This is a genomic window from Alteromonas sp. H02, from assembly GCF_059682525.1.
The window spans coordinates 3,972,632-4,030,302 of the sequence record NZ_CM185021.1; the positions used below are offsets into that span (position 1 = coordinate 3,972,632).

General features: G+C 49.8%; 50 protein-coding genes and 3 pseudogenes (2 of these 53 running past the window's edge). 14 read left to right on the plus strand and 39 right to left on the minus strand.

Annotated features, from left to right (window positions below):
• The 3 genes from AC566Q_RS18450 to AC566Q_RS18460 all read left to right on the plus strand — a co-directional run.
• Positions 1 to 1,414: the 3' end of a TonB-dependent receptor gene (locus tag AC566Q_RS18450; protein WP_499609230.1), read on the plus strand. Its footprint begins 1,514 nt before the window's first position; the window shows 1,414 of its 2,928 coding nt (coding positions 1,515-2,928); its start codon lies beyond the left edge, outside the window; its stop codon occupies positions 1,412 to 1,414.
• A gap of 120 nt (positions 1,415 to 1,534) precedes the next feature.
• Positions 1,535 to 3,025, plus strand: a complete 1,491-nt coding sequence (locus tag AC566Q_RS18455; protein WP_499609236.1) for a tryptophan halogenase family protein — start codon at positions 1,535 to 1,537, stop codon at positions 3,023 to 3,025.
• Positions 3,022 to 4,494: a tryptophan halogenase family protein gene (locus tag AC566Q_RS18460; protein ID WP_499609239.1), complete on the plus strand. Its 1,473-nt coding sequence runs from the start codon at positions 3,022 to 3,024 to the stop codon at positions 4,492 to 4,494. The genes AC566Q_RS18455 and AC566Q_RS18460 overlap by 4 nt, the downstream gene beginning before the upstream one ends.
• 73 nt (positions 4,495 to 4,567) lie before the next feature.
• On the opposite strand, the gene AC566Q_RS18465 is transcribed toward AC566Q_RS18460, so the two are convergent.
• The 26 genes and pseudogenes from AC566Q_RS18465 to AC566Q_RS18590 form a co-directional block, all read right to left on the minus strand.
• Positions 4,568 to 5,359, minus strand: a complete 792-nt coding sequence (locus AC566Q_RS18465; protein WP_499609242.1) for a hypothetical protein — start codon at positions 5,357 to 5,359, stop codon at positions 4,568 to 4,570.
• A gap of 384 nt (positions 5,360 to 5,743) precedes the next feature.
• Positions 5,744 to 6,763 carry a LacI family DNA-binding transcriptional regulator gene (locus AC566Q_RS18470; protein ID WP_296050871.1) on the minus strand — a complete coding sequence of 340 codons (1,020 nt, stop codon included), beginning with the start codon at positions 6,761 to 6,763 and terminating at the stop codon, positions 5,744 to 5,746.
• A 189-nt stretch (positions 6,764 to 6,952) separates the two neighbouring features.
• Positions 6,953 to 7,582: a uracil phosphoribosyltransferase gene (gene upp, locus AC566Q_RS18475; RefSeq protein ID WP_279318398.1), complete on the minus strand. Its 630-nt coding sequence runs from the start codon at positions 7,580 to 7,582 to the stop codon at positions 6,953 to 6,955.
• Between the two features lie 102 nt (positions 7,583 to 7,684).
• Positions 7,685 to 8,233 (minus strand): hypothetical protein, encoded by a 549-nt coding sequence (locus AC566Q_RS18480; protein WP_499609249.1) that lies wholly within the window; start codon positions 8,231 to 8,233, stop codon positions 7,685 to 7,687.
• A gap of 239 nt (positions 8,234 to 8,472) precedes the next feature.
• Complete coding sequence (locus AC566Q_RS18485) at positions 8,473 to 8,826, minus strand: 2Fe-2S iron-sulfur cluster-binding protein (RefSeq protein ID WP_499609254.1); 354 nt, start codon at positions 8,824 to 8,826, stop codon at positions 8,473 to 8,475.
• Positions 8,827 to 8,859: 33 nt separating this feature from the next.
• Positions 8,860 to 9,279: a tautomerase family protein gene (locus AC566Q_RS18490; RefSeq protein WP_296050863.1), complete on the minus strand. Its 420-nt coding sequence runs from the start codon at positions 9,277 to 9,279 to the stop codon at positions 8,860 to 8,862.
• A gap of 41 nt (positions 9,280 to 9,320) precedes the next feature.
• Entirely contained in the window at positions 9,321 to 10,073 is a 753-nt protein-coding gene (locus tag AC566Q_RS18495) for an SDR family NAD(P)-dependent oxidoreductase (protein ID WP_296050861.1), read from the minus strand.
• 11 nt (positions 10,074 to 10,084) lie between these two features.
• Positions 10,085 to 11,116, minus strand: coding sequence for a 4-hydroxy-2-oxovalerate aldolase (gene dmpG / locus AC566Q_RS18500; protein WP_499609260.1), 1,032 nt, complete (start codon positions 11,114 to 11,116; stop codon positions 10,085 to 10,087).
• Positions 11,116 to 12,030 carry an acetaldehyde dehydrogenase (acetylating) gene (locus AC566Q_RS18505; RefSeq protein WP_499609263.1) on the minus strand — a complete coding sequence of 305 codons (915 nt, stop codon included), beginning with the start codon at positions 12,028 to 12,030 and terminating at the stop codon, positions 11,116 to 11,118. The genes dmpG and AC566Q_RS18505 overlap by 1 nt, the downstream gene beginning before the upstream one ends.
• A gap of 2 nt (positions 12,031 to 12,032) precedes the next feature.
• Positions 12,033 to 12,266 carry a tautomerase family protein gene (locus tag AC566Q_RS18510; RefSeq protein ID WP_105935996.1) on the minus strand — a complete coding sequence of 78 codons (234 nt, stop codon included), beginning with the start codon at positions 12,264 to 12,266 and terminating at the stop codon, positions 12,033 to 12,035.
• Positions 12,267 to 12,292: 26 nt separating this feature from the next.
• Positions 12,293 to 13,087, minus strand: a complete 795-nt coding sequence (dmpH, locus tag AC566Q_RS18515) for a 2-oxo-3-hexenedioate decarboxylase (RefSeq protein WP_105935995.1) — start codon at positions 13,085 to 13,087, stop codon at positions 12,293 to 12,295.
• Positions 13,084 to 13,881 (minus strand): 2-oxopent-4-enoate hydratase, encoded by a 798-nt coding sequence (dmpE, locus tag AC566Q_RS18520; RefSeq protein WP_105935994.1) that lies wholly within the window; start codon positions 13,879 to 13,881, stop codon positions 13,084 to 13,086. The genes dmpH and dmpE overlap by 4 nt, the downstream gene beginning before the upstream one ends.
• A gap of 12 nt (positions 13,882 to 13,893) precedes the next feature.
• Positions 13,894 to 15,354: a 2-hydroxymuconic semialdehyde dehydrogenase gene (locus tag AC566Q_RS18525; protein ID WP_123324450.1), complete on the minus strand. Its 1,461-nt coding sequence runs from the start codon at positions 15,352 to 15,354 to the stop codon at positions 13,894 to 13,896.
• A 301-nt stretch (positions 15,355 to 15,655) separates the two neighbouring features.
• Complete coding sequence (locus AC566Q_RS18530; protein WP_105935992.1) at positions 15,656 to 16,717, minus strand: NADH:ubiquinone reductase (Na(+)-transporting) subunit F; 1,062 nt, start codon at positions 16,715 to 16,717, stop codon at positions 15,656 to 15,658.
• 2 nt (positions 16,718 to 16,719) lie between these two features.
• Positions 16,720 to 17,082, minus strand: a complete 363-nt coding sequence (locus AC566Q_RS18535) for a phenol hydroxylase subunit P4 (RefSeq protein ID WP_499609269.1) — start codon at positions 17,080 to 17,082, stop codon at positions 16,720 to 16,722.
• A gap of 74 nt (positions 17,083 to 17,156) precedes the next feature.
• Complete coding sequence (locus AC566Q_RS18540) at positions 17,157 to 18,671, minus strand: YHS domain-containing protein (RefSeq protein WP_499609272.1); 1,515 nt, start codon at positions 18,669 to 18,671, stop codon at positions 17,157 to 17,159.
• A gap of 9 nt (positions 18,672 to 18,680) precedes the next feature.
• Positions 18,681 to 18,950 (minus strand): MmoB/DmpM family protein, encoded by a 270-nt coding sequence (locus AC566Q_RS18545; RefSeq protein ID WP_105935989.1) that lies wholly within the window; start codon positions 18,948 to 18,950, stop codon positions 18,681 to 18,683.
• Positions 18,951 to 18,958: 8 nt separating this feature from the next.
• Positions 18,959 to 19,957: a ferritin family protein gene (locus AC566Q_RS18550; protein ID WP_105935988.1), complete on the minus strand. Its 999-nt coding sequence runs from the start codon at positions 19,955 to 19,957 to the stop codon at positions 18,959 to 18,961.
• 25 nt (positions 19,958 to 19,982) lie between these two features.
• Complete coding sequence (locus tag AC566Q_RS18555) at positions 19,983 to 20,264, minus strand: phenol hydroxylase subunit (protein WP_105935987.1); 282 nt, start codon at positions 20,262 to 20,264, stop codon at positions 19,983 to 19,985.
• 23 nt (positions 20,265 to 20,287) lie between these two features.
• Positions 20,288 to 21,217, minus strand: coding sequence for a catechol 2,3-dioxygenase (locus tag AC566Q_RS18560; protein ID WP_105935986.1), 930 nt, complete (start codon positions 21,215 to 21,217; stop codon positions 20,288 to 20,290).
• Between the two features lie 560 nt (positions 21,218 to 21,777).
• Positions 21,778 to 23,487 carry a sigma-54-dependent Fis family transcriptional regulator gene (locus tag AC566Q_RS18565; protein ID WP_105936027.1) on the minus strand — a complete coding sequence of 570 codons (1,710 nt, stop codon included), beginning with the start codon at positions 23,485 to 23,487 and terminating at the stop codon, positions 21,778 to 21,780.
• Between the two features lie 132 nt (positions 23,488 to 23,619).
• The gene (locus tag AC566Q_RS18570; protein WP_499617550.1) at positions 23,620 to 24,339 is read right to left on the minus strand and encodes an MMPL family transporter; all 720 of its coding nucleotides are present in this window, start codon (positions 24,337 to 24,339) and stop codon (positions 23,620 to 23,622) included.
• Between the two features lie 477 nt (positions 24,340 to 24,816).
• Positions 24,817 to 26,013 (minus strand): annotated as a pseudogene (locus AC566Q_RS18575) (efflux RND transporter permease subunit); the annotation flags it as partial.
• Positions 26,013 to 27,143 (minus strand): WD40/YVTN/BNR-like repeat-containing protein, encoded by a 1,131-nt coding sequence (locus tag AC566Q_RS18580; RefSeq protein ID WP_296049446.1) that lies wholly within the window; start codon positions 27,141 to 27,143, stop codon positions 26,013 to 26,015. The pseudogene AC566Q_RS18575 and the gene AC566Q_RS18580, both read right to left, overlap by 1 nt.
• Before the next feature lie 67 nt (positions 27,144 to 27,210).
• On the minus strand, positions 27,211 to 28,557 hold the full coding sequence (locus tag AC566Q_RS18585; protein ID WP_499609278.1) for a DUF1329 domain-containing protein: 1,347 nt from the start codon (positions 28,555 to 28,557) through the stop codon (positions 27,211 to 27,213).
• A 23-nt stretch (positions 28,558 to 28,580) separates the two neighbouring features.
• Positions 28,581 to 30,173, minus strand: a pseudogene (locus AC566Q_RS18590) (DUF1302 domain-containing protein); the annotation flags it as partial.
• Between the two features lie 313 nt (positions 30,174 to 30,486).
• Between AC566Q_RS18590 and AC566Q_RS18595 the strand changes: the two are divergent.
• On the plus strand, positions 30,487 to 31,413 hold the full coding sequence (locus AC566Q_RS18595; protein ID WP_499609282.1) for a LysR family transcriptional regulator: 927 nt from the start codon (positions 30,487 to 30,489) through the stop codon (positions 31,411 to 31,413).
• A 259-nt stretch (positions 31,414 to 31,672) separates the two neighbouring features.
• Positions 31,673 to 34,000, plus strand: a complete 2,328-nt coding sequence (locus tag AC566Q_RS18600) for an acyl-CoA dehydrogenase (RefSeq protein ID WP_499609285.1) — start codon at positions 31,673 to 31,675, stop codon at positions 33,998 to 34,000.
• A gap of 52 nt (positions 34,001 to 34,052) precedes the next feature.
• On the opposite strand, the gene AC566Q_RS18605 is transcribed toward AC566Q_RS18600, so the two are convergent.
• On the minus strand, positions 34,053 to 34,979 hold the full coding sequence (locus tag AC566Q_RS18605; RefSeq protein ID WP_499609287.1) for a putative bifunctional diguanylate cyclase/phosphodiesterase: 927 nt from the start codon (positions 34,977 to 34,979) through the stop codon (positions 34,053 to 34,055).
• Positions 34,980 to 35,080: 101 nt separating this feature from the next.
• Positions 35,081 to 35,857: a hypothetical protein gene (locus tag AC566Q_RS18610; RefSeq protein ID WP_499609290.1), complete on the minus strand. Its 777-nt coding sequence runs from the start codon at positions 35,855 to 35,857 to the stop codon at positions 35,081 to 35,083.
• Positions 35,858 to 35,988: 131 nt separating this feature from the next.
• On the opposite strand from AC566Q_RS18610, the gene nhaA reads away from it, so the two are divergent.
• Complete coding sequence (nhaA, locus tag AC566Q_RS18615; protein WP_499609293.1) at positions 35,989 to 37,230, plus strand: Na+/H+ antiporter NhaA; 1,242 nt, start codon at positions 35,989 to 35,991, stop codon at positions 37,228 to 37,230.
• Positions 37,231 to 37,245: 15 nt separating this feature from the next.
• On the opposite strand, the gene AC566Q_RS18620 is transcribed toward nhaA, so the two are convergent.
• Complete coding sequence (locus AC566Q_RS18620; RefSeq protein WP_499609296.1) at positions 37,246 to 38,136, minus strand: LysR family transcriptional regulator; 891 nt, start codon at positions 38,134 to 38,136, stop codon at positions 37,246 to 37,248.
• Between the two features lie 108 nt (positions 38,137 to 38,244).
• Between AC566Q_RS18620 and AC566Q_RS18625 the strand changes: the two genes are divergently transcribed.
• Positions 38,245 to 38,487, plus strand: a complete 243-nt coding sequence (locus tag AC566Q_RS18625; RefSeq protein ID WP_499609299.1) for a DUF2798 domain-containing protein — start codon at positions 38,245 to 38,247, stop codon at positions 38,485 to 38,487.
• 96 nt (positions 38,488 to 38,583) lie between these two features.
• On the opposite strand, the gene AC566Q_RS18630 is transcribed toward AC566Q_RS18625, so the two are convergent.
• Positions 38,584 to 41,124, minus strand: a complete 2,541-nt coding sequence (locus tag AC566Q_RS18630) for a M1 family metallopeptidase (RefSeq protein WP_499617552.1) — start codon at positions 41,122 to 41,124, stop codon at positions 38,584 to 38,586.
• Positions 41,125 to 41,569: 445 nt separating this feature from the next.
• On the opposite strand from AC566Q_RS18630, the gene AC566Q_RS18635 reads away from it, so the two are divergent.
• Together AC566Q_RS18635 and AC566Q_RS18640 are read left to right on the plus strand one after the other, a co-directional pair.
• Positions 41,570 to 42,148, plus strand: coding sequence for a CHRD domain-containing protein (locus tag AC566Q_RS18635; protein ID WP_296049435.1), 579 nt, complete (start codon positions 41,570 to 41,572; stop codon positions 42,146 to 42,148).
• A 2-nt stretch (positions 42,149 to 42,150) separates the two neighbouring features.
• On the plus strand, positions 42,151 to 43,659 hold the full coding sequence (locus AC566Q_RS18640; RefSeq protein WP_367269675.1) for a CHRD domain-containing protein: 1,509 nt from the start codon (positions 42,151 to 42,153) through the stop codon (positions 43,657 to 43,659).
• Positions 43,660 to 43,725: 66 nt separating this feature from the next.
• Here AC566Q_RS18640 and AC566Q_RS18645 read toward each other — a convergent pair whose 3' ends face one another.
• Complete coding sequence (locus AC566Q_RS18645) at positions 43,726 to 44,229, minus strand: alpha/beta hydrolase (RefSeq protein ID WP_296049433.1); 504 nt, start codon at positions 44,227 to 44,229, stop codon at positions 43,726 to 43,728.
• 170 nt (positions 44,230 to 44,399) lie between these two features.
• On the opposite strand from AC566Q_RS18645, the gene AC566Q_RS18650 reads away from it, so the two are divergent.
• The 4 genes and pseudogenes from AC566Q_RS18650 to AC566Q_RS18665 form a co-directional block, all read left to right on the plus strand.
• A complete protein-coding gene (locus AC566Q_RS18650; RefSeq protein WP_499609303.1) occupies positions 44,400 to 45,161 on the plus strand; it encodes an IS5 family transposase in 762 nt (253 codons plus the stop codon).
• A gap of 107 nt (positions 45,162 to 45,268) precedes the next feature.
• A complete protein-coding gene (locus tag AC566Q_RS18655; RefSeq protein WP_105936449.1) occupies positions 45,269 to 46,297 on the plus strand; it encodes an IS110 family RNA-guided transposase in 1,029 nt (342 codons plus the stop codon).
• A 188-nt stretch (positions 46,298 to 46,485) separates the two neighbouring features.
• A protein-coding gene (locus AC566Q_RS18660; RefSeq protein ID WP_105932858.1) for an IS630 family transposase occupies positions 46,486 to 47,503 on the plus strand; the annotation gives its coding sequence in 2 pieces (ribosomal slippage) (positions 46,486 to 46,929 and positions 46,931 to 47,503; 1,017 coding nt in all).
• Positions 47,504 to 47,820: 317 nt separating this feature from the next.
• Positions 47,821 to 48,679, plus strand: a pseudogene (locus AC566Q_RS18665) (helix-turn-helix domain-containing protein); the annotation flags it as partial.
• A gap of 468 nt (positions 48,680 to 49,147) precedes the next feature.
• Here the strand turns inward: AC566Q_RS18665 and AC566Q_RS18670 are convergent.
• From AC566Q_RS18670 to benA, 8 genes are all read right to left on the minus strand, one after another.
• Positions 49,148 to 49,999: an alpha/beta fold hydrolase gene (locus AC566Q_RS18670; RefSeq protein WP_499609307.1), complete on the minus strand. Its 852-nt coding sequence runs from the start codon at positions 49,997 to 49,999 to the stop codon at positions 49,148 to 49,150.
• 7 nt (positions 50,000 to 50,006) lie between these two features.
• Positions 50,007 to 51,467, minus strand: coding sequence for a 2-hydroxymuconic semialdehyde dehydrogenase (locus AC566Q_RS18675; RefSeq protein WP_499609310.1), 1,461 nt, complete (start codon positions 51,465 to 51,467; stop codon positions 50,007 to 50,009).
• 46 nt (positions 51,468 to 51,513) lie between these two features.
• Complete coding sequence (locus tag AC566Q_RS18680) at positions 51,514 to 52,437, minus strand: catechol 2,3-dioxygenase (protein ID WP_156087408.1); 924 nt, start codon at positions 52,435 to 52,437, stop codon at positions 51,514 to 51,516.
• A 5-nt stretch (positions 52,438 to 52,442) separates the two neighbouring features.
• Positions 52,443 to 52,772: a 2Fe-2S iron-sulfur cluster-binding protein gene (locus AC566Q_RS18685; protein ID WP_156087407.1), complete on the minus strand. Its 330-nt coding sequence runs from the start codon at positions 52,770 to 52,772 to the stop codon at positions 52,443 to 52,445.
• Positions 52,773 to 52,901: 129 nt separating this feature from the next.
• Entirely contained in the window at positions 52,902 to 53,687 is a 786-nt protein-coding gene (locus AC566Q_RS18690; RefSeq protein WP_156087406.1) for a 1,6-dihydroxycyclohexa-2,4-diene-1-carboxylate dehydrogenase, read from the minus strand.
• Positions 53,688 to 53,697: 10 nt separating this feature from the next.
• Positions 53,698 to 54,711, minus strand: a complete 1,014-nt coding sequence (benC, locus tag AC566Q_RS18695) for a benzoate 1,2-dioxygenase electron transfer component BenC (RefSeq protein ID WP_231506620.1) — start codon at positions 54,709 to 54,711, stop codon at positions 53,698 to 53,700.
• 155 nt (positions 54,712 to 54,866) lie between these two features.
• Complete coding sequence (locus tag AC566Q_RS18700) at positions 54,867 to 55,361, minus strand: aromatic-ring-hydroxylating dioxygenase subunit beta (RefSeq protein WP_289008679.1); 495 nt, start codon at positions 55,359 to 55,361, stop codon at positions 54,867 to 54,869.
• A 2-nt stretch (positions 55,362 to 55,363) separates the two neighbouring features.
• Positions 55,364 to 56,704 (minus strand): benzoate 1,2-dioxygenase large subunit, encoded by a 1,341-nt coding sequence (benA, locus tag AC566Q_RS18705; RefSeq protein ID WP_499609316.1) that lies wholly within the window; start codon positions 56,702 to 56,704, stop codon positions 55,364 to 55,366.
• Positions 56,705 to 57,153: 449 nt separating this feature from the next.
• Here benA and AC566Q_RS18710 point away from each other — a divergent pair, with 449 nt between their 5' ends.
• Positions 57,154 to 57,671: the 5' portion of an IS110 family RNA-guided transposase gene (locus AC566Q_RS18710; protein WP_105936449.1), read on the plus strand. The gene runs 511 nt beyond the window's last position; the window shows 518 of its 1,029 coding nt (coding positions 1-518); its start codon is at positions 57,154 to 57,156; the stop codon falls past the right edge of the window.

Genomic DNA, 57,671 nt, shown 5'->3' on the forward strand with positions numbered 1-57,671 from the left:
TTTCTTTGCGACCGCTTCATCCTATCCTTATTCAGAAGCCATTCCTTCAGAGTATCTGTATAACGGACTGGCCGATCTGAGCTGGGCTGGTCTTGGTCAGGTAGTCGCTTATGACGGTTTCGCTCCCTACAACGACGGCGAATATACGCTGAATGATGCAGGTTTACTTGAACCGGATCGTTTAGGTGATACCTACACTGTCGATGAAGAAGTCGTTACGATTTACGCCAAGTTTGATTTTGAAACCGAAATCAATGGCTTCCCGGTTATCGGTAACTTTGGTGCGCAGTATGTGGATACGACGCAGTCTTCTACAGGTTACTTAGGCATTGTCGGCTCAAACTTCGCCGTCTGTGATGACAATGATGACGGCCAGGTGGATGCAGACTGCATCTTAAGTGAAGGCGATGAGTACAGCCATTTCCTGCCAAGCCTGAACGTAAGCATTGAAGTTGACGACAACCAGTTCATTCGTGTCGCGGCCAACAAAACCATCAGCCGTGCCCGTATCGATCAGATGAAGGCATCAGGTTTTGTTAAGTTCGACCAGAACGTTGACTTAATTACCATTCCAAACAGCCAGGCAGATGTAGATGAATACGGTTCACCATGGAGCAAATTCCGAGGCAACCCAACGTTACGTCCACTGGAAGCTAATAACTTCGACTTGTCTTTCGAGAAGTACTTCGACGACGAAGGTTACGTAGCATTAACATTCTTCTACAAAGACCTGGTTAACTGGACAGACGACGCCCGTGAGATAATCGACTTTACCAACGATTCAACCAACAATGGCGCCAACTACTTTATCCCTGGCTTCCATGATCGTATTATCCAGACCACTGGTCTGTATGGTCCGGATAACGTGGCTTACGATGCGGGTGATTTAGCGACGCCGCCGGACTTTGGTTACTTTGAGTACTTCCAGGATGGTCTGGAAGGTGAAGTAAAAGGTACCGAGCTGACCGCCAATATTCCACTGGGTAACTTTATTGGTGCACTGGAAGGCTTTGGTTTTGCCGGCTCTGCAACCATTATCGATGCAGAACTGGAAAATGGAAACCCAATTCCAGGTCAGTCTGACCAGGTTCTGTCACTGACTGCTTACTACGAAATGGATGGTTTAGAAATTCGGGTAGCCGCGACTGACCGCTCTGAATTTGCTACTTACCAGCGTGGTGGTTCTAACAAGATTGAAACAGCAACCCGTGACAAGATCACTCAGGTTGATGCGCAAATCAGTTACGACTTCGAAGGCAGTGGTATTGAGTACCTGGAAGGCCTGCGTATTTCACTGCAGGGCACTAACCTGACAGATGAAAAAGAAGAAACCATCGACGACAACGGCATCGTGACCCTGCGTCGTGAGTTTGGTCCTTCTTACATGCTGAACTTCAACTACTCGTTCTACTAAGCTTTAGCTTTTCAAAAGCCCCGCATTTTGTGGGGCTTTTTTGTTACAGCCGGTTTGCTTTTCCCTTTAAATTCACTAGAGTCAAAAGCAAACCGATGAAAACATGCCTGAGGATGATTGATGCCTGATGCAATTAAAAAAGTAGTCATTGCCGGTGGCGGCACCGCCGGCTGGATGACCGCAGCGCTGCTCAACAAAGTACTGGGTAACAGCGTTACAATCGAACTTGTCGAGTCAGAGCAAATTGGTATTGTGGGCGTTGGCGAAGCGACGATCCCGCCGATTCAAACCTTTAATCGTTTTTTAGGGATCGACGAAAAGGCCTTTCTGAGGGAAACCCAGGGCACCATTAAACTGGCCATTAAGTTTGAAAACTGGCGTAAACCTGGCGAAAGCTATTACCACACTTTTGGTGCACCCGGCACTACCATGGGCTTTTGTAGTTTCCATCACTACTGGCTGAAAGCTAAAGAGGCCGGATTAGATAAATCATTCTGGGATTTCGACCTGAATTATCTTGCCTGCCAGCAGGGTAAGTTTAATAAAATTAATACTCAGAATCCGCTTTATGATATGCCTTACGCCTATCACTTCGACTCAGCACTGTACGGGCAGTTTCTGCGCCGCTTTGCAGAGCAAGGCGGCGTAAAGCGCACAGAGGGTATCATTGAGCATGTTCAGCAACATCCCCAAAGCGGTTTTATCACCGGCTTGCAGCTAACTGATGGACGGCAAATCGAAGGTGATTTGTTTATCGACTGCACCGGCTTAAACGGCTTATTGATTCGTAAAACCCTGGGCGTCAATTATGAAGACTGGAGTCATTGGTTACCCGCCGACTCGGCGCAGGCCGTGCCCAGTGAGCGCTTTGACAAAACCCTGCCCTACACACGCAGTATAGCTCACAGCTGTGGCTGGCAATGGCGAATTCCACTAACGCACCGCAACGGCAATGGCATTGTTTACAGCTCACAATTTACCACAGATGAACAGGCCAACGAGACCCTGCTCGGTAACCTCGACACTCAAGCGCTGGGCGAACCTCGTACTATCCGCTTTAATACCGGCCGCACCGACCAGCAATGGTGCAAAAATGTTGTGGCTATAGGCTTATCCAGCGGTTTCCTTGAGCCGCTGGAATCCACCAGTATTCACCTGATCCAGTCAGGCATTATCCGGCTGATGAAAATGTTTCCTAATCAGGGTATCTCACCCACCATGGTTGATATGTATAACGCCGAGTCAAAGGATGAGTTTGAAACCATCCGTGACTTCATTATTTTGCATTATCACGTCAATGAGCGTGATGACAGCGAGTTCTGGCGAGCCATGCGCGAAATGACTATTCCGGAGCGGCTGGCGCAAAAGATTGAGGCATTCAAGGAAACCGCCGCGATTTTCAACGAACAGAACGACATCTTCCGTGATGCCTCCTGGGTTCAGGTGATGATGGGACAAGGTCTGTCGCCCCGGGATTATCACGCCGCCGTCAACGCCATGGATAATCAAACCCTGCTCAGCGCGATGCAGCAAATTCAACAGGCCAAAATGCAGCCGGTTGCCAAGCTGCTGGGCCATGACGAATTTATTGAGCGGTATACCAGCGCATGAGTACCAAGCCGTTACATGTTGTTATTGCCGGCGGTGGCACGGCGGGCTGGATGACCGCCAACCTGCTGGCTAAGCGCTGGTTAAATCAGCCGGTAACCATCACTCTGGTAGAATCGCCGGATATTGGCATTATTGGCGTTGGTGAAGGTTCTACGCCCACCTTAAAACGCTTCTTCAGTGATATGGGTATTGCCGAGCAGGACTGGATGCCCGCGTGCAATGCCACCTATAAAGTCAGTATTCGTTTTGAAGGCTGGAGTCCGGGCGCGAATATCCCGGCTTACTCACACCCGTTTATCAGCCAGCTCGACACTTTTAGCGAACGTGCCTTTTACGTGAACTGCTTTCACCGGCGTATGGGACAGGATGTAATCACCCGCCCTGATGACTTTTTATTTAACGGCTGGCTGGCCAGACACCAGCGCAGCCCGCTAACACCGTCGAACTTTCCTTTTCGCATTGAGTACGGCTACCATTTCGACTCAGGCCTGGTTGGCGAGTTTCTAAAACGCCATGCCCAGGGGCTGGGCGTGGTGCATAAAGCGCTCAACATTACCGACGTAGAATGTCATCCCAACGGCGAGATTGCCGCGCTACACAGTAAAGAAGGCGAGCGTATTGAAGGCGACTTTTTTATCGATTGCACCGGTTTCCAATCATTACTACTGCAAAAAACCTTAGGGGTTAACTTTAAGTCGTTTAAAGACAACCTGTTTAACGACTCAGCAGTGGTCTGCCCTACCCCGGCACAAACTACACTCCCCGTTGAAACCCGTGCTACGGCGTTATCTGCCGGCTGGGCGTGGCAGATCCCGCTGACTAACCGCACGGGTAATGGCTATGTCTACAGCAGCGACTTTATCAGTGACGAACAGGCCGCCAGTGAATTGTGTCGCCACTTAGGCGTAGATGAGGAGTCTGCAGCCTTACGTAAACTCACCATGAACGTTGGGCAGGTAGAGCGACACTGGGCTAAAAACTGCCTGGCAGTTGGCTTATCACAGGGGTTTATTGAGCCACTTGAAGCCACAGCGCTGCATCTGGTACAAACCAGTGTTGAGATTTTTCTCGATCACGTTGATGAGGGCGGTTTTTCTGACACGCAGCGTAACGCCTACAACCAGCTTATCACTGAACGATTCGAGCGGGTACGGGATTATATCGTGGCGCACTACCGCCTGAATACCCGTTCTGACAGCGAATACTGGCTGGCCAATCAACATAACGAGAACCTGTCTGACTCGTTACTGCATTTGTTCAATGTCTGGTATCGCCGGGGCGACCTGGGCCAGGAAATTCAGCGCCAGCAGCTCGACTCCCACTTTGGCAATACTTCCTGGCACTGCTTACTGGCGGGTTACGGCGCATTCCCGCCGCTGGAAAAAGGGACTACTGCCACAGATTTATATAAACAAAACCAGCTGGCAGCGTTTTTCGAAGGCTGTTTACTTAACTTTATCCCACAATAAAGCCGATGCTTTAGGGGCATCGGCTCGCTCAAAATTAATATCGAATCGAAAGCGCTTGTTAACTCGCAAACGATTATTTATTTTTCCTGCGATAGTGAACCAGTCCAAGCGCCATAGCTAAAAGACTCAGCGTAGCTGGAGCATTTGCATTGGTTACGGTGGGTGGCTCGATTTGCACAGCAGCTGCAGTCCAGATGTTTTCCCATAACATTTGGTTTCGATTATCTGCCCATCCTATACTGCTCCAAAAATCAATATCTGTTGCCACAAATACATCGCTTGAACGACCTGCCCCCGCATCAAAAACCCCCATAATAGCCCGGTCCATGTCATCATAAGCCAGCACTTCAAAATCCTGAGGGATAACATTTATCGAACTGTGCGCAGAGCCGGTAAATCCTGTCACCAGGTTGGGCTGTGTTATCCAGTCGGATGTACCAACGGTATAGTGTCCACTGTCATTGCTATAGGTGCCGGCTGAATTTCCAATTCCCCAGTTGGCTAAGATTTGACTCGATGCCGTATGCCACGCACTTCCATCGTAATCCTGCTGGATAAACAAAAACCCACCGTCCACATCAACGAAATTCTGCATCGCCGATATTTCAGCTGTGGAAACCGAACTTATCAATCCGGTATAAAAAGCATCAACCGAGCTAAGAAAAGTCGCATCCGCATTATCAGTAGAGACTAAAGTATGCCCGTTATCGGTTAACCATTGTGCAGCACCAGAAATATACCCGGTATCCATACCATATAACTCGCGAGAGCTGTCAAAATGACCAATCACCAGAGCTGATGATTGCATTGACGTCAGGGCGGCAACTGCTCCTAACATCACACTTTTTATTAGTTTGTTGTTCATAATTAATCCTTCATGAATAAAGTTAAACCCATACAGCAATGTCCTGACCGCTTAAGGCATAAGTGGGAAAAATTACAAGCATTTAACAGAACATTTATTACAAACCTCTAATTTTTAATGATTAATTTCTAATCAGTAACAATTAATTAACAATTATGTAAAAATTCCTGACGGTATTAGCGTGTTCATGAATTACTATTATATGAAATGCTGATTGTCATTTCTGAACAGCTTTTTATTGTGACTTGTCGTGTACTGATCACTGTTTGGAAAAGCAATGCACGTATAGCCAACAGCACCGGACTGTTAACCCTGCTGGCACATGCGCACTGTATTTAGCAGACTGAATTAAACCAGTTAGCCCGGTTGGTGCCGGGAGTTAACTCAGATGGTTTCACCTACTTTTATTTCGTAAGGTAGCGACATGGAGGTATTGTCGCCAGACAACAATAGCTTGGCAGCTTCCATTCCTTTCTCCACACTCGACTGACATACTGTTGCCATGTAGGGGCGGGTCCGGGCGGCTTCTTCAATACCGTCGAAGCCAGTGATCCGTAGTTCACCAGGGATATCAATTCCCATGGTGAGCGCGCACTGCAACAACTCAAGAGCAATAATGTCACTCATACACAGAATTACATCGGGTCGCGGCGAACTTTGTAACACTTCTCTGGCGGCCTGAACTGCATACATACCGGCGTTTTCCGGCAAGTTCCAGATCCAGTCGGTTGCTACTTCAATACCCATTTCTTTTAATGCGCGGCAATACCCGTCCAGACGACGATGGGTAATGGATGATTCAGCGTCAAGCAACGGGCTGTCATAAATGCGACAGGTGCTGGGCGAATCAATCAGGCGCAGGCCGAGAATCGCCGCACGATCGCCAGGTCTGAGAGCCGCTTTAGCAATTTCGTAGCTGGCTTTTTCGTTATCGATGTTAATTGCCGGACGACCTTCGAGGTTAAAGTCTACCGTGACGACCGGTTTACTTTGCTGATTTAACTGAGTGGATAAAGAGCCATTACGCGGCGCGCCGTAACAAATAAATCCATCAACAAAATCCACTACATCGGTAATCGAATCGGAATCACCGGCATATAAAAGCAGGTGTTTCTGATTTTCACGCAGTACTCGCGATACGCCCTGGATAAAGGTATTAGCAACCGGGTCGGTTACCATGTAGTCGAGGCTGTCGGCCAATACCAGGGCAACAATGTTTGACTGGCCCTTACGTAGGATCTGAGCGGCGCGATTTGGGCCGGTATAGCCAATCTCTTTACAGGCCTCAAGGATCTCGGTGCGCTTATTTGCTGATAACTGATCCGGGCGATTAAACGCATTTGAAATAGTCGCTGTAGAAACACCGAGCTGCTTAGCAACATCTTTTAAAGTAAGCTTTTTCATAACATTATCAACTATTCCCAACCGAGCACATTACTGCAATCTTGTTAATGTATCTTAAGACGCACTTAATTTCATTAAGTTTAAAAAAATGTTAAAAATAATTTTAGCATAAAACAAAAGGTTAAGCGTTCTAAATCGTTTAACCTTTCAATTAAGGAAGTGTCAGTGTGGCTCTGGCAGAAGATAAACCTAGCGGGTACCGAATATTTTGTCGCCGGCATCGCCCAGACCGGGCAGAATATAGCCTTTTTCATTGAGCCGGTCGTCTATGGATGCGGTGTAAATATCAACGTCGGGGTGTGCCGCTTCTACCGCCGCAATACCTTCTGGTGCTGCGACCAGAAACAGCCCCATTATTTTTTTACAGCCTTTTTGTTTCAACAGGTCGATAGTGGCAATCAGCGTACCACCGGTGGCCAGCATGGGATCAACGATTAGCGCGGTGCGCTTATCGATGTTTTTTACCACTTTGTCAAAATAGGCTACCGGTTGCAGGGTTTCCTCGTCACGGTATAACCCGACCACGCTGATTTTGGCGTTGGGGATGAGGTTCAGCACGCCGTCGAGCATACCCAGACCGGCCCGGAGTATAGGCACTACGGTAATTTTTTTGCCTTTGATGCTTTTAACTTTTAGACTTTCGCCGGTCCAGCCTTTAATGTCTACCAGCTCAACCGGCAGATGACGTGTGGCTTCGTAGGTTAACAGATTGCCTACCTCGCCTGCCAGCTCCCGAAAATCCTTGCTACTGATGGAAGCTTCTCGCATCAGACCAATTTTATGTTGAATGAGTGGGTGGGTGATTTCATGAATAGCCATAATAGAACATGCCTGTGTGAAAACAATAGTTATGACTATGGTACGACAAAACACTCACAGTTTGTGAGTGTTTTGGGCGCTACATAAGGGTTTACCGGTAGTTTACTGAATTGATTCCACCACCTGACTGCTGTGACGGCTAAACATATCACGCACTTTGGAGACCGACTGGCCATTTTTCAGGTTTACCACTACGGCGTAGTGTTTTGCCTTAACGGCTTTACGAACTACCTCAATTATCTGCGTGCGATCAGGACGCAAACTCAACAGTCCGGCGACAAACAAACCGATAAAAATACCGGGCGAGATTACCGCAATGTAGGTAGCCAGCGGATTCTGTTGCGTGAGCGCGGGTCCGATGTTAACCAGCAAATAGGCGGTAATCAGCCCCACCACCAGCCCTGCTACGCCGAGCAACAAGTGCGAATACCACATCATTTTACCAAGCGCCTTGCTGTCACCTTCCAGCTTACGATTAAAATCGCTGTCATCAGGTTCAATCAGCGTAACCTGCTGTGATTCTACGTCGGTGCCACGCACTACTTGTTCGATAGCTTTATCTGCATTGAGCTTTGAATCGAAGACCGATGCAATCTGCACCTGCTCCGTATTCACTAATTTTGTACGATAGTTTTGGTCAGACTCAGACATTCTGTACCCCGTCTTTTTTCTTACATTCATTAAACACGATACAATCTTTGCGCCAGGTTATAAGCTGCTGTTATTATTGCTAAAATAAAGTAATGGGATTATAAAAATCCGTACAGTGAGCGTGCAATTATGGCAGGCACCATGAAATATTTTCAGCAAAAAAAACAGGGCGAAAACGCCCTGTCAAAGAAGTGTTGATAATGTCCAAATTATCCGCACCTCGTGCTCTTTTAAATATACTATTGTCCGCTCTCGCCGGTAGCCGGCAGGAAGGTTTCCGCTTTAACACATTTGCGCTCAAACTGACGCTGGCACTTACCGATTACCCGCAGGGTAATGTCAGACAGCGGAAACACCTTACAGGCTAATACCAGGCCTGCCGCCTGCTCTTCTTCACTCACATGACAGCGGCTCATCTTTTTAGCCGAATACTCACCGCTCTCAATCCGAATTTTGCAGATCCCGCAGCCGCCGCCCCGGCAGCCCACCGGGATCCCTTTACGCCCGAGGCGCGCCATACCATCCAGTAACGACTCACTTGCACGACAGGAGTAAGTTTCCTGGGTGTTCAGAATGTCGATCGTATAAGCCATGGCCCACTCCCCTGTCCGTTCACGTTTTATTGCTTAAGCGCCAGCTTGCGCTCTGGCCTCGATTTCGGCTTTGCGGATTTCAGATGCCAGACTACCGGCGATGCTCCAGTTCTCTGGTTCAACGGTATAGCAGTTGCCGCGGATATCCGCTTTATCTACCTTTAGCGTGACTGCCAGTATGTTGGTAAACTGCTCTGCAATGGCCTGGCGCTGCTCAAGGGAGCGCCCTTTCATCACAATGAACTCAAAAAACGGGGCATTCTTCCCGCCTTTGCTTACCAGTTTACCGCCCACACCAATCAAGTTGGGCGCGTGCAGATCGACAAACACGCGAATGCGATCAACCGGACTGTCCAGTACCTCGGCATAAATCTGCGTGGCCTGTTCAATCACCGACTCAATCTGGCCATCGCTGATATCTTTGTCAGCAAGGTGAAATTTAACAATTGGCATAGTTGTACTCCCGGATATTTCTTTAAAAGATAAAGGGCTGCCTACGGCAACCCTTTACGACGACCAGAGTCGAGCATAATCGTTGAGCCGGTCATGCCGATTGCGCGATCATCTAACAAATTACACACTGCCCAGCCCACCTGTTCGGCGGTGGTAAACTGATGCACCGAGGATTCTTCCAGTAACTCTTCCAGTACATCATCCACGCTTATACCGCGTTGCTCGGCTCGAGCCGTCGCCACATTGCGCAAACGGTCACTGTCGGCAGGGCCCGGCGCTATGGTGTGAGCACTGATGCCGCGGCGTCCATAAGCCAGCGAAAGCTGGCGCATAACATTGACCAGTGCGGCATTCGCCACGCCGGCAGACGCTGCATATTCAGTCGGCTCAAGACCATAATGACCACCAATCGCGACAATGCGGGCGTTGTCGCCAAAGTGCTCATCGGCAGCACGACTCAAGCGTAAGATGCCGCCCACTTTAATATTGACCGCATCCACCATGGCTGCTGTGGGCGCTTTTAAAATGCCCCCGGCAACGGCCACACCAGGACCATGTACCACCATTTTTACCGGACCGGTAATGGCAGATTTAATCGCCTCAATGGCGCTATCCTGGCTGATATCAGCCTGCACCACGCTAACTTCACTAAATTGCTCAGTTAAACTGGCCAGCGAGTCGGCGCTGCGGCCAACGGCCAGCACATGCAGGCCGTTGTCGATAAGTTGTCGGACGATTTCCACGCCGAAGGTACCGGTTGCACCCACAACAATGGCAAGGTTTTTATCAGGCATAATGCACCTTTTTAAACAGCTTCTTTTAACAGACCTTTCTCTTTGGCCAGCGTCATAGCGGTATCCTGGATCATGTCTTCCTGACCACCGATCATCTTCTTACGCCCCAGCTCAACCAGAATATCCCGGGCTGATAAACCGTACTTCTCGGCCGCCTTTTTGGCATGCAACAGGAAGGTTGAGTAAACCCCGGCATAACCTAACGTCAGCGAGTCACGGTCGATGCGAACCATGTGGTCCATCATGGGGGTAATGATGTCTTCGGCGATATCCATCAGCTTGAACAGATCCAGGCCGGTTGAAATACCCATTCGCTCAAGCACGGCAGCCAGTACTTCCAGCGGCGTATTACCGGCGCCTGCGCCAAGTCCGGCAACGGAAGCGTCAATGCGAGTGGCACCGGCTTTAATTGCCGCTACCGAATTCGATACCCCAAGCGCCATGTTGTGATGCCCATGGAAACCAATTTCGGTTTCTGGTTTAAGTTCACCGCGCAGGCGGCTAATCACTTCAGTGACATCTTCCGGCAGCATAAATCCGGCTGAGTCAGTGATGTATACGGTATTGGCACCATAAGACTCCATCAGCAATGCCTGCTCAGTAAGCCCCTGTGGTGTATTCAGGTGAGACATCATTAAAAAGCCGGAGGTATCCATGCCTAATTCACGCGCAAAAGCGATGTGCTGGGGTGAGGTGTCAGCTTCGGTACAGTGGGTAGCAACGTGTACACTGCGCGCACCACTTTCATAAGCAGACTTCAATTCTTTCATGGTGCCAAGGCCAGGAATAAGCAGCACAGAGATAATGGTTTGTTTTACTGCCTCTGCTACCGCACTGATGTACTCTTCGTTGCTGGCAAGGGCAAAGCCATGCTGCAGCGAATTTCCGCCTAACCCGGCGCCATGAGTAACCTGAATGTAGGGTACACCAGCGTCGTCCATCGCTTTTGCGACTTTAACCATTTGTTCTACGCTGATTTGCTCCTTTTTAGCGTGCATACCATCGCGCAGACACATGTCATGTAAAATAATGTTTTTGCTCATTACGCTGCCTCCACCGGGGTTAACGTGATAGTGCCGTTAGCAATTTCTTCGGCAAACATTTCTGCGGTGCGGGTAGCCGCCGCCGTCATAATGTCGAGGTTACCGGCATATTTCGGCAGGTAATCACCCAGACCAGCGACTTCCATAAACACCGCCATTTTGTTGCCTTCGAAAGTCGGGCCATTCACCAGCTTGTAACCGGGCACGTATTTCTGAACCTGTTCAATCATCTTCAGTACTGAGTCGCGGATCGCCACTTCGTCGGGTTCGCCTTCGGTCAGGCAGTAAATGGTGTTACGCATAATGATCGGAGGATCAGCGGGATTGATTATGGCCAGCGCCTTGCCTTTTTTCGCACCACCCACTTTTTCAATGGCATTGGAGGTGGTATAGGTAAATTCGTCCAGGTTGGCGCGGGTACCCGCACCAATGGATTTACTCGACAGGCTGGCAATAATTTCGGCGTATTCCACGCCCTGTACCTGTGCTACCGCGTTAACAATAGGAATGGTTGCCTGACCGGCACAGGAAATCATATTCACATTCATTTCCTGCTTGTCGGCATGCTCTTTCAGGTTGACCGGCGGTACACACAGCGGACCGATCGCCGCCGGGGTGAGGTCAATCATCATCACCCCTTTGGCATTTAACTTACGGCTGTTTTCCGCGTGTACATAAGCACTGGTGGCATCAAAAGCAATTTGAATACCGTCTTCTTCCACATGAGGAAGCAGTCCGTCCACGCCTTCGGCAGTGGTTTTCAGCCCCATTTTTTTAGCCCGGGCCAGGCCTTCGGATTCAGGGTCAATACCCACCATCCAGACCGGCTCCAGCCACTCGCTGCGCATAACCTTGTACATCAGGTCGGTACCGATATTGCCCGAACCAATTAACGCACATTTAATCTTTTTCATTGCTATTTCCCCTCTGCATTCAGTGGTTGTTGGGCTGCCTGCTGAGCCTGACTGCGCTCTTTCATGGTCATTCCGGACACGAAAAAGTCGTGTTCACCGTGTTCAGTTATAAGGATCCGCACTGACTCACGTTTAACGCCCAGCGACGATACCAGCGCGTCGGTAACGGCTTTGGCGGCATTGCATTTTTGTTCTTCCGTTCGCCCTGTCATGAGGTGCATTTCGATTATTGGCATGGTTGTTCTCCGTTCAATTAGCGGGTTTATTCGAAACGCAGACTAACGCTGCCCAAATCCTGATAGCGTGCAATCACGTTGTCACCAGGTTTCACCGCCACGGCAGCGGTAATTCCGCCACTCATCACAAAGCTTCCGGCTGGCAGGGTTTCACCCATGTCATGCAGAATATTGACGACCATGGCCACCGCATCGGCCGGATGACCCATTACCGCGGCAGAAGAGCCCATTTCAACAATTTCGCCGTTAAGCTCCATGGCGACACCAATACCATCGACTTCGATATCATCAACGTAACGTGGACGACCGCCCGCCACAAAACGGGCTGATGAACTGTTATCTGCAATCACACTGGGTAAATCGAACTTAAAGTTTTCATAGCGCGAATCGATGACCTCAACGGCTGGCATCACAAAATCGGTTGCCGCCAGTACATCGGCGCGCGTGCAGGCCGGGCCGCTCAGGTCGGCCTTGGTGACAAACGCCACTTCGCATTCCACCCGGGGATGCACCATATCGTGGGTGCTGATTGCCGTATTTTCAGGGCGTGACATGGCGTCGGTTAAAAAACCAATTGACGGTTTATCCACGCCCATCTGAACCATTTTGGCTTTTGAGGTTAAGCCTGCTTTCCAGCCAATCAGCTTCTCGCCTTGCTCTATGAACCGGGCACGCAGGGCATTCTGCACAGCATAGCCGTCTTCAATGGTCATTTCTGGGTATTCGTTGGTGAGTTTTGCGATATCATTCGCACGGCGCTGAGCACCTTCCACTCGCTCACAGAAACGGATAATTTGTTCTTGGGTTAAGCTGGTTTTCATACTTTTGTGCTCCCGGCAAAATTCACTTTACAACCACCCACGCCGGCGATGTAACACTCCAGTTCGTCACCATCGGTAACGGGTACCAGGGCAGACTGTGAGCCGGACAGGATCACCTCGCCTGCTTTAAACGGAATACCAAGTTCCCCCAGAGTATTGGCCAGCCAGGCCACCGCGTTAAAAGGCGAGCCTTGTACTGCTGCGCCCACACCGGTAGAGAACAGCTCACCATTTTTGTACAGGGTCATACCTGCCATGGTGATATCCACCTTGCGGGGATCGGCTTTGATGTTACTGACCACATACACACCGCAAGAGGCATTGTCGGCCACGGTGTCCTGAATTTTGATTTTCCAGTCGGTGATCCGTGAGTCGACAATTTCAAAACACGGGCTCACATAATCGGTGGCACGGATCACGTCTACCGCAGTAATGCCCGGGCCAATCAGGTCTTCTTTGAGCACAATGGCCAGCTCCGCTTCTGCTTTAGGCTGAATAAGCTCGTTAAGGTCGATAGTTTCGCCTTCCTGGTACACCATTTTGTCGGTGAGCTGACCAAAGTCTGGCTGAAAGACGCCGAGAAAATCCTGTACCGCTTTGCTGGTGACGCCAATTTTTTTGCCTACAATTTTCTCACCGGCGTCCAGGCGACGCTGGATATATTGCAACTGAATCTCGTAAGCCTGCTCTAAAGTAATATCCGGGTGTTGCTCGGTAAACGGCACCAGCGTGTTGCGTGACACCATGGCCTCATACAACGCATTACCTAGTTTTTTAATTTGTGAATTATCCATGTCTGACCGCTCCTATAGCTTCACGCAAACGTTACGCAGCTCGGTGTAGAACTCCAGGGAATGCACGCCGCCTTCACGGCCTATACCGGACTGCTTGGTGCCACCAAATGCGGTGCGTAGATCGCGCAGGAACCAGCTGTTTACCCAGCAAATGCCCACATCGATTTTGGCCGCCATACGGTGTGCCCGCGGCAGGTCTTTGGTCCAGATGGTGGTTGCCAGGCCGTAATCAGTACTGTTTGCCAGGCCTATCACTTCTTCTTCGCTGTCGAAGGGGCGAATGTGACAACAAGGGCCAAAAATCTCTTCTTTTACTACAGCGGCGTCATCGGCTAAATCAGTCCAGATAGTCGGTTGGATCCAGTGACCGTTTTTGAGCGCTTCTGGTACCTCGGGTACACCACCACCGGTGATCACCGTGGCGCCTTCCTCTACCGCTTTTTTATAGTAAGACAGGACTTTATCCTGATGCTCTTTACTGATTAAAGGGCCGTAGTTAACGCCTTCGTCGGTGGGCTTACCGTAATTAACCGCTTCGGCCTTTTCTTTCAGTGCGGCCACGAACTTGTCGAAAATCGGGCGCTCCACATACACCCGCTCGGTACCTAAACACACCTGCCCGGAGTTTAAGAAAGACGAGCGGGAGATGCCTTCAATGGCTTTATCAAAGTCGCAGTCGGCAAATACGATACCGGCATTTTTACCCCCCATTTCAAACGATACATCACGGGTGCCTTCGGCAGCGGCTTTCATGATGGCGGTACCGGTGCGGGTTTCACCGGTAAAGGTAATGGCATCAACGTCTTTGTGTTCGGTAAGGAATGCACCAGCTGAATCCGGGCCGAAACCGTTTACCACGTTATAAACGCCTTTGGGTACGCCCACTTTATTCATTACTTCACCCAGTAGTACGGAGGTCAGTGGGGTTTCTTCTGATGGCTTGACTACCACGGTATTTCCGCAGGCCAGTGCCGGGCCGACTTTCCAGGTCATCAGCATGAACGGCGCGTTCCACGGGCTGATAACGCCAATTACGCCTTTAGGTGTGCGAACACCGTAGTTCAGTGCGCCTGCGCCATCCGGCGTGTCGAGCATAAAACTCTCGGTGGGGACATTTTTGATAGTATCAGCGAAGATTTTGAAGTTGGCCGCGCCGCGAGGAATAAAGACATGGCGCATAACATTAGAAGGCTGACCGGTATCGGCCATTTCGGCTTCCACAAAATCTTCAAAGCGGCGGGTGATTTCATCAGCCACTTCATACAGCATTTCCACCCGCTGATTAGTGGTAAAGGTAGACCATTCGCCTTGCAGCGCTGCTTTGGCCGCCAGTACGGCTTCATTAACGTCACTACGTCCTGCTTCGGCAATGCTGGCGATAACTTCGCCGGTCACCGGAGATACTTTGTCAAAGCGCTTGCCATCTCTGGCTGCGACAAACTCTCCGCGGATAAAATTTTCTACTTGGCGCATATCGGACTCTCACTTTAGGCTACGCAAGCCCTTAAATTAATATTTACAACTCAATAACACTTAAGGTCAGTGTAAATCCCCAACTCCATACCGTCTAATACCATTTAAAAAACAACTTGATACTTAAAAGGTATAATTAAGAGTGAGTCAGCCAGTGCCGTCACAAGCCTGCCTGACTGGCAAACTAAAAAGCCGCAAGGTCCGCCACCCTAAGGGTTCGGATCGCATTGCGGCAGTTGCTGTACAACCGTTATTACCTGGACAACTCTGGCTGACGGGTATCACTTCCCTGTGACACAAATCAGATATTTTTAAACAGCGGGCTGCGTACCTGCTGTGCATCCGCGGCGGAAATAAACTTCTCCGTATAAATATCCCGTTCAAACAGGCGCCCCTGCATTAAGGTATTGATACAGGCATCAATCATCAGCGGTGGCCCACAGAGATAAGCCTTATTGCCACTGAAGTCGCCATTAAACGCACGCTGAGCGGCTTCGTGAACAAAACCCACCTCTCCCTGCCAGACGCCATCGTCACCGGCATCAGACAGCGCCGGAATATAAGTAAAGTTGGCGTACTTTTTAGCCAGGGCTAGAAACTCGTCGTGATAATAAAGTTCTTCCCGGGTGCGCTGACCGTAGACCAGTGTGATCGGATGCTCGCAACCTTCTTCAAGCAGTTCCATTATCATCGAACGGGGACTGGATAGCCCCGAACCACCCGCCATAAATATCATGGGCATGTCGGCTGATTTTTTCACAAAGAAGCGTCCGTAGGGTCCGCTAAAGGTTATGTCATCGCCCTCTTTGAGCTCATCGTGAATATAGGCCGTTCCCACGCCGCCGGGAACCTTACGGATATTCAGCTCAATTTCGCCAGGCTCCGCTGGTGTGCTGGCAATCGAGAAAGCCCGGCTGCCAATATCGTCCGGCAGATTAAGGTTGATGTACTGACCCGCCTGAAACTCAATACCATCGGCATCTGCTATCTTCAGCCAGATACCTTTAATGGTGGGGGTTAACTCTTCGATGCGGCTTACCGTGCACTGATAGTCCTGCACCGGCAGGTTACGGGAGTCAGGATCTTCCTCAATCTCCGCTTCGATCACCAAATCACTTTCCGGGATCGCACAGCACGCCAGACATTTATTTTCATCGCGCTCAAAATCCATTAAGGCAAAACTGGAGGCTTCACCGTGATCGACTTCGCCGTCCAGCACATCAATCTTGCAGGTTGCACACAACCCGTGGCAGCAGGCATGGGGCAGGTAAATCCCCGCCCGCAGCGCGGCATCCAGAATGGTCTGCTCTTCCTCTACCTCAATGGTTTGTCCCAATGGCTCAATGGTTACTTCAAAGCTCATGGTTATTCTCCCTGAGGCGGAACCAGTGTCGACAAGCCAGGGGTTTTAAAGCAGAATTGCTCTTTATGCACCAGGCCATTTTGCTTAATTGTTTTATTAAAGTCGGGCGTCCATGGTTCACCACTTTTGGTCCACTCAATAGCGTCCCAGTCAATCTTGTCGAAATCGGGATCCGGCTGCATAAGTGGCTTTAACTGCTGTTCAATAATGTCACCCAGTTTCTGATCCGGCGCACCAAACAACATAAAAGCCGCCGCCATCAGCATGTGATGATCCCAGCATGCAAATAACAACTGATGACCATAGTAATTTTCTACCCGGTCTCGCGACGGGAACTTGTACTCGCCATTTGCTACAACTGCCATAATAATTCTCCTGTTTACACCTGACTATGCAGGCTTATATCGCCCGGCATTCCCGGGCGATGCTTTAATTTTGATTAGTCGGTTGAAACCTGCTTACGCCATTTCTCGAAGTTCGCTTTGTCTTCAGAGTTGGCATATTCACCAGAAGCCGTTGGCTCCAGGCTTGCCCACTCCATCCACGCGGCCAGGTCGCCTTTTAACGGTTCCTGCATTATAGACGGCATAGGTAACCAGGCCTGAACATATTTCTCAGGTTCCTGCTCAAACACATGCTGACAGCCATCCGAACAGAAGTGATATTTCTCGCCTTCGTATTCTGTTTCGCGGTGCGCCAGTTGCGTTGGATCATCCGGCTCAGTAAACAGACAAGGTAACTGACAGGTCTGACACAGCTTGGGTAAACCAAAGTTATTGTACTCACCACTGTTTTCTTTCTGCGCAATGGCGTATTCCCAGCGCGGCAGGTAGTATTTTTCAAAGGTGGTTGGATACTTTTCTTTTAACCATTCAATGTCGCTTGCGGTTGGGGTCCATGAATGGAACGCCGTACCGAACTTCCACTGATACAGGCCCAGCATAATCTGGTGCGAAGTGTGATCGATTGACTTTTCAACGTCGTCCCAGTGCATCGGTGGTTTAATGCCGTAGCGAGCCAGATCGCGGAACAGTGCGTTACCATTTTCCACGCCATAGATATTCCACGCTTCGCGCCATGACATCACGCGTTTAGGCAGCATGTAATCCATCATGGCCGCAACCAGGGTTAACAGGCGGCAACCACGCCAGAACCATTTGTCGATCCATTTCTGCACAATTGGAATATTGTCCGGATCCTGCTCGAGCATAAACTTGATACATTCCAGACCCAGTGTCATATGACGGGCTTCGTCTGACTGTGCCGAGAAACCAAAAGTACAGGTGGCCATATCACCGTTGTAGGCAGCGCCTGACATAAACGGCACGAACAGCAGGTTGGTCAGTACGTACTCGAATGAGAAACCAATGGCGATCAGGAACTCAAATGGCCCTGCCGACATGGCATCGTCAAAGAATGAGCGCGGTACTGAGGTATACCAGATACGGTCACGCTGGTTCGCGAAATCTTTAAAGCCATTATAGAACTTGTTGTAGTTCGACATAGCGTGAACCTGGGTTTGTGCATGACGGATTTCATCAATCGACTGCATCTGACACGCCACCTGCGGGCCCACTCCGGCAAACTCACGACCGACCCGGGCAAAACCACGGTGAGCGGCATATTCACCCGGGCTGATGCCCTGCAGAAACAGCTTGATTGCGGTTAAGTACCGCGCATCCGTAACGTTCAGATGGCCATTGTTCTGCGCGTGGGCGTCAATGATTGCATAGTACTTACGCTCTTTTTCTGCCTGGTATTTCCAGTAAGCATCCATGGTTAAGCGGAACGGATCTTCCCATTTCGACCAGTCGTGAACCTTAATGCCTTCGTAATCAACATAAGGGTAAATTTCTTTCTCATCGCGATAGCTTGGCTCCCAGGCCAGATCGCGGGTCATTAAGCGATACTTCTCTTTTACGTTAAGTTTCTTCGGGGTCTTTTTAATATCCACGATAGTCTCCTAGCTGTTCCAGGTGAGTGTCAGAGCGTCTTCGTCTTCATCGACGTTGCCGCTGAGCGTGATTAAGTTAATGTTGAGTTCCTGCATATCGAACTCACGGCCAATTTCTTCTTCAATGGTTTCGCGACGCACCACCAGGTGGCCTTCGGCCTGTACCTTCACCATAGCTGGCTCGTGTACCACTTCGGCATCCGGGTTATCCTGCTCAATGGCTTCCACAATCGAGCGGGTCTCTTCATTGGCCTGTAAAATGATAAATACTTTAGACATCTTGATTCCTACTTAAACAAACCGGCTTTTTTAGCGCGCTGTAATAATTCGTCGTGAGCTTCACTAACCAGTTCGTCGGCCTGATTACCTGCAACCGCTAACCCTGCCACTGGCAGCAATACCGAGGTAAAGTGATTAGCGGCGCTGTCGATCCACTCTTCCAGAACCGCTTTGTTCTCTGCAGATTCAGACGCCATAGTTTTGATCACCGAGTCCACCCACCGTTTGGACTCCAGATACCAGTTAGTCATGAACTGGGTAAGGATTGAAATGCCTGAACCACCCTGCTCAACCAGGTTCTGGTCGACAATGCGCTGATACACCAGCGGATAAAGCAGGCCATCCAGCACAAAGTTTTGTTTAATGAATACTTCCACCGGATCGCGCACACACATCAGATCTTCCAGTGAGCGGCGCAGCGGTTGCCAGGCATCGCTGTCCATCCAGTCCTGCTTTGCTGCTTCGAGGGATTCCACATCTCCAATCATCAGGCCAAGACGAGACAGGTACTGGGCAATGCCTAAATTATCCATCGCGTGATAAACACAGGGCTGGGTAAACACCGTGCCATAACCGTAGCCGCAAACCAGGGTGTTATTCATGTTGGCCGCGTAATTGGCATGGCGCAACGGAATGAGTAGGTCCTGCGCCACAGCCAGAACCGGGTCCGGCATGCCTTCAATCAGGTTCAGCGACTCAACCGTCTTGAAATTAGACTCCATGGTCTCCTGTTGCTTGGCACGATTCAGCGTGTAGGTGCTGTAATAGAACTGACGGGGATCTTTTAAGTCATACCAGTCGTTCATGCGAATTTTGCTTAAATTCGGATCGTAAAGCTCCTGCTCTGGCGCCCAGGTCGGGCGATAATGCAGATTCTCTTCGGCCTGCAGGTCATAGCTGGCTTCCTGATACCGCGATGGGATTTTCTTATCGCCAAAGCGCTTCTTTAAATGGCTAAAGGTCTGATTTTTCTGTTCAATATTGACCGTTTGTACATCGATTTGCATAATTCTTTCCTCTAAACTTGCCTATCTACTCGTCACGAAAGTGGTGGGTAGCGTCGTGGAGACTCCACTGGAATGCATTCTTTTCTTCATCGTCGGAGGGAGCCGCTTCCTCATCGAGGAATGTCACCTTTTGTTCTTCACAAAACTTTTCAAAGTCCTGCTGTTTAAGCACCATTTCCAGTGCCACCTCCGGCTGGCCTACACTAAACTCAAACTCCACAAATCCGTCGTCTCGTTTGCCTGTCACACGCACGTAATGTAACGAGGTGTCGAACTGCTCTTTCGGGGCCGCAATACTGTCGTTCATGATTTGTCCTTCCAGGTTTGCCGTTAGCTCACTATCGTCAGGAAGCTCTCGTGCAGCTTACGCTGCGGGTAATCGAGCCCCTGCGCGAAGTTATCCCAGGTCCAGGTAATGGTTTCGTAATCAGGGTAAGGGTGATAACCGCCCATAAACGTTTCAAAACGGTTACCGGAAGGATCCCAGGCATAAATGGTACAACCACGAGTGATGCCGTGACGCGTGGGGCCAATGTCCACGGCCACTTTGTTCATCGACATAATGTCACCAGCACGCAGCACACGTTCCCAGCTTTCCATCAGAAATGAAGTGTGATGCAGCTTGCCAGGCTCCGGATATTCAACAAAGGCTATATCGTGAACTTTGTGCGAGCAGGACAGCCAGATAGCCGCTTCTGACTCGTTATCTTCAGCCAGTACACGCTCAACCAGGAAGAAACCCAAAACATCTTCAAAAATGGCCTTCACTTTAGCGATGTCTGGCCCGTACAACAGCATGTGGTCCAGGCGTACCGGCGCAATACCGTGCTCACTCTGGGTGTACCAGGGGGCCGGGTTAATCAGGCCCATACCGTTGCCCACTTTGGTTTTCTCTGCGTAAAGCTCAAATTCGTGGCCGGATGGCAGCGTGAAGCGGACCCGCTCACCGGTTTCAAGTAAATCACCGGCTTCAAGACGGCGGGTTTCTACACCGTAAGCGTTCAAATCTTTCTCAAGCTTATCGAGGGTGGCAGTATCGAGTACTTTGAAGCCTACGAAATCAACACCTGCCTGCTCGGCCTCACGAATGATATAACTGTTGTGGTCCTGCTCATCCCAGCACTTGAAATAAACCCGTCCCATGTCATCACGACCGGTTTCAACGAGTCCCATTACATCACTGTAAAACTTAACCGCTTCATCCAAATCTAATACCCGTACAGCTACATGTCCTGGACGTAATACACCTGTCATCGCCATAATCTGTTCTCCACTATGAGCTTCTAAGCGCCCTTGAGCGCAACAATCCATTAACTTAATACAGGTATCATGCCAACATTTTATCTTATTGTTTTAATTGATATTTATATATTTCATGTAAATTTTTAGCGATTTTAATTAACGTTTGCATAACGCATTTGTTAGTTTGATGTTGTGCCCTTACAATTTTGTAAGGTTGGTAATGCGGGGTGACGAATAACCAGAATGCCATTGGCATGTCTCAGTATGAGGAATGCTACGGATAGCGAGACTGAAATGAATCACGGAGAGGTTTGTTGCTATATTCCCAACTATGTCGTCGGCGACTCCAACAAAACGGTATAAACAATTTCCTTTGTTAACCGCTAGCAATACAGGCAAAAACCTATCTTAAATGATCACTACCTACTGAAGCAGGTGGTTAGGATTAAAAATAAAATGAGTGAATAAAAACCGTTGCCGGCAGTTAACCATTTAATTAAATCAGGAAGGGAACACCGAAACGAGCTGATCAAATGATCAAACCCGCCCGGTGGGGTTGGGACTGTTTTAATCTGGCTTCAGCGCGGTTTTTCGTTGACCCGGTAAGCCAACTGCCGGCGGGTAACGCCAAGATATTGCGCCGCATGAGTCAGGTTACCTTTCGCTTTTCTTACGGCGGCCTCGAACAGTTGCTGTTCGTGGCTGGCTAAATCAAACTCGCCTTGCTCAAGCAGCTTATCGTAAAACTGGGTATCCATTTCCGGTATTGCACTGAGCGGCTTAACCAGCCCTTGCTCATCAACTTCACTAATACGTTCCTGGGTATCCTCTAAATCCGGCGGGCTGACAAACAAATGCTCCAACTCAATTAAGCCGCCATCCGTTGCCAGCAGTACACCGCGTTCAATCACGTTTTCCAGCTCGCGCACATTGCCCGGCCATTCATAGCGTGTCAGCACCTGCATTGACTGGCCTGACAATCCTGTCAGGCGCTTTTGGTAGCTGGCAGAAAAGCGCTCTATCATGGCGTTGCAAAGGATAAGAATGTCTCCCCGTCGTTCTCTTAAAGGCGGAATGTTGACCGGGTAGGTGGCAATACGGTAATACAGATCGGCCCGGAACTGACTGTCTTTAATGGCTTGTTGAAGGTCAACATTGGTCGCGGCAACCAAACGCACATTCACCCTACGCACCTCATCATCGCCGAGTCGTTCTACTTCACCGGTTTGTAATACCCGCAGGAGTTTAACCTGCGCCGATAAAGGCAAATCACCTAACTCATCCAAAAACAAGGTACCGCCATCGGCGCGCTCAAAGCGCCCTGGGCGGGATTCCTGAGCGCCAGTATAGGCCCCTTTTTTCACCCCAAAGAGTTCCGCTTCAATCAATTCATGGGGAATTGCCCCGCAGTTGACGGCAATAAAAGGCTTTTCGCTGCGACTGCTGTGCTCATGTAACCAACGGGCAAAGACCTCTTTACCCACGCCAGTCTCGCCAAGCAACAGCACGTTAATTGGCGAATCCGCCGCTCGCTTCAGCAAGTTCAGGGCACTGGTAAATTCGGGCGAGGCGCCCACCAGGCCATCGGTATCATATTTTACCTGACGCTTACCACGCAGCTGGCTAAGTTCTTTTTCGATTTCCCGTAATGACGGGCTGAGCGGATCGTCACGAAATAATTCAATATAGTTCTCATCATCCCAGCAGTCTGCGGGTTTGCCTACAATCTTGCAGTGATGATCGCCCTTACACATGCATTCAATTTCTTTAAACACAATAAAACGGCGGAAAAAGCGGCTGGTATAGCCTGACGCATATCCCACTATAGTCCAGCAGGCAGCTTCTTCAGATAAGCCCAGCGACTGCAAATGCGCTTCGGCTTCCCAGGAGTTCTCAACGATGACTTCGCCAAAAAACCGCCCGGTTTCCCAGTCGATTTCAGCTTCGGTGATGTGCGAGCGCACGTGCCCTTCAAAGGCATGCAGCTCAGGCCCAATGCGAAACACATCGTAGTTATTTTTGTTATCTGCCAGCTTGTGGGCCAGGTCGGCATCCTGCTCGCCAGCAACAAAACCAATACGGATGAGCATCCGCTTGGCGGACTCTGCGTCAAGGTAATCAAATAACTTGGTGCGCATTTCCATCAGCGCTTTGGCATGAAATAACAACAAACGGCTTTCGCCCAGCCAGATCTTCCCTGTTTCCTGGTTAAAACGGAGTTTAGAGCGAAGGTCGAAACGATCGACTACTTCTTTTTCTTCCTGCGCTATTTGTTGATCTGCAATCATACTACTGTCCAACAACAGGGGGTATGGGGCCATCTCTGGCCCATCATACCCCTTTAATTCCAAAAGTGTTAACACTTTAATTACAACGTAATTTCAATTAAGCAAAATACTTACCATTACCGCAATTTATGTTTAAGCACTTCTCTGCCTGGCTGCTCCTGGCATTAAAAACCTTGCCAGCGCTGGCAACAGTATCAGTGCCCCTAACATGTTCCAGATAAACATAAAGGCTAGCAGGATCCCCATGTCAGCCTGAAATTTAATCGGTGAGAACACCCAGGTCGCTACGGCAATGCCCAGGGTAATACCGGTCAGAACCACCACTTTGCCGGTAAACAATAGTGCGTCGTAGTAAGCGTCTGAAAGCGACTTACCATCCTGCAAACGGGACTTCATTACAGTGAGAATATACAACGCGTAATCCACACCAATCCCTACACCCAGGGCGATAACCGGCAACGTTGCCACTTTCACGCCGATGTTTAACCACACCATTAAAGCCTGACATAAAATAGAAGTCAGCATCAGTGGCAGAATGGCACACACCACCGCGCGCCAGGAGCGGAAGGTAATAAAGGCAAGAATGATCACGGCACTGTAAACATACAGCAGCATTTGTGTATTAGCCTTTTCCACCACGATATTGGTAGCCGCCTCAATCCCTGAATTACCTGCAGCATTTAAGAACTGGAATTTTTCAGTATTGTATTGTTTGGCAAAGGCTTCCACGGTCTGCACCACTTCATTGAGAGTGTCAGACTTGTGATCCTCCAGATAAGCGAAAATGGTCAGCAGGTCACAGTTCTGATTAAACATCTCTCGTGGTGCCCGGGTAATAATGGCATTGAGCATGCCCTGAGAACGGGGAATGCCGTACCACTTGAGATTACCTTCGTTCATTCCGGCATTAGCCACCTTGGCCAGACCGGCAAGTGAAGACGTAGTCACCACTCCCGAAAGTTGCCGTAATTCCTGCTCCAAAGCATCCACCGCCATCAGCGTATCATAATGGGCACAGGCGTACTGCTCTGTCTTAACCATCACCACATACACGTCCGAACTGGTAGTATAGTTTGCAGTCATAAAGGCATTATCAAGGTTATAGCGAGAGTCCGGACGCAACTCCGGCGCACCCTGATCGGTATCACCGATTTTTACATTGGCGCTGATCATACTGCCACCGACGCCTAGAATTATCGCCCCGATAACAGTTACAGTGGCGTACTTCTTCCGGGTAAACAGATCCAGGAATGCCCACAGCGGATGCTTGCTGTGTGAAACGTCCGCTTCATCCCTTAACTCTGCATGGATGCTGCGTTTTGCGGCAGACTGGGCAACCCCGGTGTAAGACAGTAGCACCGGTAGCAAAATCAGGTTGCTGAAAATGAGTACGGCGACACCGATACTGGCAGTGACAGCCAGGTCCTGGATGACCGGAATATCAATGACCATCAGTACGGCAAAACCAACGGCATCAGAAATAAGCGCAGTAATGCCAGCCAGGAACAGGCGACGGAAGGTATAACGAGCCGCCAGTAACTTATGAATTCCGCGACCGATATCCTGCATAATACCGTTCATCTTTTGCGCGCCATGACTCATGCCAATGGCGAACACCAGAAAAGGTACCAGTATCGAATACGGATCCAGCTCATAGCCAAGAGTCGGTAATAAACCCAATAACCAGACCACGGCAATCAGCGAACAACTCACCACCAGCAACGTACTGCGAATACAACGGGTGTAAATAAACAACACCACGGTGGCAATACCAATAGTGATCGCAAAAAACACCAGTACCTGTTTTAGCCCGTCGATTAAATCGCCCACCACCTTGGCAAAGCCGGTGATATGTATCTCAATACCGTCTTTCTGATATTTCGCTCTGAGCTCTTCAAGCTTTGCCGAGAACGCATGGTAATCCAGTTGGTTGCCTTCGTGATCCATTTCCCGCAAAGGCACCAGAATAATACTGGAAGCATAGTTGCCAGAAACCAGTTGCCCCACCTCACCAGAACGCTCGACATTTAACCGTACCTGATCCAGGGATGCCTGGGAACCGTCATAGTCATCCGGAATAACCGGCCCACCATCGAGTCCTTCTTCGGTTACGCCGGTCCAGCGTACCGAGGGCGTCCACAACGACTTCATAAACGGCCGCTCCACCCCAGGCATCAGGAACAATTCGTCATTTAATTCGCGCAGTGTTTCCAGGTACTGGGCATCAAAAATGCTGCCTTCAGTATTGTGCACGGCTATCCGTAAAGCATTACTGGTATCCGATAGTTGTTTGCGGTTATCCAGAAAGTTAAGAATATACGGATGATTGCTGGGGATCATTTTTTGAAACGCAGCACTTAAGGTAAGTTGCGTTGACTGATAGCCCAAAATCCCGGTCACTACCATGCATAACAAAATAATGATTGGCCTGAAATTAAAAATGGCCCGTTCCAGAACGCGTCCGGAACTGGTATCGAAGTCTTCGAGATGACGAATTAGGGTTTCGCCCTGTGTATGTTTAGTCATTATCGCGCTCCCCTACTCACCAGATTGTCGTCACTAACCGGATGCGAACCGCGCGCGGTTGCAACGGCATAGCCGCTTTGCGATTGAATAATATCGGTGATACCACCAAAGGGTGCCTGGCCCATCAGGCTGAAATTTTTTGCCGAGTCGGCACTGATAAACAGTTGTCCGCTTTGGTCCGCCAGCATAATCTGACCGTCAGAGCCAACCAAACCACTGGTCAGCGTGACTTCGGACCCCAGTTTCACCCGTTTCCAGCGACCTTTACCTTTACTCTGACGCCATACGTTACCGCGCAGGCCATACAACAGGCGGGTGCCGTCATCAAGCAGCAGACCATCAAAAAAGCTGCCGTAGTAAGGCGTGTCGAGCTTCGTGAAAGTGTCGCCATCATCTGCAGAGGTAAATACCGCCGCCTGTTCACCTAAGATAATCAGTTCGTCATTGGAGCGAACCACCTTGTACAGGTGTTTGCCGGCAGGGTTTGGTAGCCGGGCAATTATCGAATACCAATTATCACCACCGTCATTGGTGGCATAAGCCAGGCCATAAGCACCGATTGCCCAGCCATCAAACTGATTAGCAAAGAAGATATCCAGAATAGGCTTATCCGCTCCTTCCTTAATCAGATACCCTGCATTACGTTTAGCGCGCTCGCCGCGTTCATCACCGGCTGCTACCAGCGATTCGGCTTCAGCCATGGCAAGTTGTGCGGCCTGATAACCATCCAGTTGCACCTGCCAGGTGTTACCACCATCAGTCGTCACCAAAATGACGCCGCTATGACCGGCTGCCCAGCCGTTTAACGGGTCGCTGAAGGTTACCGCAGTAAGGGTAACTGACACCGGCACTGATTTCGCCTGAGTCCAGCTATTTCCCTCATCTTCGGATAGCAGGATAACGCCGCGTTCGCCTACAGACACCAGTTTGCTACCAGCCCTTGCGAGGCCTAGTTGCAGTGTATTTACACTGGTTTTATTTTGTTTGGCGGGGGCATCCAGCACATCCACAAGTGTAGATTCGGCTTCGTTCTCAGCTGAGGCGTGAAGCGGTGCGCACAGCAGTAGAAAAGTGAAGAAGATTGAGGGCAATGCAAAGCCGAACAAGCCATCTACGTTCATTCGTTTCATGATAACTATCTCTGTTACATCACAGGAATGGCCCGCTGACGCGGGCCTGTGCTTTAAAGCAAGGTGGTTAGCGTACGGCGTCAGCCGCTACAGCATCACCGGTAAAGAACGTCTCTGGCTTAGTATCCACCACAAAGAAGCGCTCACCATTGAGAGACTGAATCACACTCATGGTTTTTGCCTGCAGGTTGAAAACCGTGGCCGTTTTGACCAGTACTGCGGGAACAGACGGCAGTACAAACGGTGTAACCTGCGTGGTTCTCCACAGGTTGCCTTCAGCATCATAGCCGTCCATCAGCAGGATCACCCAAGAGTCTTCATCGATGTAATAGGTACGGGTTGGCACCGCATGACGTTTACCTTCGCCTATCTGCGCTTCCACTTCCCAAACGCGGTGTTTTTCCCAGCGAACGTGTTCAGGGTTTAAATGAAACTCAGCAATAGCCTCATCCGCATCAGACGCAATAAAGCCATTATTGTTGTAAGGCACCAGCATTTCCTTTTTGCCTTTCAGCGTCCAGCTGTAGCGGTCAATGTGACCCAACAAGCCCTGTACTTCGTCGAAGTAGTTAGCACCGGAGGCAACAAAGTCCGGTGTATCATAGGCTACGGTGGGGGCTCGACGCACACGACGCTGACCTAACAGGTACTGCCACGCTTTACGCGGACTGTCGGCATCAATGCTATCGCGGATAACCAGTGACTCACCGGCTTTAAAAGGTGGTTCCATGGTGTTGAAACGAAACATGGAGTATTCCCCGTTCCAGTCATCGGCTTCAGCATCTTCGTAGTAAGGCGGGTACTGGAATGAAATTTCGTTGCGGGTTGCCAGCGTGTGCGAACCATCGGCATTACCCACAATGTTTTTAAAGGTATATTCTATTGAAGGCGCTTCCACACGTAGCAGGAAGTTCCACATTACCTCATTACCGTTTTCCGGCATGGGGAACGGGATGCCACCAATACACCCTTCCAGGCTGTACCCTTGTTCGGCCAGCGTACAATTTTTCACATTGGCCTTAACGGCATCGTATACATGCTCTGGGGCTGCTGCTGTGCGGTGGGTAGGATAGACATCGATATAAAACGTCTCCGGGTATTTTTTCAGCAGTTCGATGGTACCGTCAGTGAGTTGCTCGGCATATTGCTGATAATTGCTGGCATCAACCCGGTACAAAGGCTTCTCGTCTTTAAACAGTTCCAGCGGAATGTCACCGGCATAATCGCCTGCCACTTTTTCAGTCAGTCCGCCAGTCCAGGCCGGAATAGAACCATCGGCATTGCCTGCCATGGTGCCACCCAGTGGGGTAAGTTCTGTGCCGAGCTTACTGACATCGGTGCCTGCCGCAAAGGTGGTTGGAACAACAGCCAGAGTGACGGCTAATGTGATTGCGTTACGAATTTGATTAAACATAATAATTCTCCTGTCCTCGATCGTTAGAAGGTGCGTTGTACTGACAACGAGATGAAGTCACGATCGCCGTGGAAATTCTCATAAGAAAGCGTGGGTACCGGTGCGTCATACTGGATCACCGATCCGGCATCGCCCAGATACTTGTTGTAAGTCATGGAAAAGCGCCACATACGGTTGTAGTCGCCTTTTAAGCCTACACTCACGTTACCGCCGTGCTCTGAAGGAAATAACACGCCATTAACCGATGAACGGCCAGCAATGCCAAATCCAAAGCCAATTGGCACCTGCATATCCAGACCCGGCATTACCTGGAAGTAATCCGGCGTGAAGATAAACTGAATGGCACTGGCGTCTTTGGTAGCCAGCGGATCGAGTTGATCGGCATTGTCTGAAATATTCAACCGGCGATTAAACGCAAACTCACCAATAAAAGTGGCCGCATCCCACAGGCTGTTTTCATTTAAAATGGTGATCATTGAAGCGTTAAAGTGGAACGTATCACCACGAGGGAAAGCCGAGTTATCGCCGCCATCAGATACCATATCACCCGGCAGAATAACCGTATTACCGGTGGCCACCAGTGACATATCCTGACGTACTGACATTTCCGCCGCCACGTTGGTTTCGCCGACCAGGGTACTCACACTCAGGCCATACACTTTGATGTCTTCGGCGAACACCTGGGCGTAATCGCCAATACCGCCCTCCTGCACGTTAATCCCCGGACGCACGTAAAACTGCGGCATTTTGTCGTGGAACTGGGCGGCGTAGAAACCCACTTCGTAATCGTTAATTTTATAACGGGCCTGGAAACCAAACTGACCTGAGTCGTCGGCAACAATGTCTTCACTGCGATGGACAATCTGGCCAGGGTCAAGGATGATCGTTTCACCACCTTTATCAACAAAATCGGTAAATGAAAAATAGCTGCCCGCTGCAGGTAATCGCGACTTGCGCCATTCAAACTGATAGTACGCAGCAAGGGTCAACTTAGCGTTAACCTGCAACTGGGCAGCAAACTGACCGGTAGGACGCGCGACTTCTTTAAATTCAGACTGCGGTACAGACAATGCACGTGCCAGGTCGAGACTGGTCATGGCACCGGCCACTGCGTTAGAACCAAAGAACAGGCTCTCACCGTAAAGCTGAGCAAAACGGCCGGCTTTAAGGTTAATCGACTTTTTGCCGACGTTAAATCCACCGTACACAAAAGCATCCAGGATTTCGCCATACTGACCATGCAAATCCTGAGTGTCTTCGGCAAACTCACCAGCCGGGACCGATTGCGTGTTAACCAGCGCGCCGTCCAGATAACCCGGGTTATCATTACTTTCGTGATAAACCGAGTCATACCAGGTGGCAGCACTGATACGCATACCGTAACGGCGCTTGTAGCGCAGATCGAACTCTGAAAACAAATCCAGGCGACTGGAGACCAACCCTTTATCGAAGTTGAGATCACCATCGTTGGTGTTATCCTGTGGCCCCAAAGAGCCATTTGCCACGTCGTTTTCAGCAGGTGCTACGCGGAACATCGCACTGTACTTAACGGTATTATCCCAACGAACACGCAGGTCGCGATTGCCCGTATCGATGGTTGCAGCCTGGGATTGCGCTGAGGCTAAAAGGCCAGGGCAACGGCTTCGGCGAGTGCGTTGCGAGGCAACTTATTGTTGTTTTGTTTCACCCACACTTCATTCATAGCGTTCCTCCTCGAATGTTTCACTATGCCGAGTTGCGCGACCCGCATACCTCACCTCACAGCCTGGTGTAACAGCGAACCTCTGTCGCACCAAATAGGTTGGATATTGATAAATCACGCATTATGAACGAAATGTATATTTGCTGTTAATTACCTTCCAGTACTATTGACGACCCCAATTGATACCTTTAAGGTATTATTGAGTTTACTCACCCGGAATGTCTGCCATGGATATTCGTCAAATCCGTTACTTTGTTGCCGTTGCTGAAGAGCGTAATATTGGTCGCGCTGCGAAACGATTATTTATCTCTCAGCCACCGCTTACCAGGCAGATCCAACAGCTCGAGGATGAACTCCAGGTAAAGCTGTTTGAGCGCACTGCTAAAGGCGTAGAGCTGACTTCAGCCGGGCTATTATTCCTCAATGAATCACGCAATATCTTAAGTCTTATTGAACAGGCGAAAGAGCGCACCAAACGTGCAGGCAAAGGGCAATTGGGGCGTCTCGATGTAGCCATTTTTGGCTCCGGGATCCTCAACACTATCCCGGATATTCTCAAGCGTTTTAAAACCGCCTACCCAGGCGTAAATATTGTTTTGCATCAAATGAGTAAGGCGGAGCAAATCGAAGCGCTGCGGCAAAAACGCATTTCGGTGGGCTTTAATCGCCTGCTTGCGCCCCTGCCGGATATCGATTCCACCATGATTTTGCAGGATAAGCTGATGGTGGCCGTGCGCGATGATCACCCGCTGGCCACTAAACCCCTCATCAACCTTAAAGAGCTGGATAATGAGCCCATTGTGGTATTCCCCAAAGGTGCACGGCCCAACTTTGTCGACCTGGTTTCAAGGGTCTTTCAGGAGGCCGGTGTGACCATGAATATCACCCAAACGGTTGTTGACGCCGTCACCAGTATCGCGTTGGTCTCCAGAGGGTTTGGCTTTTGTTTAATCCCTAGCTCGGCCAGTGTCTTACAATTGCCCGGGGTTAAATACATTCCCCTTGGCGGTTTACCGGATAACGCCACCGTAGATCTAAGTTGTATTTACCTCAAAGACGATCACTCACCGCTACTCAGCGCTTTTCTGGCAGTCGTTCACGAATACAAAAGTCAGTTGAACCATCACACGTCATTCTCTGCCGCCAGAGAATGACACTCAGCTCATCGGATGAGCTGTAAAAGTCCTTACGCCTTCCTGTTGCCAGCCACCGGTTTAAGTCATTTTATATTATGTATTAGTAAGTTGTGGCGTAGTTGAGACAATCTGACCCCGTTGCGTTTTTGTGTGATCCGACAAATTTGTTGATTGACGACAATTAAAACAAGTGTTTAAATTTGCAAAATTCAAACGCCCGTTTAATTCATGTGTTTAAATCGGGATTTGCCTCATAAATAAACTCAGGGGATACATTATGCTCTTTTGGATTATGGTCGCGGCACTGATTTTCGTCCTGTTTCAGGTTAAATCATTGCGTCAACAGTGGGTCACCGGCCCCGCATTTAAACTTTTCAAGAAGGTATTACCACCGCTAAGTCAAACCGAACGCGAAGCCATGGAAGCCGGCTCGGTATGGGTAGAAGGCGATTTATTTTCCGGTAAGCCCGACTGGGAGCGCCTGTACTCCATGTCATTGCCCCAGTTAACCGACGAAGAAAAGTCGTTTTTAGATAACGAAGTCAATGAACTGATGGGGATGATTGACGACTTCGACGTGATCCACAAAGACAAAGACTTCAGCGAGGATGCCTGGCGCTATATGCGGGAAAAAGGCTTTTTCGCTATGATCATACCTAAAGAGTATGGCGGTAAGGCCTTCTCTGCGCTGGCTAATTCGACCATCGTATCGAAAATTGCCAGCCGCTCGGTAAGTGCCGGCGTTACCGTTATGGTGCCTAACTCTCTGGGCCCCGGTGAATTGCTAAGCCACTATGGCACGCAGCAACAAAAAGATTACTGGTTGCCGCGCCTGGCCGACGGTACGGATCTTCCCTGCTTTGCATTAACCGGGCCCGAAGCCGGCTCTGATGCGGGCGGCATTCCAGATACAGGCGTAGTCACTATGGGCGAGTACGACGGTAAAGAAACCCTCGGGATCCGCCTTAATTGGGATAAGCGCTATATTACCCTTGCCCCGGTCGCCACCGTATTAGGCCTGGCGTTTAAACTCGACGATCCGGATAAACTGTTGGGTGAAAAGGAAAGCATTGGCATTACCTGTGCACTTATTCCCACCAGCCATCCGGGTGTAGAAGTGGGCAACCGTCATTTACCGCTTGAACAGGCGTTTATGAATGGAACAACCCGCGGTAAGGATGTATTTATTCCTATCGACTGGATAATTGGCGGCGCAGATTATGCTGGCAAGGGCTGGCGCATGCTGATGGAATGTCTGTCGGCGGGTCGTGGTATTTCACTGCCAGCTTTATCTACCGGTAACGCCCAGCTAAGTGCGCAAACCACCGCAATTTATGCCAGCATTCGCCAGCAATTTGGCTGTTCACTGTATGAGTTTGAAGGTGTGCAGGAAGGGTTGGCACAACTGGCTGCCAATGCTTATCAAGCCGAAGCGGTGCGTCATTTAACCGCTGGTGCTATTGATCTTGGCCAAAAGCCAGCCGTGGTTACCGCTATCGCCAAATACCATATGACAGAAGCAGCTCGTCAGAGTATTAACATCGCCATGGACATTAGTGGTGGTAAAGGTATTCAGATGGGTCCGAATAACTACCTGGCTTCTTTATACATGGCCATGCCGGTTTCTATCACGGTCGAAGGGGCTAATATCCTGACCCGAAACCTGATGATATTTGGCCAGGGTGCGACTCGCTGTCATCCCTATGTATTTGACGAAATGGTGGCAGCCGCCGAGCCGGACTTTAAGACCGGTCTGGCACAGTTTGAACCGTTACTGTTCAAACACATTAAGTTTGCGCTGGGTAATGCCTTTGCAGCGCTTGGTCACGGTTTAACGGGCGCCCGTTTCGCCTCTGCCCCCAAAGACGATGCCAATAAGCGCCACACGCAGCAAATTCAACGTATGAGTAAGGCACTGGCTATTTGCTCTGACATTGCCATGCTGATGCTTGGTGGTGAGCTCAAACGACGTGAAATGCTCTCTGCCCGCTTAGGCGATGTGTTAAGTGAACTGTATCTTTCTTCAGCGGTACTCAAACACTTCTACAGTCGTGGCGCTAACCCTAAAGAGCAGCACATTGTTGACTACCTGATTCAAAAGTCTCTGTATAACTGTGAGGTAGCGCTTAAAGGGTATTGCCGCCATATCGCTAATCCGGTAATTGGTGCGCTGATCAAGCGTCTTATCTTCCCGTGGGGCAGTGCCTACAATCCACCTAAAGACACGCTGAAAACTAAATTAGCGCTGAACCTGTGTCAGGATAAATCTCTGCGCGATGCGATTACCCCAATGTGTTATGTAGGTAAAAACGAAGATGATGCCGTTGCCGTGCTCAACCAGGCTATGGATGCCATCGACGCTCTCGCGCCGTTAGCAGCCAAAGTCAAAGCCGCGCAACAGGCTAAGACCCTGCCGCGCAAAGGCAGTATCTTCCAGTTACGCGACAAAGCGCTGGCTGAGCAGGTAATTACCCAGGCCGAGGCCGAACAAATCGCGGCAGCAGACGAGTTGCGTAAACAGGTCGTTAACGTTGACGAATTCGACTTTGATCTTGGCCTTGCCCGGGATAAAGAGGATGACGTGAAAGTGAGCGATGCTGCCTGAAGCACTGGAATATTGATGTACTAGAGTCAAACGGCGCCGGCAGGCGCCGTTTTTAGTTAAACAGATTAACCGCTTCACTGGCCGGTACCGGCCGGGCAAACAAATAGCCCTGCAGGTAATCACAGCCATACTGATGCAGGAGCTCACGCTGAACATCGGTTTCCACGCCCTCAGCAATGACTTTAAGGCCGAGGTTATGTGCCAGCTGACAAATAGTTAACACTATCGCCTGCTGTTTGGGAGCGTCCACCATCTGACTGACGAAAGAGCGGTCAATTTTCACTTTGTCCACCGGAAAAGCACTCAGGTAAGCAAGCGACGAATAACCGGTACCAAAATCATCAATCGACAAACTCCCCCCCAGCGCTCGCAGCTCCACCAGCACCGCACTGGCCAACTGGTGATTGTCCATAATGGAGGTTTCGGTGAGCTCAAGCTCAATCAACGAAGCCGGAATATCGTATTCACGCAAGCAACGCGCTATCGACTCAGCAAAACCCGGTTGTAAAAACTGGCGGGCAGAAATATTGATCGCTATTTGTACCTGACGCCCTTCTTCATACCACGCTCTGGCCTGATTAAACGCACTGTCAAGAACCCATTCCCCAAGCACCAGAATTAGGCCACTGCGTTCAGCGATGGGAATGAATTCGCCAGGCGAGATAAATTCGCCGTTATCAATCCAACGCAACAGACATTCGCAACTTTGCACCTTGCCATCGCTTAGCTGTTGCTTGGGTTGATAGTAAAGGGTCAGTTCATTATGCTTTAACGCCTGCTCAAGGCGGCGGGTAATGGTGAGCCTGCGCTGATGGTAAGCACCGTCATCGGCATTAAAGTAGTGCACTCCCTGATTATTTTTCAGTGCGATTTCCACTGCGATATTGGTATGTAGCAGCAGCGTGTTGTAGTCCACACTGTGCACCGGATAGTCACTGACACCAAAAGTTACATGGAAGCGCATTGGCGGTTTTTTCAAGATAACTGCGATTACCTATGCCGGTGACCGGATGATGATACGCCTGATGCTTCAAAGCCTGCTCAGCACGGTGACGCTAAGTAATATCCCGCACATGCAAATCAAAGGTTTGATGTTCTGCTATCCAGTGACTCTGAATGGCATAAAAACGCTGCCGGGTTGGCATATAAAAGTTTGCCTTTCGCATCAATTCTGATCACCGGGTTAGGGTTTCTTTTCGGAAACAGTGCCAACGTCTCGTTTTCGGTACTAAGGCTGATATACCGGGCTGCGTAGCGGCCCGGATACAAGCTTATAGCCGCAATACCTAACGAAAGTAACGCCACCACCCATACGATAATTTCCAGTAGCTGAATGATAGACAGATAGCCATTGTTTACCGACCGGTTGGTGGCCTTTTCTATTTCTTTTAGTAAGGGGAGCACCGCCCGGCGATGCTGACTAATTTGCTCAAGCTGAGAACGCGACAAATTCCATTGGGTTTGCGGTGACAGCAGGTTTGTATGCAGAGCTGCCGCCACCTCTGAAGCCGCCTTCAGATGGGTAGAGACGTCAGTTATAGTTACGGTAAAGCGGCCGGCGCCGTCCATTTCATTGAGGGTACTATTAAGCTGGTTAAAGTTTTCTAAGTACCCCTCTTCATACAAAGAAGACTCTTCGGTGGCGTAGTACTCATACAGCAAGCGTTCCTGCTCACTAAGTAACATGCCTATTTGCTGCACCTGGCTAAAAATAGCCAGATCGGTTTCCATGTATTGACGCGCTTTATTATGCACGCTGGCAGCCAGTCCATATACGCCAACGGCCAGCAGTACACCGAGCAACACAATCGCCAGGTAAATCTGTCGTGTTCGCGATACGAGTTTGTTATTGTGCATAGCAGCAGTTCCCTTTCAGTCCTTTGCTTTATAGACCTTTGATTAATGTTTAATCTTTCATCGCCGGTGGAGTAAACTATCCTTAGCAGAGGAGCGTAATAACTAATTGATTTATCAAGGCAGGAGCATGTGTGGAAAAGATAAATGAAATTACCGAAGTAGTAGAAAATTTTCTTAAGCGTGAGTCCTCAGCCGGCATTCTGCTGATGATCGCTACTGCGTTGGCGTTAGTGGTAGCCAATACCCCGCTCAACATCTATTACGACAAGCTGGTTTCCATGCCAGTAATCATTGCCGCCGGTGATTTCAGAATCGATAAACCTTTATTGCTGTGGATTAACGATGGTCTGATGGCCGTGTTTTTCTTCCATGTCGGGCTGGAACTCAAGCGTGAAGTGTGTGAGGGCGAACTGGCCAATCCGAAAAATATTATTCTACCTGCCAGCGGTGCGATAGGAGGCATGATCATTCCGGCGCTGATTTATGTTGGTATCAACTGGGGTAATCCTGCGGCGATATCTGGCTGGGCTATTCCCGCAGCTACCGATATTGCTTTCGCCCTGGGAGTCATGGCCTTGTTGGGCAAACGGGTGCCTGCCAGCCTCAAGGTATTTCTGGTGACTCTCGCGATTATTGATGATATCGGCGCTATCGTGATCATCGCTTTGTTTTACACCGAGAATATTACGGAAGTGGCGTTAATGATTGCCGCAGTATGTTTTCTGATTTTATGGATCATGAACAAACGTAACGTAGTGGACTTACCCGGTTATATTATCGTTGGCATGGTGTTATGGGTGGCGCTGTTAAAATCCGGTGTGCATGCCACGCTGGCAGGTGTGTTACTGGCCGCCTTTATCCCTATGCGGGAAAAACGTAACCCGGATAATTCACCGGTGGTGCGCCTGGAACACGAGCTTAATTCCGCGGTGAGCTTTGCCATTATCCCCATTTTCGCCTTTGCAAACGCGGGGATTAACTTCGGTAATATTTCACCCGAAGGCATTTTTCACCCGGTAACCTGGGGAATATTCCTAGGTCTGGTGGTAGGTAAGCAAGTGGGCGTGTTTGCCTTTTGCTGGCTGATTGTCAAACTCAGGTTAGCGTCTCTGCCGTCTGATCTTAACTTTAAGCATATTTACGGCTGTTCACTGCTGTGTGGCGTTGGCTTTACCATGAGTTTGTTTATTGGCGGGCTGGCATTCCAGGAAACCGGTATCAATCAGATCTTTGACGAACGGGTGGGCATTCTTGCCGGTTCGGCGGTCTCTGCCATGCTCGGCTTTACGGTGCTTTACTTTGTGGACAAACCGGTGCATCTCACCGAAGAGGAATTACCCACGGTAGAGCAAAGCCCGGATCAGGCTAAATAACTATTCCGTGCCGACTTAAAAGTACTGCTGAACGTACTGGTAAACATAATCTCTTAAACATTTTGCCCGTTGACTCAGCAGCTTACCGCCCGGCCAGAGCAAAAAAATATCCCTGACCTCTCCGCCCCACTCCGGCAGTACTCTTATGAGTTCACCGCCGGCCAGTTCATCTTTCACTTCGGTGAGCGGCGCCAGGGCTATGCCTTGGGCATCGCGAACGAAATACTTCACCATTAATGGATCATTTACCTGCGCCCGACATCGAGGATAAAGGGTAAATGTCTGGCCGTTAGTTTCGTTATGCAGTTGCCATTTTGGGCGCATACTCAGGCCAATTAACTCATGCTCCGATAACTCAGCGGGAGTATCCGGCATGCCGTAACGGGCAATATAGTCTTCGCTGGCTACCAGCACGTTTTCAATCTGACCCAGACGACGCTGATACAAAGATGAATCATCCTGTCTGCCGATGCGGATGGCCAGATCCGCCTGGGTTTCTATCATGTCCATGGGATGATTGCTCAGGTGCAGTTCAAGTTCTATTTTAGGGTACTCCCGGGTAAAGGCAGTCCACATCGGCCCTAATATGCCATGGGAAATATTCACCGGCGCAAGCACCTTTAGCTTCCCTTCCAACTTTTGTGATTCGTCACTGAACTGCTGCCGGGCCGCCTCAAAACGCTCAACCAATTGCCCGTAAGCATCAAAATAAGCTTCTCCATCCTGAGTCAGCACGCACTTTCTCGCAGACCGGTGAAGTAGCTTTACACCCAGGGCATGCTCCAGCTTTTGTAATCTGCGCGTCACTGTTGCCGGCGGCAACCCGGCATAGCGCGCGGCGCCGGCCAGATTACCGTGCTTTACCACTTGCACAAAAAGCGCTATATCGTCGAGAGATGATTTCATTTTAGTAATTTAAGATTAATAAATTAAGCATTTATACCATTATTGTAACGCATTACATTTAATAGGTAAGTAATTCTACAAATCCCGATCACTACAGGAACCATTAATATGATCCACCCTCGCTTTGCCCCTGTTGTCTTCGCTCTGTTTATGGCATTTTTTATGTCAGGGATCATGTCGCTGGTCGTCACCACTATCAATATCGGCCTGGTCGATGATCTGCTGTTACGCTGGCTCGTTTCATGGCCGATGACGTTCGCTATTGCCTTCCCTACCATCATGGTTGTCGCCCCCATGGTAAAACGCATTGTTGGCCGTTTGATCATGCAGGAAATGCCGGCAGAAGAATAAAGCCTTTTACCTCAAAAAAGAACACCGCCTGGTGCGGTGATTTGTTAGGCCAAAAAAAGCCTCCATCCGGAGGCTTTTTGGTCACTGGCGGAGCGTTTACAGACCGTTCAGGAACGCATCAAATTTGCTCTGATAGGTTTCTTTCAGGCGCAGGCACTGATTAGACTCATCCATCATTATATCGTAGCTACGTGCCATCCCTTCGTGCTGGTCTTTGATTAGACCGTAGAATTCAATGGCCAGTGCCAGGTTATCGGCATCACAGGTAGTGGCGATAAATTCCGGCATGCGTGATACATGATAATCGGGCATTTTCTCAAGGACTGCCTCGGCATTATCAGACAACCAGGCGTAATAAGGCGTTTGGTCGTCCAGGTTACGTCTCACGCTGCCCAGCATGCTAATGGTATTGGCAGGCGTTACATTGTCGGTAAGTGCCAGATCGAGCAGCTTGTTGATCATTGCCGGATCTTCATAGCCCATGGAGTAAAGCAGCGTGTTTTTCACGTTTGGTAATTTGCTGTCGGCAAATACTTTCATAATGCGATCAAACCAGGCAGGGTCAGCATCCGGCCCCATGGTTGTTACACTCAGAGCGGTTCTGGCAATTCCGTTCGGCATACTGCTGGTATCGGCCAGATACTGCTCAGCCAACGCCTTGCTTTTCTTAATCAGCTCTTCATTGTCACTGTGACGGCCCAGTAAGCTATACAGCTGAGTACGCAGTCTGATAACACTTTCATCATCATCATCCGACTGAGTCAGCGTAAGTTTCTCCAGCAGCGGCATGTATTTTTCGTTGAGCAGCTCGGCAAATTGCGCTTCGTTGTCGTCATTGACCAGATACAAAAAGCCAGCCAGCGTGCCTACTGATGCACGAATAACCACCGGATCTTCATCCGCGGCCATCGCGTTCAGTACTTTCATTACGCTGTCGATGCCTGCTTCACCACCGTTTAACAGTGCCTGCATGTTATACAGTACGTTTTTCTTTTCCCGGTTGTTCAGCACATCCAAATCAGCCAGCAGATTATCCATCTGCGCAGCCGGGATATTCCAGCGGAAATAGCCGGTAGCATTATCGTTAGGGAAAACCCACTCCGCTTCAGCAAGCTGTGGTAAACGGGTAGACTGCTTATCGACAAAAACAATCTCACGGTGGATCTTGCCGTCTTTTTTGTAACTGATGTTCAGCGGTACCGCCCAGGTTTGCTCTTTCACGTCGGCACCAGCCAGATGGAAACGTTTTTGTGCAATAGTACCGTCGCTGTCGATGTCCAGTAGCGGGTAGCCCGGTTGTTCAAGGTAGGCTTTCATCATTTTGCTCAGGTTGAAGTCTGATACTTCATCCAGTGCCGCCCATAAATCATCGGCCTGTGTATTGCCCCAGGCATGCTTTTTCATATAAGCCTGAACGCCTTGCTGGAAGTTTTCTGTGCCAATCAGTGACTCAATCATTTGCAGGATTGATTCACCTTTAGAGTAGTTAAGACCCAGACCGTCCATTACATCAGGCTGGCTGCGAACAACCTTTTTAACCGGCTTAACCGTAGGGCTGGCATCGGCACCAAACGCGCCTTCCTGAATGATGCGATCCTTAAAGTTCAGTTCCGGATAAAGTTCCATCATCACATAGCTGGCCATCCACGAGGCAAAAGCTTCGTTCAGCCATAAGTCATCCCACCAGGCCATAGTTACCAGATTGCCGTACCATTGGTGAGCGAGCTCGTGGGCGACCACTTCTAACGGTGCGGATCGTTCTGCCAGACCCGGCTCGTCTTCGAGCAATAACAGGCTGTCGCGATAAGTGATCAGACCGGCATTTTCCATGGCGCCGTGGGTAAAGTTGGGTACCGCCACAAAATCCAGCTTACGGTACGGGTAATCAATCCCGAAAAAGTTCTCCAGTGATTCAAGAATTTCTGGTGTGTGCTTTACAATAAACTTGGTTTTATCGGCGTAACCTTTAGGCACATATAGCTTGCCAGGCACTGACAGGCCTTCCATTTCAACACTGTCGAACGGACCTACCGTATAAGCGATAAGGTAAGTTGGCATAGGCTTGGTTTTCATAAAGGTAACGGTCTGCATACCGTCTTCTACCGTGCGCTTCTCAACCGGTGTATTTGACGCCACAACCTGTTTTTCCGGCGTAGTGATGGTCATTTGGTAAGGAATTTTAAATGCCGGCTCATCAAAGCTCGGGAATGCCTTACGGGCATGCATGTCTTCAAACTGCGTAAAGATGTAATTACGGCCTTCGAAGCTCGACAGGTACATACCGTCTGAAGAAGTATTTACCTTGCCTTCAAAACTGATTGCCAGCTCATAAGTACCTACCGGTACTGTAGCAGAGCTGTGGCCCCAGTTGATGTTGTAATCGCCTTCGGTAATACGCAGCGGATAAATACGGTTACCCTGGCGAAGTTCAGCGTTAGTCACCTGAATATCCATTTGATAAAAGCCGACTTTGGTTACCGGCTCAGTAATATTAAGCTCAATCACCGTTTCCCCGGTGTAGTCAGGCTGATCGGGGTCGATATTCAGATGAATTTGTTGAAAAGTTGGCTTAACGGCGCCAGGTAGCCGATAGTCCACATCTTCTGCCGAGGCAACATTTGCCACCAGCATGAACATGCAGGAGACCCAGGATAAGAGTCTTTTCATGAACGAGTCCTCACTGTCGTTAGGGATTGGAATTTTTTATTATTTGGAGCTGAAATAACCGGGAAATAGTAACATTTATTGTTACTAAGATTTAGTCGATAAAGTGTAACCAACTGTTGTTCACTGTAAACTGAACCTTATAACTGGTTAGTTCACCGTTTTGCGGAATTTTTAACCACACCGCCTGCACTGCCGAGTGCACTGCCTGTGAAACCACTTTACCAGTACTGTGATGCTCTGTTAATGCCTCCCAGGCCCGCTATCCGCCCTGCCTGTACAGCTGTTATAAGCTTATTAGCGCCAACATCATAAACAAAGCATTATCCATCTAAAATAAAATTTTATTACTTTCTATGATCCTCTAATGTGCACAAAACGTTAAAGGTTTGTAAATTTATCTGTAGCAACGGAGCTCATGATGAAGTACAGAGGGCTCGCAATCATTGCTTGTACCGCACTGCTAACCGCGTGTATGGACGATGACGATAAAACAGAAGAAACACCGCCTCCCCCACCCACCTTCAGTGCCAGCACTACCATTGAAATTGACTTAACCGGTAAACAACAGGTACCGGCGAACATGTCTGCACAAATGGCTTCTGCTACCATTGAGCTTGACGAAACGCTTGGCTTAATGCGCGCTTCGGTGGACGTGAGTATTGTGGAAGGTGTGCAGGCCATTCATATTCACGATGGTGACATCGGGCGTAACGGGGAAGTGGCCTTCGAATTTTCTGAAGGGTCAACGGCCGGTACCTATACCCTGGATGAAACCAGTGTCAGCAGTGAGTTGATCACTGATTTACTGGAAGGTGAATGGTACATCAACGTACATACCGACACTTTTGAAGACGGTGAACTGCGCGGCCAGATTGTGACCGACGATATGGCAGTGGTTACTTTTATGCTCGGCGGTAAGCAGGAAGTTCCTGCGGTGACCACCCTGGCCGATGGGTATGGTTATGCGCGGTATCAACGGCGACCTACGATTTAGATCTGGTAGTTTACACAGAAGACGTCGAGGCAACCGCAGCGCACATCCATACCGGTCGGGTTGGTAATAACTGTGATGTACTGGTGGCCCTTGAGCAGTCGATTGAAGATTCCAGCATGTGGATGACGCCGGAAGAAACCCTGATCAACGAGGAAATATTTGCTGTGCTGGCATCAGGTGGTCACTATGTAAATGTCCACTCCGATGCTTTTCCGAATGGTGAGATTCGCGGCCAGATCCTGACCGATAATTTTGCCCTCGCCACTTTTGCACTAAGTGGTGAACAGGAAGTACCGGTAGTCGATACTGCTGCCACATTTGAGGTGCTGGCATCAGGCGGCCACTACGTTAACGTGCATACTCCGGCTAACGGCAGCGGCGAGTTAAGAGGCCAGATATTAACCAGCAACTTCGCGCTTGCAACATTCGGCCTGAGTGGTGATCAACAGGTGCCAGTGGCGTCAACCAGTGCCATGGGCAATGGCTATGCACTGGTTAACACTTCGACCTACGAACTCGAACTGGTCATCGACACTACCGGCGTAGATAACGCAACCGGCGCCCATATCCATACTGGTGACATTGGTACAAATGGCGATGTATTAGTTGCACTGGAACAATCCACGAGCGATCCGGGCATGTGGATGACACCCGCCGATACTGCCATTAATGCAGACATTCTGGCCGTACTGGCCGGCGGTGGCCATTACGTTAACGTTCACACTCCGGCCTTCCCTGATGGCGAAATTCGTGGTCAGATTGTTACGCCTCAATATGTCATTGCGACCTTTGGGCTGAGCGGTGCTCAGGAAGTTCCGGCGGTTACTACCATGGCCTCAGGAAACGGTTATGCGTTGGTCAATTCGCTCACTTATGACCTGGACTTAGTGGTTCACACCAATGGTGTGGATGATGCCACCGCAGCGCATATTCATACAGGTCGGGTTGGCATGAATGGCGACGTCCTGGTGGCCCTTGAGCAGTCTGCTGATGATGCCGGCATGTGGATGACAGCCGATGACGCCATGCTTACGCCGGCGATCTTCGAGGTGCTGGCTTCCGGCGGTCACTATGTAAATGTCCATACACCTGCTAACCCAAGTGGTGAACTTCGTGGTCAAATCCTTACCGACAACTTTGTGATGGTCGCTTTTGGATTAAGCGGTGACGAGGAAACCCACGCGGTTACCACCACGGCTACAGGCAGCGGTTATGCGCTGGTCAATACCGATGATTTCAGCCTGGAATTGCAGGTGCTTACCAGTGGCGTAGCCGACGCAACCGCAGCGCACATTCATACCGGTGCAACTGGCATTGATGGCCCGGTGCTGTTAGGACTTGAGCAGGACAGTAATGATGTAAATCGCTGGATGGCACCCGCAAACGCGATGCTTGATGCTACTATCTTTGGCGTGCTAGCGGCAGGCGGACATTATGCGGCAGGCGGACATTATGTGAATGTGCACACGCCAGCTTACCCTAATGGTGAGCTACGGGGGCAGATTCAGTAATCTTACCTGCCAGCATATATAACCTCACAGGGGCGCTACAAGCGCCCCTTTTTTATAAACGCTTTATTAGGCTTTAACCCAATCAAGCACACCGGCAAACCAATCCACCTTATGCCGCATGCCAAAGCCATGTCCCCCCTCTTCAAGCAACAACATACGCACGGCCACGTTCTTCTCCCGCAAGGCTGCGTAATACTCCAGAGCATTATCAACTACCACTACACTGTCGTCGTTAGCGTGAACGATGTAGGCTGGCGGCGTTTGCTCAGTCGCCTGTAATTCATTGGAATAAGCTCTCACCAATGCAGCTTCAGGCTGTTCACCCAACAACAGATGACGTGAGCCCTCATGGGTAATGTTTGCCTCCATACTGATCACCGGATAGATCAGGATTTGGAAAGCAGGTCTGAGCATTTTAGCGTCATAACTGCCGATCATCGGCTGCGCAAAATGCGTCGCGCCAGTTGCCGCCAGGTGACCGCCGGCAGAAAAGCCCATCACACCAAACTGGCTCTGGCTAAGCTGCCATTGTTCGCCGTTACTGTCAGAATAACAGATGCCTTTACTCATGATTTACTGACGTGGTTATTCTCGAAAACGAAGCAGGCATGAAGGGCGCTGCTGATATCAACAAACTTCAGGGTGCCCTAAGGCGTGTTGATCTTTCGTGATTGGTTTTTGAGCAGCATGGTAAAGAGTTATAATTTGCTTCGCCAAAAGTAAAAGAACAACTCACTACCATGCCGAGACTAATGCTAACTGATAAGCGGTGGCAAAAGCTACTTCAAGTAATGAAGAGTACAGGCCGCATTTACAATAAACCAGAACATAGAATGACGTTTGAAGGGATACTCTTCCGGCTGAGAACAGGAATTCCTTGGCGTGATTTACCAACAGAATTCGGCGGTTGGAGCGCCGTTTATCGCCGATTCAATTTATGGTCGAAGAAAGGTTTATTGAATATGTTATTCAATGAGTTAGCCAAACTATCTGATTACGACTGGGTCTTTGCTGATGGTTCGATTGTCAAAGCTCATCAGCATAGTGCCGGAGCAGCTACTAAGGATAATGAGTGCATTGGAAAAAGCCGAGGTGGTAACTCCACAAAAATCCATTTAGCCGTGGATAGTGGTGGGCTTCCAATTTATTTTGAACTATCAGAAGGCCAGAGAAATGATATAGCTCGGGCTCAAAGTCTGGTTGACCATTTAAGGGAAGTAAACATTTTCGTAGGTGACAAAGGCTACGATAGTGACGCATTAAGAGAACATATTGAAGCCAAAGGAGGTATCTCCGTCATACCGAAACGGAACTATGGCCAAGATATAGACAAAGACAGCGTTGATTGGTGCCTCTATAAATATCGCCACCTAGTTGAAAACGCCTTTGCTCGAATAAAGCATTATCGTTCAATATCAACGAGGTATGAAAAGTTAGCCAGGAATTATGCCAGCATGGTATCACTGGCATTTTCGATGATGTGGCTACCGATGTACTGCTGAGTGAAAAATGTTCAAAGATCAACGATGAAATGGTCTCCTCCTCTCTAACGGCATCGCAATGTGCCAAACTTGGAGTTGATAATTCAAGTTAACAAGAGAAGAAGACCATGAGTAATATTACAACTGTTGGATTAGATTTAGCAAAGAATGTCAGCCATTTTGTGGGCTGCAATCAAGCAGGAAAGATTGTTCGTAAGAGAATGCTTAAGCGCTCTGAGATACTTGCGTTTTTCACTACACTTGATAAGTGTGTAGTCGGCATAGAGTCTTGTGCAAGTGCGCATTATTGGGCGCGTGAGATACAGAAGTTAGGGCATACAGTTAAGCAAATCGCGCCGCAGCATGTGAAACCTTATGTTCGCGGTAATAAAACAGACTATAACGATGCTTTGGCAATTGCAGAAGCCGTCGTACGTCCTGAGATGCGAGTAGTGCGTACAAAGACGCAAACACAGCAGGATATCCAAGCGCTGCATGTTATGCGTAAAAAGTGCGAGCGAGATAGGACGGCGAATTGTAATGAAATTCGTGGCCTGCTTTATGAATATGGGGTAGTGCTGCCCATGGGAGTACATAATGTGTATAAAGCCCTTCCTGATTTATATGATAGACAAGCTGACAATGGTTTAAGCGAGTTATTCAAAACATTGCTCGAGCAGCACTATCAAAAGCTGGTTGAGTTAGACGTACATTTAGAATGGTATACGAAGAAAATCCATGCCCTAAGCCAACATGAAGCCTGCCAGCGTTTACAGAGTATTCCAGGCGTTGGTCCGATCATCGCCAGTGCGCTGTATCAACACATTGGCAACGGTAGTGAATTTAAAAATGGACGAGCTGTATCGGCTTCAGTGGGTTTAGTGCCCAAGCAACATAGCTCAGGTGGCAAACAGAATTTATTAGGTATCAGTAAGCGAGGGGATGGCTATCTTAGAACGCTATTGATACACGGAGCTCGGGCAGTGATGCGTGTGAGTAAAACCAAAGACACGCCACTGGCGCGATGGGTAAGGCGCATTGAGCAAACACGCGGGCGCAACAAAGCCGCTGTTGCTCTGGCCAATAAACTGGCCCGTATAGCGTGGGCACTATTAGCTCAAGGTGGCCGTTATACGCCTGAATGGGCATCGGCTTAATTTAAACGAATTTAACGAGTTCACTTCCAAGGATTGCTGAATAAACATAATGTGATGACAACCTGGTTAGACCGACATATCGAAAACCTGATAGGGGCTATGGATTAATACCATTCCATCTAGATTTGTGATCTAATTGCCACATTACATTCCTGAGTCCATTTAGTTTGAAATATACATCAGAGCAATTGCTCGCCCTTTCAAAATCTGAAAAAGATAGTCGGAAGCGTATACGCTTCTTAGCCCTTTCTCATTTTCTTGACGGCAAGAGCCGCACTTATATCGCTGAAATACTCAAAGTCAGTAGGACAAGTGTGAATCTGTGGGTATCCAATTACCTTACCAATGGCCTTGAAGGTCTGGAATCCAAAAAGGCAAAAGGTCGAACTTGCTACCTCACAGAACGGCAAAAGCAAACGCTCTGTTCATACATCGAAGAGCATAGCCAGGATAAACATGAAGGAGGTAGGCTTACCGGGGAAAGTATTTTAGCCTATATTGAGCAAACATTTGGCGTTACCTACCATCATAATGCAATCTATAAGCTGTTAAAATCGTTGGGGTTTAGTTGGATAACGAGTCGTTCTCGACATCCTAAACAACAAACAGGCGTCCAGGATGCATATAAAAAACTTCCTACTGGAAACGATCCTTAACACTCCGGGGCATCTCGCCTTGGATCGCATAGATGTTTGGTTCCAGGACGAAGCTCGTTTTGGCCAGCAAAACACGACAACGCGCATTTGGGCCCCAACGGGAAGTCGCCCACGAGTTGTGAAGCAACAGCAATTTGAATATGCACATTTGTTTGGCGCGGTATGTCCAGCTACTGGCGACACCGAAGCGTTCATTTCGCCCTATGTGAGCAAAGACATCATGCGTCAACACCTGATGCAAATCTCACAGAAAACAAAACCGGGGCGCCATGCCGTGGTGGTGATGGATGGTGCTGGTTGGCATACCGATGATATAGCCGATGACTTTGAAAACCTGACAATTATGAAACTGCCACCCTATTCTCCTGAACTGAATCCCATAGAGCAGGTGTGGAGTTGGATACGGCAACATCATTTAGCGAACAGATGCTTCCAGGGATACGAAGATATCGTTGATGCATGTACCACAGCTTGGAACGATTTCGTCGATGACACTAAGCGAATCATGAATATGTGTTCGAGAGACTGGGCATTACTGACCAAATATTAAGATGGAATGGTATAACAATCCGTGTCAACGATAAGGACGATATGGGCGAAGTTCATCGAGGCTCGAAGTTATAGCACTTCATCAAGAAGCCGGATATACGAACGCAAACCTGACTTTCAAAACAGCCAGTTTATTCTTGCAATATTGGAGGAGACCATATACAGGCCCTAGGCAGAATTGATAATGCTATTGCCTATTCAGGCTTAGATGACGTTTTCGAAATCGCTGCAGAATATGCCGCTTCAATTGCGCTTTCTCAGTCACTTCCTAATTCACCTAATTCCTCACAGGCCCGCTGCATCTGGGAGAAATTGCAGCGGGCCTGTGAGGAGCTGGGCATTGAAATCATCTTCGCCAGTTCTCCTCAGGGTAAAGGCAGGATTGAACGCGCCTTCGATACCCTGCAAGACAGGTTGATCCCGGAGTTACGACTCAACAATATTACTGATATGGTGGGCGCAAATAGCTATCTCCAACATGTATTCATCCCTCAGTTCTGGCGTAAAAAATTGGTTGTTAAGTCAAGAACATCAGGCACCGAATATACGCCTGTACCACGCTACACCAATCTTGATGATATATGCATCACCAAGGTCTATCGGAAAATACGCAACGACCATACTTTTAGCTACGGCGGAAAACTTTACTTCATCGACTCTCCACTAAAGCATTCAATCGCAAACCAGAAAATTGAAATTCGTACGAGTAAAAATAAGCGGTTCGATGCCTACTTCGCCGGACGACAGTTACAGGTAGCAGAGGTCGCTGAGCGTGAAAAATTATCCTCGGAAGACAATGAGATCAAAAAGAAGCTTGAGGTATTAGCTTTGGCTGACAGGCTTGGCAATGTGGCAGAGCATCCCGACTTAGTGGCGTATCCCGCGATACAATTTACCGCCATCGTAAATTGATAGAACAAGGTGGAATCGATTCGTTAAAACGTCAGGAAACGCCAGATCTTCATCACAAGAACCGCACTGACAGAGCTATCGAGGAAGTCGTCATCGAATTCTCCCTAGCTAATCCACACCTAGGTCAATCCAAGGTATCACGGCTGCTCAAATCCGAAAGAAACGTCGACATACACGCTAGCGGCGTTCGGAATATCTGGCTGAGGAAAACATGAATACCACTGCATTACGGTTGGCAAAGCTTGCTGAAGCGCGGCAACATTGATAGTGAGATTACGTCAAAATCGCTTGGTACTTATACCGTCAGTATCCCTTGGTAATCACACTAGTACGGCGTTGTCGGCAATAGCGTGCTGTACGGAAATCTGCCACTCCTGGATAGGGAAACTACAATCTATAAACAGTGCTTCACGCCTTCCGTGCCTGCCAGAAAGTCGTTATTGGTCACCCCGAGCGGCCGATTAAGTTCCCAAAGCCTGGCTGATGTGCATTCAGAATGTTCTGCACTGCCTTGCCGCTGTTACAAATCTTCTTTCCGATTATGGAAGCTATTGCCGACTGACGGCACTCCAGCATGCTCAGTAAAATATAGCTACGCACCGTTGCTGGTGTTCTCTTCACCTCGACTACTCAGAGAGGGGAAGACTTGTCGGCTGAGCATTACCTGCTAGAATACATCGCCTAGGGCTTGAATATGTGTCTGTTCCATTGTCCTTCTCCTGTAGCCATTTACTTAATCGGCCTCGGCCAGGAAATCATTAACCAAACGTGCGAACCGGCCGGCATGTTCAATCTGTGTCCAGTGGCCACAACGACCAAAGACGTGAAGCTGTGCCCGGTCGATCCACTCGGCCAGTGTCAGGGATGTTTGCAGAGGAATCACTTCGTCCTCACGCCCATGAATCACCAGGGTTTCGTGGCTGAGAGCGCGGATGTCATCTTCCGAGCTGGCCAAGTTATCCACCCAGCGCTGGCGCGGGGCCGGGAACATGGCGGCAAAAGACTCCTGAAAACCTGGGCGAATGCTGGCCTGGTAACGCATTTCTGCCAGTTCGTCGGTCAACAGCCCCTTGTTGAAGGCAAATACATCCATCAACCGACGCATGGTTTCCAGCGAGGGCTGGTAACCCCAGACTTCGTCCAGGCCCTTGGTGATCGGGAAGCTGACACCTACAGACCCCATCAGCACCAGGCGACGAACCCGCTCCGGGTGTTCGATCGCCAAGGCCAGGGCCAGGCCACCCCCGAAGGAGTTGCCTATCAGATCCACTTTCTCCAGATCCAGCGAGTCCATAACGCCGATGGCATGGGCCACCCAGCGTTCACGGTTGTAGGTGTTGTCTCCCGGGCGTTCGGTGTAACCGAAGCCGAGCATGTCCGGCGCCACCACACGACGGTGCTTTGCCAGTTCCGGAATCACCAGGCGCCAGTTGGCCCAAGCCGTCACGCCGGGGCCGGAGCCGTGGATCATCATCACCGGGACATCACTCTTTCCATTGTCGCCACCATGGTCATGCACGTTAGTGCGGTACCCGGCAGCGGTTATCTCACGCCCAATTTCGGGGCTTTTTTCAGATGCTGTCATGATCGTCTCACAATTTTACGCAGATGTTTTTAATCTCGGTGTAGAACTCCAGGGAGTGCACACCGCCCTCGCGGCCAATGCCGGACTGCTTGCTACCCCCGAAGGGTGTGCGCAAGTCACGAAGGAACCAGCTGTTGACCCAGATAATGCCAGCTTCGACCTGGCCCGCCACACGGTGGGCACGAGTGATGTTCTCGCTCCAGATTGCCGACGCCAGTCCGTAGGGAAGACTGTTGGCCAGCTCGATGGCTTCCTCTTCGGTGTCGAACGGGCACAGGTGGACACAGGGGCCGAAGATCTCATCCGTAATCACCGCGGAATCTTCCGACAACCCGGTAAAGATGGTGGGTTCAACCCAGGCACCACCGGCCAGTTCGTCCGGCATCTCTGGAACGCCACCACCGGTAACCACAGTGGCGCCGTCATCCACGGCTTTCTGATAATAGGAAAGGACTTTTTCACGATGTTTGAGGCTGACCAGTGGTCCCAGGTTGGCTTCAGCATCGTCTGGCGGACCGATTTTTAGCAGCTCAGCTGCCTCTTTGAGACGGGCCACAAACTCGTCAAAGATGGGCCGTTCGACATAGACGCGCTCGGTGCCCTGGCACACCTGGCCACAGTTCACAAAGGCCGAGCGCATGGTGCCTTCGATGGCCTTGTCCATGTCGCAGTCGGCAAACACCAGGCCGGCGTTCTTGCCGCCAAGCTCCAGGGAGATGTCCCGGATGCCTTTGGCAGCTGCTTTCATGATGATTTCGCCGGTGCCGGTTTCGCCGGTAAAGGTGAAACCATCAACGTCCGGGTGTTCAGTCAGAAAGGCACCAGCGGAATCACCGCCAAAGCCATGCACCACGTTGTAAACACCATCCGGCACACCGGCCTCTTTCATCACCTCGCCCAATAGCGCTGTGGTCGTGGGGGTTTCCTCGGAAGGTTTAACCACTACGGTGTTGCCGCACGCCAGGGCGGGGCCGACTTTCCAGGTCATCAGCAGCAGGGGCAGGTTCCAGGGGCTGATTACACCAATCACGCCTTTGGGGCGGCGTACGGCGTAGTTCAGCGCGCCGGTGCCATCCGGCGTGGGCATTTCAAAGGACTCCGTGGGCACGTTCTTGATCATGTCCGCGAATACCTTGAAGTTGGCCGCACCCCGGGGGATGTCGATGTGGCTCGCCATGGATTTCGGCTTGCCGGTATCGAGGCATTCCGCCTCCAGGAACTCGTCGAAACGGGCATTGATGCCGTCCGCCACCTTATGCAGGATGCTGGTGCGTTCCTCCAGCGTCATCTTTCCCCAGGGGCCGCGCAGGGCCGCTTTTGCGGCCTTAACGGCGGCGTCCACCTCGTCCCGACCGGCTTCGTGAACCTTGCTGATCACCTTGCCGTTGGCCGGGTTGACGTTGTCGAACAGCTTGCCGCTGGCGGAGCCAACGTACTGCCCGTTGATGTAGTGCTTGATGTCTTTCATTGCTGACTAATCCTGTTATAGATAGGCCTGTCAAACGGTTGAAAAATCAGGTCAATACCGTCATGAAGCGTTCGTTCACCTGGCGATCGTGGTAGAAAATCGCCTTGCCAAGCTGCTCCGCTTGCCAGGTCACCGGCTTGTGATCCGGGTAGAAGTAATCGCCGCCACAGAACACTTCATTGCGGTTGCCGGACGGGTCAAAGAAATAGATGGTCTGGCCGTGGGTCAGGCCGTGACGGGTCGGGCCGATATCGATGGAGGTATCGGTCATGGAGATCAGATCCGCCGCCCGGAGGACCGCTTCCCAGGTATCCAGGAAGAAGGACGCGTGGTGGAACTTGCCTTTCTCTTCGTGATGAATGAAGGCCACGTCGTGCTCCTTCATGGAGACCGTCAGGAACTGCGCTACGCGGGTGCCTTCGGGGTCCAGTACCTGTTCGGCCAGATGGAAGCCCAGCACGTTCACGAAAATGTCATAGGTAGCAGCCAACTCAGGGCCGTAGAACAGGCAGTGGTCAAAGCGGACGGCTTTCATGCCTTGCAGGCCACGGGGCCAGGCTTCCGGGTTCACGCTGGAAACGCCCCACTTGCCGGTGTACTTCTTGTCGGCATATAGCTCGAAGGCATGGCCGGAGGGCACGGTAAAGCGGACGCGGCGACCGCAATCCTTCAGATCTTCGGCCGGCACCTGTTCCACCTCAACACCGTAGGCCACCAGGTCTTTTTCCAGCTGAACCAGAGTGTCTTCGTCCACTACCTTGAAGCCCATAAAATCGCAGCCGGGCTCGTCTGCTTCACGCAGCACCAGGGAGAACTTGTCCACCTCGGTCCAGGCTTTGAGATACACCCGGCCCTGGTCGTCACGATCGGTTTCGATCATGCCCAGCAGCTCGGTGTAGTGTTTGACGGCTTCGCCCATATCGAGAACCCGGATCTGTACGTGGCCGGGACGCATTACACCTTTTTTCATAACAGTTACCTCAACGCTCTTGTTGTTTGCTCGCTCGTATCGCCCGGAGCCGATGGCTCCAGGCACTCAATAGTCAGATCGGTGACTGGATAGATCCGGCAGGCCAGGACCTCCCCCTGTTCAATGGCTTCGGGCGGGGCATGTACGCGGCTCATCTTTCCGCACCTGTATTCACCCTCAATCACGCGGACCTTGCAGATGCCACAGCCACCGCCTCGGCAACCGACAGGCACGCACTTCAGGCCCCATTGCTCCATGGCCTTGAGGACGCTCTGGCCTTCTTGGCAGGTAAAATCGTCGCCCGTTGTGCAATTATACACCTGAAATCGAGCCATACCTCCTCTCCCCTTAAGATTTCCTTGAAGATCCCAACGTTACATTTCAAGCGCGACGTCAGCCGCTGCCAATCATTCTACTCAACCACCGGAGTACTCCGTGTAAAGCTCTTAATTGGAGCAAGAGGGTTACCCCTGATACCCGCCACCCACCGGCAGCACCGTACCTGTGATATAGGAAGCCTCGTCAGACGCCAAAAAAAGTATGGCATTGGCCTGCTCTTCCGGTGAGCAGTAGCGCTTCATGAAGCTCATTTCGGTAGCCTCATCAACGATAGCCTGATACCACCCCTTCTCCAATTGACTCATGGCTTTACTATTACGCGGAATCCGCCGCTGGCCAACATCAGTACCACCAGGAGCTACTGCGTTGACACGGATCCCATATTTGGCATTTTCTAACGCCATACACACGGTCAAAGCGTTTACACCCCCCTTGGCCGCCGAATAGGGCACACGGTTAGAACCTCGGGTTGCTAGAGATGACACATTCACGATCACTCCACTTTGTTGTTTTTGCATCTGTGCCAAAACTGAATGGGAACACCAAAGGGTCGGAAACAAGGAGCGACGAATCTCGGCTTCGATCTGCTCTTCCTCGTAGACTTCATAAGGCTGGACCCAGATCGTACCGCCAACGTTATTAACCAAAATGTCGATGCGGCCAAAATGACTTACCGCCAAATTGACTGCCTTGCAGGCATCCGCATACCGCTCCAGATCAACGACGCTGATCTGGACGCTTGCCGCGCCGGCGGCCAGGGCCTCCTCTGCCACCTCTTTGACAATATCGGAGCGATCCACCAGCAGCAGGCTGGCTTTTTCAGCAGCCATCTGTAGGGCAACGGCACGACCGATGCCCTGGGCAGCACCAGTCACAATAGCGACGCGGTTTTCAAAACGTTCGACTCTCATTTAGAATTCCTCACTTGCTGGTCGTAAATTTCTCGTAGTGGAGGCTGACCGGTTGAATACCCACTTCCTGCATAAAGCTGCTAACAGCTTCGACCATCGGCGGCGGACCACACAGATAGATATCAACATCACCATCATTCAAATCACTAGGTTCAATATAATCTGTGACGTAACCCTTCTGCGGCCAACTGCTATTTTCTGAGGCCACGCAGACATCAAATGTGAAATTATCGATGGCCACGGCGAAGGCTTTAAGCTTGTCCAGCTCGACAAGATCAATATCGTGCGTAACGCCGTATATTAGGTGGATCGGATGAGCGCTTCCGTCCTGCTGAATCTTTTCCAACATCGCCAGGAAGGGCGCCAGCCCCGTTCCCCCAGCCAGCATCAGTACCGGGCGCCTCACTTCACGCAGGTAAAAACTACCAAAGGGACCTCGCAGGGTTATACTGTCACCTACGCTCGCCTTGTTTGCCATATAGGTACTCATCAGCCCGCCGGGAACCGCACGGATCAGGAAAGATACCGATTCGTTCGCCTGGTTAACTATGGAGCTGAAGGAATAGGCGCGCCATTGGTCAGTCCCCGGTACCTGTACATTGACATACTGCCCCGGCAGAAAATGCATGGCCCGCACTTGATCACCGGAAACGGCAAAGGACAGGGTGGAGTCAGACAGATGGTTAATCTCAGTCAACCTGGCATGGACGTCGGCTTGCTGGCTACGCACACAGACTTCTGACGTGGCCGGCACGGTAACGACACAATCCGACTCCGGAATCATGCTGCAAGTCAGAACATAGCGCTGTTCGGCTTCCCGAACGGACAGCGCATCCTCTATATAACCATCCATCTTATAGCTGCCCGATTCGCAGTGACACTTACAGGTACCACAGGCACCATCACGGCAGTCGAGCGGAATATTGATTCCCGAACGATAAGCGGCGTCGGCCACCGTCTCCATCGGTAACGTGGTAATAAATCGAGTTACATCATCTTCAAAATTGAGCGCTACTTTATACACTGGTTGATACCTCAGGCCCATTTCAAGGGTGCCGACGACACACCGAGAGGCACTTGTTATTAAACTGGTTAATTCAGATCCGGGAATCCGGCTGGAAGCCTCGTGGCTATTCCTGACTGACAGGGAAGCCATTAGGCTTATATATCCGGACGAATTCAAAGGTGATAGATATCCACAACGTGGTGGATGTAGTCGTTCTTCAGCACAGCCTTCTTACTCTTGATTTTCAGCTTGCCGTCTTCACCACGAATCAGCTTGACAAACGCGGTACCGAAATAGGTATCTACATTGTCATAACGTACGCTGTGGGTCATCCAGCTGTAGCGCACTTTTGCATCACTGGACGATACAGCGAGCACCTCCAGGTTGCTCAGCATGTGCTGGGTACGCGGCTCCGGCATTGAACTGACGCTGGAGCGCTCTGTCTGGATGCGGAAAACACGATCCTCAATTCCATCCCGTTTATCATAATAAATCAATGACATCTCTGACTGCGGATCGTCCGTCAGCTCGCCGTCCACATCCCAACACGGCACCCAGAATTCAGAGCTCTTATCATAGTGCTCAAGCCAATGGCTATAATCCTTATCGTCCAGCGCACGCTGCTCAGAATGCAGAAAATCACGGATCTCGTCGTAACTGATTGTCATGGTTATTCTCCCTTTTCCTTGCGCGCCGCTTCGTCAATCATTTGTTGCCAGTAATGGTGCTGAACAATGAACAGACCCTCATCTTCAGTCTTCTTACCACTCATCACAGGGTGCAAATCGATAGTCCTCGCCTCTTCATCCTGCCCATCGATCCAGTGAGCAGCACCACGACTCAGGTCATTCCAAGGCTGTTTCATGGCCTTAAAACCTTGCTGGCATGCGCGAAACTCTTCAAGGTCATCCGGGGTCGCCATGCCGGAAGCGTTAAAGAAGTCTTCGTACTGACGGATGCGGTGGGTACGCGCTTCAGCATTTTCTCCCTTGGGCGCGATGCAATAAATGGTGACTTCGGTCTTGTCCACGGAGATTGGACGGAAGTGACGAATCTGGGAGCTCATCTGATCCATCAGGAATACGTTCGGGTACAGGCAAAGGTTACGCAACTTCCCTATCATCCAGTCGGCACGATGAGCGCCAAATTTTTCGACCAGCTCGTTTCGGCGTTCGTACAGTGGGCGATCCTCCGGATTAGGCCACTCCATCCACAGCAGAATGTGGCCATGTTCAAATGCATAGAATCCACCTGTTTGCTTGTTAAAAGTGGACAGGTCCATCGCCTTAACATCATCAGCGGACATGCCGGCCTTACGACGAGCCACAGTGGCAACGTAGTTCCAATGAGTAGCAGATGCGTGGTACCCATCGGCTCCATTCTCGGCCTGCAATTTCCAGTTGCCGTCATAGATGTAAGTCGATGAGCCACGCAACACTTCCAGACCTTCCGGTGACTGATCGACAATCATGTCGATGATTTTGGCTGCTTCGCCCAAATGTTCAGACAGCGGTTTGACATCATCATTCAGCGAACCAAAAAGAAAACCTTTGTAGCTTTCCATCCGAACCTTTTTTAGGTCATGAGAACCTTCGCAGTTAAACGAATCAGGATAGCCAGCATCATCAGGATCTTTGACTTTGATTAACTTTCCGGAGTTATTGAAGCTCCAGCCGTGGAAAGGACAGGTTAAAACTGCTTTGTTATCCTTCTTTTTGCGACAAAGAACTGCACCACGGTGAGTGCAGGCATTGATAAAGCAGTTCAGCTCGTCATTTTTATTACGGGCAATGAAAATGGGCTGACGACCAATATAACCGGTAAAATAGTCGTTTACATTTCCTATTTGGCTTTCATGCGCCAAATAAACCCAGTTCCCTTCGAAAATGTACTTCATCTCAATCTCGAACAGGTCAGGATCAGTAAACATGTCACGTCGACCACGATACAGACCTTTTTTTTCATCGCTTTCAATCAGCTCGCTTACTTTTTCTATTAGATTTTCAGACATGATGTGCCCTCCTCTTTAGTTTTCATATTGAAGGATAGTCTTGGGAATAGCTATCCTTTTAGTGCATTCTTTATCCTGGGACTGCAAAGACTCTATTTCACATTCATGTGATGTTCAATTGAGTAGTTGAACGAAACCGCTACGCGGCAGAGGCTTAATTCGTCTGCATTTCTCTGATGTAGAAAGAAAACTAAGGAAAGTGAGAATAAGTCATTCAATTTAGATATCGAGCGAGGCTTTCACTCGCCGTCTAATACCAATCTCATTAATTAATTGACCAAATTTATCCACTCTCTCCAACAGAGATTTTTGACTCGCTCAACATCCGCAATGAATGTATTCCAGGCGTGAGAGACTTGTTCAACGATGAAATGGTCTCCTCCTCTCTAACGGCATCGCAATGTGCCAAACTTGGAGTTGATAATTCAAGTTAACAAGAGAAGAAGACCATGAGTAATATTACAACTGTTGGATTAGATTTAGCAAAGAATGTCAGCCATTTTGTGGGCTGCAATCAAGCAGGAAAGATTGTTCGTAAGAGAATGCTTAAGCGCTCTGAGATACTTGCGTTTTTCACTACACTTGATAAGTGTGTAGTCGGCATAGAGTCTTGTGCAAGTGCGCATTATTGGGCGCGTGAGATACAGAAGTTAGGGCATACAGTTAAGCAAATCGCGCCGCAGCATGTGAAACCTTATGTTCGCGGTAATAAAACAGACTATAACGATGCTTTGGCAATTGCAGAAGCCGTCGTACGTCCTGAGATGCGAGTAGTGCGTACAAAGACGCAAACACAGCAGGATATCCAAGCGCTGCATGTTATGCGTAAAAAGTGCGAGCGAGATAGGACGGCGAATTGTAATGAAATTCGTGGCCTGCTTTATGAATATGGGGTAGTGCTGCCCATGGGAGTACATAATGTGTATAAAGCCCTTCCTGATTTATATGATAGACAAGCTGACAATGG

What these genes read in the sequence shown, in the direction of transcription:
- AC566Q_RS18455 (WP_499609236.1), top strand. Translation starts at nt 1,535, where the DNA reads ATGCCTGATGCAATTAAAAAAGTAGTCATTGCCGGTGGCGGCACCGCC.
- AC566Q_RS18460 (WP_499609239.1), top strand. Translation starts at nt 3,022, where the DNA reads ATGAGTACCAAGCCGTTACATGTTGTTATTGCCGGCGGTGGCACGGCG.
- AC566Q_RS18465 (WP_499609242.1), bottom strand. Translation starts at nt 5,359, where the DNA reads ATGAACAACAAACTAATAAAAAGTGTGATGTTAGGAGCAGTTGCCGCC.
- AC566Q_RS18470 (WP_296050871.1), bottom strand. Translation starts at nt 6,763, where the DNA reads ATGAAAAAGCTTACTTTAAAAGATGTTGCTAAGCAGCTCGGTGTTTCT.
- upp (WP_279318398.1), bottom strand. Translation starts at nt 7,582, where the DNA reads ATGGCTATTCATGAAATCACCCACCCACTCATTCAACATAAAATTGGT.
- AC566Q_RS18480 (WP_499609249.1), bottom strand. Translation starts at nt 8,233, where the DNA reads ATGTCTGAGTCTGACCAAAACTATCGTACAAAATTAGTGAATACGGAG.
- AC566Q_RS18485 (WP_499609254.1), bottom strand. Translation starts at nt 8,826, where the DNA reads ATGGCTTATACGATCGACATTCTGAACACCCAGGAAACTTACTCCTGT.
- AC566Q_RS18490 (WP_296050863.1), bottom strand. Translation starts at nt 9,279, where the DNA reads ATGCCAATTGTTAAATTTCACCTTGCTGACAAAGATATCAGCGATGGC.
- AC566Q_RS18495 (WP_296050861.1), bottom strand. Translation starts at nt 10,073, where the DNA reads ATGCCTGATAAAAACCTTGCCATTGTTGTGGGTGCAACCGGTACCTTC.
- dmpG (WP_499609260.1), bottom strand. Translation starts at nt 11,116, where the DNA reads ATGAGCAAAAACATTATTTTACATGACATGTGTCTGCGCGATGGTATG.
- AC566Q_RS18505 (WP_499609263.1), bottom strand. Translation starts at nt 12,030, where the DNA reads ATGAAAAAGATTAAATGTGCGTTAATTGGTTCGGGCAATATCGGTACC.
- AC566Q_RS18510 (WP_105935996.1), bottom strand. Translation starts at nt 12,266, where the DNA reads ATGCCAATAATCGAAATGCACCTCATGACAGGGCGAACGGAAGAACAA.
- dmpH (WP_105935995.1), bottom strand. Translation starts at nt 13,087, where the DNA reads ATGAAAACCAGCTTAACCCAAGAACAAATTATCCGTTTCTGTGAGCGA.
- dmpE (WP_105935994.1), bottom strand. Translation starts at nt 13,881, where the DNA reads ATGGATAATTCACAAATTAAAAAACTAGGTAATGCGTTGTATGAGGCC.
- AC566Q_RS18525 (WP_123324450.1), bottom strand. Translation starts at nt 15,354, where the DNA reads ATGCGCCAAGTAGAAAATTTTATCCGCGGAGAGTTTGTCGCAGCCAGA.
- AC566Q_RS18530 (WP_105935992.1), bottom strand. Translation starts at nt 16,717, where the DNA reads ATGAGCTTTGAAGTAACCATTGAGCCATTGGGACAAACCATTGAGGTA.
- AC566Q_RS18535 (WP_499609269.1), bottom strand. Translation starts at nt 17,082, where the DNA reads ATGGCAGTTGTAGCAAATGGCGAGTACAAGTTCCCGTCGCGAGACCGG.
- AC566Q_RS18545 (WP_105935989.1), bottom strand. Translation starts at nt 18,950, where the DNA reads ATGTCTAAAGTATTTATCATTTTACAGGCCAATGAAGAGACCCGCTCG.
- AC566Q_RS18550 (WP_105935988.1), bottom strand. Translation starts at nt 19,957, where the DNA reads ATGCAAATCGATGTACAAACGGTCAATATTGAACAGAAAAATCAGACC.
- AC566Q_RS18555 (WP_105935987.1), bottom strand. Translation starts at nt 20,264, where the DNA reads ATGAACGACAGTATTGCGGCCCCGAAAGAGCAGTTCGACACCTCGTTA.
- AC566Q_RS18560 (WP_105935986.1), bottom strand. Translation starts at nt 21,217, where the DNA reads ATGGCGATGACAGGTGTATTACGTCCAGGACATGTAGCTGTACGGGTA.
- AC566Q_RS18565 (WP_105936027.1), bottom strand. Translation starts at nt 23,487, where the DNA reads ATGATTGCAGATCAACAAATAGCGCAGGAAGAAAAAGAAGTAGTCGAT.
- AC566Q_RS18570 (WP_499617550.1), bottom strand. Translation starts at nt 24,339, where the DNA reads ATGCTCAATGCCATTATTACCCGGGCACCACGAGAGATGTTTAATCAG.
- AC566Q_RS18580 (WP_296049446.1), bottom strand. Translation starts at nt 27,143, where the DNA reads ATGAAACGAATGAACGTAGATGGCTTGTTCGGCTTTGCATTGCCCTCA.
- AC566Q_RS18585 (WP_499609278.1), bottom strand. Translation starts at nt 28,557, where the DNA reads ATGTTTAATCAAATTCGTAACGCAATCACATTAGCCGTCACTCTGGCT.
- AC566Q_RS18595 (WP_499609282.1), top strand. Translation starts at nt 30,487, where the DNA reads ATGGATATTCGTCAAATCCGTTACTTTGTTGCCGTTGCTGAAGAGCGT.
- AC566Q_RS18600 (WP_499609285.1), top strand. Translation starts at nt 31,673, where the DNA reads ATGCTCTTTTGGATTATGGTCGCGGCACTGATTTTCGTCCTGTTTCAG.
- AC566Q_RS18610 (WP_499609290.1), bottom strand. Translation starts at nt 35,857, where the DNA reads ATGCACAATAACAAACTCGTATCGCGAACACGACAGATTTACCTGGCG.
- AC566Q_RS18620 (WP_499609296.1), bottom strand. Translation starts at nt 38,136, where the DNA reads ATGAAATCATCTCTCGACGATATAGCGCTTTTTGTGCAAGTGGTAAAG.
- AC566Q_RS18625 (WP_499609299.1), top strand. Translation starts at nt 38,245, where the DNA reads ATGATCCACCCTCGCTTTGCCCCTGTTGTCTTCGCTCTGTTTATGGCA.
- AC566Q_RS18630 (WP_499617552.1), bottom strand. Translation starts at nt 41,124, where the DNA reads ATGTTCATGCTGGTGGCAAATGTTGCCTCGGCAGAAGATGTGGACTAT.
- AC566Q_RS18635 (WP_296049435.1), top strand. Translation starts at nt 41,570, where the DNA reads ATGATGAAGTACAGAGGGCTCGCAATCATTGCTTGTACCGCACTGCTA.
- AC566Q_RS18645 (WP_296049433.1), bottom strand. Translation starts at nt 44,229, where the DNA reads ATGAGTAAAGGCATCTGTTATTCTGACAGTAACGGCGAACAATGGCAG.
- AC566Q_RS18650 (WP_499609303.1), top strand. Translation starts at nt 44,400, where the DNA reads ATGCCGAGACTAATGCTAACTGATAAGCGGTGGCAAAAGCTACTTCAA.
- AC566Q_RS18655 (WP_105936449.1), top strand. Translation starts at nt 45,269, where the DNA reads ATGAGTAATATTACAACTGTTGGATTAGATTTAGCAAAGAATGTCAGC.
- AC566Q_RS18670 (WP_499609307.1), bottom strand. Translation starts at nt 49,999, where the DNA reads ATGACAGCATCTGAAAAAAGCCCCGAAATTGGGCGTGAGATAACCGCT.
- AC566Q_RS18675 (WP_499609310.1), bottom strand. Translation starts at nt 51,467, where the DNA reads ATGAAAGACATCAAGCACTACATCAACGGGCAGTACGTTGGCTCCGCC.
- AC566Q_RS18680 (WP_156087408.1), bottom strand. Translation starts at nt 52,437, where the DNA reads ATGAAAAAAGGTGTAATGCGTCCCGGCCACGTACAGATCCGGGTTCTC.
- AC566Q_RS18685 (WP_156087407.1), bottom strand. Translation starts at nt 52,772, where the DNA reads ATGGCTCGATTTCAGGTGTATAATTGCACAACGGGCGACGATTTTACC.
- AC566Q_RS18690 (WP_156087406.1), bottom strand. Translation starts at nt 53,687, where the DNA reads ATGAGAGTCGAACGTTTTGAAAACCGCGTCGCTATTGTGACTGGTGCT.
- AC566Q_RS18700 (WP_289008679.1), bottom strand. Translation starts at nt 55,361, where the DNA reads ATGACAATCAGTTACGACGAGATCCGTGATTTTCTGCATTCTGAGCAG.
- benA (WP_499609316.1), bottom strand. Translation starts at nt 56,704, where the DNA reads ATGTCTGAAAATCTAATAGAAAAAGTAAGCGAGCTGATTGAAAGCGAT.